Here is a 56,299-nt window from a genome sequence, read left to right as displayed (position 1 = left end):
CGATGTCTCACCGCTGTCCTGACCGTTGGCGCAGCTCAGGGGCCCTGTGAGAGGTATTTCTTCAGCTTGACAGGCGGCCAAACCGATGGTTTCGACACGCTCCGTGAGGATCACGTGACAACCCGGTAAGGGGTGACGGGAGCGTCCAGATCTAGGGCAATGCGCTCCTTCCATGGTAGCTCCGCAAGTCCGTCCGCGCCCAGGTGTGGCGTTACGGCGGCCGGTGCGGGACGCTGGGAGAGGACGCGACGTCCGCTCACCGAGACGTTCCTGGGGGTCCGATGGGCGTGCCTGACGCTGACGGCCAGGGGCCGCCGGACGGGCTCCCCGGCCTGCCCCCGGAGTGGGGCCGCGTAGTCGTCCCGGACGACGCCTCGGCGCTCGCCGACGAGGCCCGGCAGGTCCGCCGGGAGCTACGGCGGGCACGAACGGCCGCCGGCCGCCGCACCGGCTCGCTCCGCCTCGGACTACCGGCGCTGATCCTGCTCGTATCGGTGCTGATCACACTCGCCGGCCTCGCGGCGGTCACCTGGCCACGCGCCACCCGGTCCGGCGCACCGACAGTGCTCCCCCACGGCGGCGGCGCAGCGCCGCAACCGGTCGGCCCGCTTCCCGCGCTGGACCTGGTCGGCGCAGACGACGTGCCGGTGCCGCTGCGCAGCATGCTGCCCGCCATGATCATCCTGACCGACGCCTGCGCCTGCGCCGAGCAGGTCACCGCGGCGGCCGGAGCCGCCCCGCCCGGCGTCACGGTGGTCACCGTGACCGCGGGCCGGCGGGCCGGCTCGGCGAGCGTCCCGGGGGTACGCCCACTCGGCGACCCGGCCGGCGGGCTGCGCTCCTACCTGCACCTGTCCGCCCAGCCCGGCATCGCCCCGGCGCTGCTGGTGGACCGGCAGGGCTCGCTGGTGCGGGTAGTGCCGGAGCTGGGCCCGCTGTCGGACTACCGGGCCGACCTGGCCCGGCTGGCCGGCTGACCGACCGTCAGTAGAGCGCCTCGAGCCGGGCGTCCAGGTCGGCCCGGCCCCTTATCGCGACGAACCGCATCTGCACCAGCTCGCCACTGCCGCCCACCACCGGCACGTCCAGCTGCCCGCCGCAGCGCAGCGCCCGCCGGAACTCGTCGTCCCCGAGGCCGGAGACGAGTACGACGACCAGCCCGTCACCGGCGCAGCTCACCGACAGCCGGTAGTTGTCGCCCCGCGTAGGCCGTACCTGCCGGACGACAGGCGGCCCGCCCGGCGTCAGCCGGGACCTCTCCCGCCACACGACGTGCGACACCTGGAGCAGACGCGTCGTGCCGTCGTCCTCCACCCGTATCACCACCGAGCGGTCCGGCTCGGCACGCGGCACGCGGCGGTTGTCCAACGCCGCTTCGCGCCCGGCGCGTGGCACCGGACGCGCTGCGCCCGTCGACGGGTCGACCCGCCAGTTGCGCGGGGCCAGATCCACGCTCGCGGGCGCGGCCGACGTGGCCGGGCCGGGCTGCGGGGCCGCCGACCGCCACCAGGCCGAGCCGAGCAACACCGCCAGGACGGTCAGGCCGGCCAGCAACGCCCGCCCGTCCCGCTCCTCGGAGGCCATGCGGGCAGCGTATCGGCGCGACGCGACCGGGGCGACCCGTCAGCCCACGCGTTCCAGCAGCGCCGCGTAGAGCGTCAGCCCCGGCCCGAACGCGAGCATCACCACCCAGCGCGGCGGCGACGGCTCCGTACGCCACAGCCGGTCCAGGATCAGCAGCGTCGTCGGGGACGAACAGTTGCCGTGCTCGGCGAGCGTCCCCCGGGAGGCGGCGAGCCCGTCCGGCGGCAACGCCAGCTCACGCTCCACCACGTTGAGGATCCGCGGCCCGCCCGGGTGCACCGCCCAGCCGTCCACGTCGGAGCGTTCGCACCCGTGCCGTGCCAGCAGCTCGTCGACCAGGGTCCGCACGTGCCGGGAGAGGACCTGCGGCACCTTGGGCGACAGCCCCATCCGGAAGCCGGTGTCGGTGACGTCCCACGTCATGTGGTCGGCCGTGGAGGTGTCGGTGACCGAGGTGACCTCGCGCAGCGCGTACCCCCGGCCCCCGGGGACGACCACGGCGGCGACCGCGGCGTCCGAGAACAGCGCGTGGGAGACGATCTGCTGGGTGTCCACCCGGGCGCCCGGCGGCTGGATGTGCAGGCTGGTCAACTCCGCGCAGAGCAGCAGCGCGGGACGCCCCCGGGCGGTGACGAAGTCGCTCGCCGCGCCCAGCCCGGGCAGGGCCGCGTAGCAGCCCATGTGCCCGACGAACATGCGCTGGGTGCTCGGCGACATGCCGAGGTCCCGGGCGAGCAGGATGTCCAGCCCCGGGGTGGCGTACCCGGTGCAGGAGCAGACGATGAACATCCCGATGTCGGCGGCGTCCAGGCCGGCGGCGGTGAGCGCCCGGCTGACCGCCTCCTTGCCCAGCGGCAGCGCCTCGACCTGGTAGCGGCGCATCCGGCGCTCGGTCGGCCACTCCGAGACGTCCTCCAGCAGCGGGTTGACCGCCGCCTGCCGCCGGGTGACGCCCGAGTTCGCGAAGATCCGCTGCGCCAGCGCCCGGGTGTTCCCCTGGAAGTGCCCCGCGAAGAAACCCGTCCACAGCTCGTCCTGGTCCGCGCCCGGCGGATGCGCCGTACCCAGGCCCGCGATCACCGGCATGCCCACGTCCCCCACCCCTCCCTCATCTCTCGCACCAACCCTGGTCACCAACGAGGGAGCGCGCTGTCCCGGTCCGGGTCGCCGCCGAGCGCGGCGATGCCGAGCCAGTCGGCGCACACGTCGGACGTGGCCGGGTGCAGCGAACCGCAGCGGGCGTCCCGGTAGAGCCGCTCCAGCGGATGCCCGCGCCGGGTCGCCGAGGTGCCGGCCGCCTCCAGCATCGAGGCCGCGACCTCGGCGGCGGTGGTGCCGGCCAGCAGCTTGGCCCGCCACACCCAGCGGTTCGTCTCGGCGTCGCCGGGCGCCTCGTCGACCCGGCGGGCCGCCTCGGCGACCACCAGTTCGGCGGCGGCGGTGGCCGCGTCCGCCCGGCCCAGGCGGGCCCGCACCGCGGGCAGCCCGGCGAGGTTGCGGGCGTTGAGGTGCTCGGCGGCCGCGTCGATCGCGGCCCGGGCCACGCCCACGTAGACCGCCGCGTAGCTCGCCACCAGCCAGTGCGGCATGAGCTGCGCGACCACCAGAGCCAGCCCCTCGACGCCGCCGAGCAGCCGGTCGGCCGGAACCGTCACGTCCAGGTGCACGTCGTGCGACGAGGTGGCCCGCATGCCGAGCGAGTCCCAGGTGGGCTCCACGGTGATCCCGTCCCCGGCCGGGACCAGGAACTGCGACACCACCGACTGGTCGGCGGCGCTGCGGGCAGCCACCAGGTAGCCGTCCGGGTGGCCGGCGCCGGAGCAGAACGTCTTGCTGCCCTTGATGTGCCAGCCGCCCTCGACCGGCTCGTAGACGGTGCTGAGCTGCGACAGCCGGGCGCCGGCGCCGCGTTCGCTCATCGCCACCGCGTACCAGGCGCCGTCGGCCGCCGCGCGCAGCAGCCGGTCCCGCGCCGCAAGCGCCTCATCCGGTACGCCGAGCGCCTCGGCCAGTTCCTCGGTGACCGCGCCCAGCGCGCCGGTGACCGAGGCGTGCATGTTGAACACCAGCGCGGTCGCGCCGTTGCCCCGGGCCAGCTCGGTGGCGACCGCCGCGTACTCGGCGAAGCTCGCGCCCGCGCCACCCAGCTCGGGCGGCACCATCAGCCCGAACAGCCCGGCCGCCCGCAGGTCCGCGAAGTCTTCCACGGGGAACGAGCCGTCGCGGTCGTGCCCGGCCGCGCGGGCGGCCAGTCGCGGCGCCAACCGGCGGGCCGCCTCCAGCGCGTGCACAGTCATGTCGCCCCCTTCTCGGCGTCCCTTTACCCCGGGCGGCCCCGGCTACCCGCCCCGGCGCCCCCAGCCCTGGTACAGCACCGCCGCCGACCGGGTCGGCACCATGCGCGGCTCGGTCCTCGCCGGACGGTCGCCGCCGCGCATACGGCGCAGCAACCAGGCAAGCGTGCCGCCCAACTCCGGGCGGACCCCGCGTACCTCGAGCGACACGCCGTGCCGGGCGCACTCGGCGACGAGCGCGCGGGCGTCGACGAACAACCGGGGGTCGTGGATGCCGCGCGGCACTGTGGGCAGCCGTTCGCCCAGCTCCACCGCGACCAGCCGGGCCAGCAGCGTGTCGTTCAGCGTGTCCAGCACCAGCAGGCCGCCGGGCCGCAGCAGCCGGCACGCCTCGGCGACCGCGCGCCGCCAGTCCGGCACGTGCTCCAGCACCTCTCCGGCGGAGACCACCGCCGCGCAGGCGTCGGTCAGCGGCACCGCCGTCGCGTCGCCCTGGACCGCTGTCACCCCGTGGTCGGCGGCCTGGTCCAGCGCGGAGCGGGTCAGGTCCACCCCGACGTGGCGGTAGCCCTTGCCGGCCAGGTGCGGGGCCAGCAGCCCGGCGCCGCAGCCCAGATCGACGAGCAGATCGTCCGGCGTGGACGCCGGTGGCACCAGCGCCGCGCGCGCCCGCGCCAGCCAGTGCAGCATCGCGAACGCGCCGTCCGGCCGCCACCACTCGTCGGCCAGATCGTCGTACTGCCGGGGGTCGTTCGGCGGCAGCACCCGGTGCGGAGTGGACACCCCGGGCACGTCAGGCATGCGTCGAGCGTGGCACGACTGCCCGGTAACGACCAGACTTCCCTTATGTCGACACGGGTGTTAGGGCTGGTCAAGGCGAGCCATCCGGAACCCGCTGCGGCGGTCACCGTGGTCGCCGCGCTGCTCGCCGCCGGCGCCGGGCACTCCGCGGCCGGCGTCGCGGCGGTGGCGCTGACGGTGCTGGCCAGCCAGCTCGCTGTCGGCTGGAGCAACGATCTGATCGACGCCGAGCGGGACGCCGCGGTGGGGCGTACCGACAAACCGGTGACCACCGGCGCGGTCAGCCGGCCGGCGCTGGCCCGGGCCGTCGTGGTCGCAGTCGTCGCCACCCCGCTGCTGGCGCTGGCCGGCGGCCCGGCCGCGGCGGCCTGCGCCACGCTGGGCCTGGTCTCCGCGCTGCTCTACAACCGGCCGCTGAAGTCGACGGCGGTGTCGGTGCTGCCCTACGCGGTCTCGTTCGGCGCGCTGCCCGCGTTCGTGGTGCTGGCGCTGCCCGGCTCGCCCGCGCCGCCGGCCTGGCTGGTGGCCGCCGCCGCGCTGCTGGGCGCCGGCGCGCACTTCGCGAACGTGCTGCCCGACCTGGCCGACGACGCCCGGACCGGGGTGCGCGGCCTGCCGCACCGGCTGGGCCCCGCCGGCAGCCGGCTCGCCGCCGCCGGGCTACTCCTGGCGGCCACCGTCGCGCTGGTCTTCGGCCCGCCGGGACCGCCGTCGTGGGCCGGGCTGTCGGCCGTCGCCGCCGCCGTCGCCGTGCCGGCCCTCGGCTGGTACGCGGGACGCGCCGCCGCCGGACGCTCGGCGAGCGCCTTCCGGGCGGTGCTGGTGGTGGCGCTCATCGATGTGCTGCTGCTGGTGACGAGCGGCCGGGTGGTCTGACGGTCTCCCTCGCCGGGTGGCATTGCCGGGTCCGCGTGCGGGCCTCGATCAGCTCCAACTACCCTGGAGCGCGGTCTGCGCGGGTATGGCCACCCCGTGCCCGGTGGTCGACCGGGCGGGGATCGTGACGAGGAGGACCGACGTGACGCGCTCGATCAGGGGTTCCCGGGGGCCGGCCCTGCTGCTGGCCGGCACGGCGGCGGCGAGCCTGCTGCTGTCCGGGTGCGGCACCGGGCAGATTTCCGAGACCGCCAACAAGATCCCGTCGGTACAGGGCGTCAACGTCCAGACCTCCGACAACCTGTACAAGGTGCGCGGTCTCTACGTGCGGACGCCGGGGCCGAAGGGCTACGAGGCGGGGTCGAACGCGCCGGTCAACGTGGTGATCTACAACGACAGCGAGAAGCCGGTGACCGTGACGGTCACCACCGACAGCGCCCGGGAGATCGTGCTCACCGGTTCCGGCGCGGGCGAGAGCGGCGCCGCCACCCCGACCGGTTCGCCCACCGAGCCGGGCACCGCCTCGCCGACCGCGAGCGACCCGAGCGCGTCGCCGAGCCAGTCGCTGGGGACGTCCGAGTCGCCGTCGGCCAGCCCGTCGCCGAGCGAGACCGGGTCCGCGCCCGCCGGTCAGCCGGCCCGGATCGAGATCCCGGCGCTCAGCTACGCCCAGCTCAACGCCGACAACCCGCGGTTCCTCCAGCTCGTCGGCCTGAACCAGAAGCTGCTCGTCGGCCAGCAGGTCAACCTGACCTTCGACTTCGGCGACGGCAAGGTCATCACGACCCCGGCGCCGATCGGCATCCCGCTGACCGCGGAGCCCACCCCGTCCAAGATCGTCAACCCGCGTGAGCACGGGGCCGAGGACGGTGGCGTCGAGGGCGGCCACTGACCCCCGTCCTCCTTCCGTCGGCACCGCCGCCGTGGCCAGCGCCACGCCGGCGGTGTCGCCGTTTCCGGTGGGCTTTCGTCGTACGGGCCGGTTAGCGTCCTGTGGTGACCACGCCCCGATCGACCCCCTCCCGTGCCGGCGCCGGCCGCGGTCGCGCCGCCCGTGAGCCCCGTCCGGCCTACGAGTGCGACGCCTGCGGTCACCAGCCCCCGAAGTGGGTGGGCCGGTGCCCCGAGTGCGGCGAGTGGGGCTCGGTGGTCGAGTCCACGATCACCGGCCCGCTGGTCTCCGGCCGGGTGGTCAGCTCGCGGATGCCGGCCGAGCCGGCCCGGCCGATCGCCACCATCAGCGCCGCGCCCGCCCGCGCCCGGGCCACCGGCGTCAGCGAGCTCGACCGGGTGCTCGGCGGCGGCCTCGTTCCCGGCGCGGTGGTGCTGCTCGCCGGTGAGCCGGGCGTGGGCAAGTCGACGCTGCTGCTCGACGTGGCCCAGCAGTGGGCCGCCGGGGCCGGCAGCCCGTCGCTGGTGGTCAGCGGCGAGGAGTCGGTCAGCCAGGTGCGGCTGCGCGCCGAGCGGATGGGCACCCTGCACGACCAGCTCTACCTGGCCGCCGAGAGCGACCTGTCGGCGGTGCTCGGCCACCTCGACGCGGTCAAGCCCGGCCTGCTGGTGCTCGACTCGGTGCAGACCATCTCCACCACCGGCACCGAGGGCGTGCCCGGCGGCGTCACCCAGGTCCGCGCGGTCACCGCCGCCCTGGTCGCGGTCGCCAAGGAGCGCGGCATCGCCACCGTGCTGGTCGGCCACGTCACCAAGGACGGCCAGGTGGCCGGCCCCCGGGTGCTGGAACACCTGGTCGACGTGGTGCTGCACTTCGAGGGCGACAAGCACTCCTCGCTGCGCATGGTGCGCGGCGTGAAGAACCGCTTCGGCGCGGCCGACGAGGTGGGCTGCTTCGAGATGCACGAGGGCGGCATCAGCAGCCTGGCCGACCCGTCCGGCCTGTTCCTGACCCGCTACTCCGAGCCGGTGCCGGGCACCTGCGTGACGGTGGCGATGGAGGGGCGCCGGGCGCTGGTGACGGAGGTGCAGGCGCTGATCGGGGCCACCGTCGCCGGTTCGCCCCGGCGTACCGTCTCCGGCCTCGACAGCGCCCGGCTCGCCATGGTTCTCGCGGTGCTCCAGCGCCGGACCGAGCGGCTCACGCTGCACGACCGGGAGGTCTTCGCCGCCACTGTCGGCGGCATCCGGGTGGTCGAGCCGGCGGCCGACCTGGCGGTGGCGCTCGCGGTCGCCTCCGGCGGGCTCAACCTGGCGCTCAACCCGCATCTGGTGGCCATCGGCGAGGTCGGGCTCACCGGCGAGGTACGCCGGGTCGGCGCGGTGCCCCGCCGGCTGTCCGAGGCGGCCCGGCTGGGCTTCCGGCTGGCCCTCGTGCCGCCCGGGTGCGGGCCGGAGAGCAGCGGCGCCGGGCCGGAGAACATGCGCGTGATCGAGGTCACTGACGTGCGGGCCGCCCTCCAGGCCGCCGCCCGCGCATCGGCGGAGTGACACGGTGGGATCCGCCGGGCGTTCCCGGACACGCGGCGCAGCCCGTGAAGAGCCGCCCGAGCCGGGCATCGTGACACATCACAGTAACCACGAGAGCACCCACCGCACGGCAGTCCGTAGACTGTGCCCGTGCCGATCGACCGCGATGCCACCAAGCCCGCAACGGCGACGCCGCACGCCCGTACCGGCGCCGTGAGCGGCAACCCCGCTCGTGCCATCAGCGTGAGCGTCAACGGAAGCGTCGGCGGCGGGGCCGGTGGCGACCCGCTGCGCGCCAACCTCGCCCTGATGGCTCCCGGCACCGCCCTGCGGGACGGCCTGGAGCGGATTCTGCGCGGCCGCACCGGCGCGCTGATCGTGCTCGGCTACGACAAGGTGGTCGAGCAGATCTGCACCGGCGGCTTCCCGATGGACGTGGAGTTCTCCGCCACCCGGGTCCGGGAGTTGTGCAAGATGGACGGCGCTGTCGTCCTCTCCAGCGACGGCACCCGGATCGTGCAGGCCGGCGTGCACCTGATGCCCGACCCGTCGATCCCGACCGAGGAGTCCGGCACCCGGCACCGCACCGCCGAGCGGGTGGCCCGGCAGACCGGCTACCCGGTCATCTCGGTCAGCCAGTCGATGCGGATCATCAGCCTCTACGTCAACGGCCAGCGGCACGTGCTGGACGACTCCGCGGCCATCCTGTCCCGCGCCAACCAGGCGCTGGCCACGCTGGAGCGCTACAAGCTGCGGCTGGACGAGGTCTCCGGCACGCTCTCCGCGCTGGAGATCGAGGATCTGGTCACCGTCCGCGACGCGGTGGCTGTGGTGCAGCGGCTGGAGATGGTCCGCCGCATCGCCGACGAGATCGCCGGTTACGTGGTGGAGCTGGGCACCGACGGCCGTCTGCTGGCCCTTCAGCTCGACGAGCTGATGGCCGGCGTGGACGCCGACCGCACCCTGGTCATCCGCGACTACCTGCCGGTCGGCCGCAAGTCACGCACCCTGGACGAGGCGCTCGTCGAACTCGACCTGCTCAGCGCCACCGAGCTGATCGATCTCGTGGCTGTCGCCAAGGCGATCGGCTACCCGTCCGCCTCCGACGCGCTCGACGCGGCGGTCAGCCCGCGCGGGTTCCGCCTGCTCGCCAAGGTGCCCCGGCTGCCGGTCGCCGTGGTCGACCGGCTGGTGGTGCACTTCGGCAGCCTCCAGCGGCTGCTCGGCGCGACAGTGGAAGACCTCCAGGCCGTCGAGGGCGTGGGCGACGCACGCGCCCGTGGGGTCCGCGAGGGCCTGTCCCGGCTCGCCGAGGCATCCATCCTCGAACGGTACGTCTGACCGACCGCTCAGCCGGTGATGGTCAGCTTCACCGGCTCGCTGATCTTGGTGCCGACGCGGGCGAACACCTGGTACGCGCCGATCGCCGCGAACTCACCGTTCGCGAGCCCGTTGGCGCACCGGTTGTCCACCCGGCCGTTCCAGCCCAGCTCGTAGGAGCGCTCGAAGTTCGGCGTGAACGACTGCGGATCCGAGCCCTTGCCGGTGCCGCACGTGTCCGAGGACCAGATCTTCTCCGCGCCCGCCTTGATGTACAGCTCCTGCAGATCGGCGCCCACGTCCCGGCTGCACGTCCGGTTCGACACGTTCTTGACCTTGAGGCGCAGCGTGACCACAGTGCCCCGCTGGGCGGTGGCCGGCACCGCGACCGGCGTCACCAGCAGCTCCGAGTCGGTGCAGTTGCCGTCGTCCGAGACCGGCTGCCCGTTCGCGCCGCCGTTACCGGTGCCGCCGCCGTTGTTCGCGCCGCCACCGGTGTTGCCGCCGCCGTCGCCCGTACCGCCACCGGTGCTGCCGCCGCCCGCGTCACCGGCCGTCGGTGACGGGCTGCCCGACTGCGGGGTCAGCACCGAGCCGGACGGGGCCGGCTCAGCCCCGGCGGAACCGGTCGGCGACGGGTCCGTGCCCGGCGCGCCGGTGTTGCGGTCCGTGCCGGTGCACGAGTAGAGCAGGACAATCAGGAAGAGCAGGCCCGCTCCGAGCACGACGGCACGACGCCGCCAGTACACGGCAGGGGGCAGGGGGCCGACCGTCAGACGCATGATGCGCCTACCGTAGCCGCGCGGCGCACGGCTCGCCGGTCCGACGCGCCGGGAACCCGCCGTCGTACGGCCACCTCCGTCCACACCGGATAGCTGACACCACCGTCAGAGGTAGACCTTGCGCTGGTAGATCGCGTGCGCGCCGGCCACCCGGTCGAGGAAGAGCAACCCGGCACAGTGGTCGATCTCGTGCTGGAGCGCGCGCGCCTCGAAACCGTCGGTCACCAGCCGGACCGGCTCCCCGGTGCCCGGCAGCACGCCCTCGACCACCAGCCGGCTGGCCCGCTTCACGTCGCCGGTCAGGTCCGGCACCGACATGCAGCCCTCCCGGCCGGCCTTCCACCGGCTCGCCTCCACCACCCGCGCGTTGCAGAGCACGAACGTGCCGTGCACGGTGACCGCCTTCGGGTGCCCGGTGACGTCCACCGCGAACACCTGCGCGCTCACCCCCACCTGCGGCGCCGCCAGACCCACACAGCCGGGCGAGACCCGCATCGTGGCCACCAGGTCGGCGGCGAGGCGTACCACCTCGGCAGACGTCGGGTCGACCTCCGGGCCGGGTTGGCTCAGCACCGGCTCCGGGGCGGTGACCACCGGACGTACCTCGCCGGGGACGCCGAGCTTCTCCGGGGTCCAGCCGCCCAGGCCCGCGTACTCCGGCCCGGTCACAGCAGATCCGTGTCCGCCGGGCGGAGGCTTACCCCGACACCCAGCTCCGCCGCGACGCGGGTGAGCCGGCCGGCCACCTCGTCGGAGACGCCCGGCGGCAGCTCGACCTCGGCGACCACCACGTAGAGCGAACCGGTCAACCGCGTGCTCAGGTCGGTCACGTTCCCGCCCGCGTCGGTGAGCACCCGGGTCATCGCCGCCACGATGCCCATCCGGTCGGCGCCGTGCACCGCCAGCACGTACGGCTCCCCGGTGGGCTCGCTGCCGCCGTCCGGCGTGACCGCGCGTACGGTGGCCAGCAGATGTCCGTCGGCGGCGAGCGGGGCCAGCGCGGCCTCGACGTCGGCAGCGGCCGGGCCCACGCAGATCAGGGTCATCGCGAAGTGTCCACGCAGCCGGGTCATAGTCGAGTCGGTGAGGTTCGCGCCGAGCCGGGCGAGGACCTCCGCGACGTCGGCCACGATGCCCGGCCGGTCCCGGCCGATGACGGTGATCGCGAGCTCGTTCATTCGGACATTCTGCCCCGTCGCCCATGATCGATCGCGCCCGGCCACCCGCCCCGCCCAACCTGCGGGAAAGACAGCCGTGACATGATCGGCGGCGCGATGTCCGAGCCCACATTCGCCACCCAGGTCAGCCGGTGGTACGAGCGCAACGCCCGCGACCTGCCCTGGCGCAAGCCGGGCATCGGCGCCTGGGCGATCCTGGTCAGCGAGGTCATGCTCCAGCAGACGCCGGTGGTCCGGGTGGTGCCCGCCTGGGAGGCGTGGCTGGCCCGCTGGCCGGATCCGCGCGCGCTCGCCGAGGACACCCCGGCCGAGGCGATCCGGATGTGGGGACGGCTCGGCTACCCCCGCCGGGCGGTACGCCTGCGCGAATGCGCGGTGGCCGTCGTGGAGCGGCACGGCGGCGTGGTACCCGACCGGCTCGATCATCTGCTGGCGCTGCCCGGCGTCGGCACGTACACGGCTCGCGCGGTCGCCGCTTTCGCGTACGGGCAGCGGCACCCCGTGGTGGACACGAATGTCCGGCGGGTGGTGTGCCGGGCGATCGCCGGTGAACCCGACGCCGGTCCGACGACCCGCCCGGCCGACCTGGTCGCCACCGAGGAACTGCTGCCGATCGAGCCGGCCGCCGCCGCGCTGGCGAGCGCCGCGTTCATGGAACTCGGGGCGGTCGTCTGCACCGCCCGCGCCCCGCGCTGCGCGATCTGCCCCGTCGAGTCGAGCTGCGCCTGGCGGGCGTCCGGCCAGGCGGCCCCCACGGGACCGACGCGCCGCCCGCAGCGCTACGCCGGCACCGACCGGCAGGTACGCGGGCTGCTGCTCGCCGTGCTGCGGGAGTCCACCGGGCCGGTGCCGCATCAGCGGCTGGACCAGGTCTGGCACGACGACGTGCAGCGGGCGCGAGCGCTGGCCGGCCTGGTCACGGACGGCCTGGTGGAACCGGTGGGCGAGGAGTCGTTCCGCCTGGCCGGCGACGGCCCCGCCGTCCCCCTCCCCTGACCGCCCCCACCCCACCCCTCCCACCCCGACCCCGCCTCCGCCTCCCCCCGTCCTCGACTCGCCCTCGACTCGCCCCGTTGATCATGAAGTTAGCGGCGACAAATCGGGCACCAAGTGCGGTCAACCTCATGATCGACCACGGCGGGGCTGGGGCGAGGAGGGCGTGGTGGGTAGGCACGGAAAGGCGACGGCCCCGGTGGCTTTCGCCTACCGGGGCCGTCGCCCTCGAACTGTTCTTGCCTACGCGGCGTCGTCCGCGCCGGTGGCGGCGGTGCCGCCGAGGTCCGCCGGGACCGCGTCCGGCACGGCGTCCGGCCGGTCCGCGCCCCGGAAGACGAGCTTGGACTTGTCGATGTCCTCCGGGTCGCCCTCGCAGTCCACGACCACGATCTGACCCGGGGTCAGCTCGTTGAACAGGATCCGCTCGGACAGGTTGTCCTCGATGTCGCGCTGGATCGTGCGACGCAGCGGCCGCGCGCCCAGCACCGGGTCGAAGCCCTTCTTCGCGAGGTACTTCTTCGCGTTGTCGGTCAGCTCCAGACCCATGTCCTTGTTCCGCAGCTGGGTCTCGATCCGGGCGATCATGATGTCGACGATCGACAGGATCTCGTTCTGACGCAGCTGGTGGAAGACGATGGTGTCGTCGATCCGGTTGAGGAACTCGGGCCGGAAGTGCTGCTTGAGTTCGTCGTTGACCTTCTGCTTCATCCGGTCGTAGTTCGACTCGGAGTCCTCCGACGCCTGGAAGCCCAGCGACACCGCCTTGGCGACGTCACGCGTACCGAGGTTGGTGGTCAGGATGATGACCGTGTTCTTGAAGTCCACGATCCGGCCCTGACCGTCGGTGAGGCGCCCGTCCTCCAGGATCTGCAGGAGCGTGTTGAACACGTCCGGGTGGGCCTTCTCGATCTCGTCGAAGAGGACCACCGAGAACGGCCGGCGACGCACCTTCTCGGTCAGCTGCCCGCCCTCGTCGTAGCCGACGTAGCCGGGCGGGGCACCGACGAGGCGGGACACGGTGTACCGGTCGTGGAACTCCGACATGTCGAGCTGGATGAGGGCGTCCTCGCTGCCGAACAGGAACTCGGCGAGCGCCTTGGACAGTTCGGTCTTACCGACGCCGGACGGGCCGGCGAAGATGAACGACCCGGACGGGCGCTTCGGGTCCTTCAGGCCGGCCCGGGTACGCCGGATCGCCTTCGAGACGGCCTTGACGGCGTCTTCCTGGCCGATGACGCGCTTGTGCAGCTCGTCTTCCATGCGCAGCAGCCGGGAGGTTTCCTCCTCGGTCAGCTTGTAGACCGGGATGCCGGTCCAGTTGCCGAGGACCTCGGCGATCTGCTCGTCGTCGACCTCGCTGACGACGTCCAGGTCACCGGCCTTCCACTCCTTCTCCCGCTGCGCCTTCTGCCCGAGCAGCTGCTTCTCGGTGTCCCGCAGCTGGGCGGCCCGCTCGAAGTCCTGCGCGTCGATCGCGGACTCCTTGTCGCGGCGCACCTGGGCGATGCGCTCGTCGAAGTCGCGCAGGTCCGGCGGCGCGGTCATCCGGCGGATCCGCATCCGAGCGCCCGCCTCGTCGATCAGGTCGATCGCCTTGTCCGGCAGGAACCGGTCGGAGATGTACCGGTCGGCGAGCGTCGCGGCGGCGACCAGGGCGGCGTCGGTGATGGAGACGCGGTGGTGGGCCTCGTAGCGGTCCCGCAGGCCCTTGAGGATCTCGATGGTGTGGGCCAGCGACGGCTCACCCACCTGGATCGGCTGGAAACGACGCTCCAGAGCGGCGTCCTTCTCCAGGTGCTTGCGGTACTCGTCGAGCGTGGTGGCGCCGATGGTCTGCAGCTCACCACGGGCCAGCATCGGCTTGAGGATGCTGGCGGCGTCGATCGCGCCCTCGGCCGCGCCCGCACCGACGAGCGTGTGGATCTCGTCGATGAACAGGATGATGTCGCCGCGGGTGCGGATCTCCTTGAGCACCTTCTTCAGACGCTCCTCGAAGTCACCGCGGTAGCGGGAACCGGCGACCAGGGCGCCGAGGTCGAGGGTGTAGAGCTGCTTGTCCTTCAGCGTCTCGGGCACCTCGCCCTTGATGATCTTCTGCGACAGCCCTTCAACGACGGCGGTCTTGCCGACGCCGGGCTCGCCGATCAGCACCGGGTTGTTCTTGGTGCGGCGGGACAGCACCTGCATGACCCGCTCGATCTCCTTCTCGCGCCCGATGACCGGGTCGAGCTTGCCCTCGCGGGCGGCCTGGGTCAGGTTGCGGCCGAACTGGTCCAGCACGAGGCTGGTCGACGGCGCGGCCTCACCCGGCGCGGCACCGGCGGCGGCCGGCTCCTTGCCCTGGTAGCCGGAGAGCAGCTGGATGACCTGCTGGCGGACCCGGTTCAGGTCGGCGCCCAGCTTCACCAGGACCTGGGCGGCGACGCCCTCACCCTCGCGGATCAGGCCGAGCAGGATGTGCTCGGTGCCGATGTAGTTGTGGCCCAGCTGCAGCGCCTCGCGCAGCGACAGCTCCAGCACCTTCTTCGCCCGCGGCGTGAACGGGATGTGCCCGCTCGGCGCCTGCTGGCCCTGGCCGATGATCTCCTCGACCTGCTGACGCACACCCTCCAGGGAGATGCCGAGGCTCTCCAGAGCCTTCGCCGCGACACCCTCACCCTCATGGATCAGGCCCAACAGGATGTGCTCCGTACCGATGTAGTTGTGGTTGAGCATCCGGGCCTCTTCCTGGGCCAGGACGACAACCCGTCGCGCTCGGTCGGTGAACCGCTCGAACATGCCCTCGTGCTCCTCACGTGCCGTGCGCCTTGATGGTCAGATCTCGGCGGGGCCGGTGCGCGGACGTCCGGGACGGGCGTCCGTGCCTCCTTACTCTATCGCCGCGGACCGTCTCCGCTGAGGTCGTGTGGCCCCGCGAATGCTCGTTCCGACGTCGTTTCAGACAACCGTCCACGCTCAGGAGGTGTTCCGGGACCCCTGCCTGTACGCGCAGAGCGAAATTCGACCGGCGGCAGAGGGCCGGCCGAGCAGACCTGGGCGGCGTCACACACCCGCCGCGCTTGTCCACAACCTGTGGACGGAATCTCCACCGCCTGTGGACAACTTCCCCGGGGGGAGATTTCTTCCCACCCCACCCGCCTCGCGGCCAGGCGGATCGGACATCCGCCACTCGGCGGGACGCCGGCCGCGAGCGTGACAACGGGGGCGGAAACGGCGACGCCGGGCCGGAGTCGCACTCCGGCCCGGCGTCGCGTCGCCCGTGACGAAGGTGGGGTCAGTGCCCCGCCTTCGCGTGGTACTCGTCCACGATCTCCTGCGGGATCCGGCCCCGGTCGGAGATGTCCTTGCCGGCCTTCTTGGCCCACTCGCGGATGGCCCGGTTCTGCTCGCGGTCGGCGGTCGCGCCGCCCCGGCCCCGAGCGGCCCGGCCACCCACGACCACACCCCCGCGACCGACCTTCGTTCCGTTCGCGATGTACGGCGCGAATACGTCACGCAATTTCTCCGCGTTGGATGCGGAGAGGTCGATCTCGTACTGCACGCCGTCGAGCGCGAACTTGACGGTCTCGTCAGCGTCCCCGCCGTCCAGGTCATCGACCAGCTTGTGAATGATCTGCTTGGCCACGTCCCACATTCCTTTCGAGCAGGGTGCTGCTCCTGCAATACTCGCAAGAGCACAATAACCCGTCCGGCGCTTGTTCCGTCAATAGGACGGGGTAACGAGCCGGAGAAGCTTTGCGGGAGCGCCTACTCCGGCCGGACCAACGGGAACAGGATCGTTTCCCGAATTCCCAGCCCGGTCAGCGCCATCAGCAGGCGGTCGATTCCCATTCCCATGCCACCGGACGGCGGCATTCCATACTCCATCGCTCGGAGAAAATCCTCGTCCAGCCGCATCGCCTCGTCGTCGCCGCGCGCCGCGAGCTGCGCCTGGGCGACCAGCCGATCCCGCTGCACGACCGGGTCGACCAGCTCCGAGTACGCGGTACCCAGCTCGAATCCCAGCACGTACAGGTCCCACTTCTCGGCCAGGCCCGGCTCACTGCGGTGGGCCCGGGTCAGCGGGCTGGTCTCCTCCGGGTAGTCGCGGACGAACGTGGGCGCCTGAAGCGACGGCACCACGAGTTCCTCGAACAACTCCTCGGCCAGCTTGCCCGGTCCCCACTTCGGGTCGACGGAGAGACCGACCTTGTCCGCGTACTCGACCAGCCGTGCCCTTTCGGTGCGGACGGTGACCTCCTCACCGAGCGCTTCGGAAAGGACACCGAACAGTGTCACCGAGCGCCACTCGCCGCCCAGATCGAACTCACGCCCGTCGGCGTGGGTCACCACGGTCGATCCGGCGACCGCGATCGCGGCCTGCTGTACGAGATTTCGGGTCAGCTCGGCCATCGTGTCGTAGTCGCCGTACGCCTGGTACGCCTCCAGCATCGCGAACTCCGGCGAGTGCGAAGAGTCGATGCCCTCATTACGGAAGTTACGGTTGATCTCGAAGACGCGGTCGACGCCACCGACCACCGCGCGCTTGAGAAACAGTTCCGGCGCGATTCGCAGATACAGATCCGTGTCGAGCGCATTGCTGTGGGTCACGAATGGGCGGGCCGCCGCGCCACCGTGCAGCAGTTGCAGCATCGGGGTCTCGACCTCGATGAAGTCCTGCCCGTGCAGCGTGTCCCGCAGGCTGCGGACGGCGGTGGCCCGGGTGCGGACCATCTGCCGGGCCTGCGGGCGGACCACCAGGTCCACGTAGCGCTGGCGGACCCGGGACTCCTCGCTCAGCGGCTTGTGCGCCACCGGCAGCGGGCGCAGCGCCTTGGCGGTGACCGCCCATTCCTCGGCCAGCACGGACAGCTCGCCGCGCCGGCTGGTGATCACCTCGCCGGTCACGCCGACGTGGTCGCCGAGGTCGACCAGGCGCTTCCAGTCCGCCAGCCGCTCCGGCCCGACCCGGTCCAGCGAGAGCATCGCCTGGAGTTCGGTGCCGTCACCGTCGCGAAGGGTCGCGAAGCAGAGCTTGCCGGTGTTGCGAATGAAGATCACCCGGCCGGTGACCGAGGCGCGGTCGCCGGTGGCGGTGTCGGTGGGCAGGTCGGCGTAGCGCTCGCGCAGCTGCGCGAGCGTCGTGGTGCGCGGGAAGCCCACCGGGTACGGCTCGGTGCCCTCGGCGAGCATCCGGTCCCGCTTCTCCCGGCGGACCTTCATCTGCTCGGGAAGGTCGTCGGCGGGGTCTGCTGGCAGGGCGTTCTGCTCGGTCACGGCACGCTTCCTCAGGCCTTGGGAACATCGGCGGGGTCAGCACATGAGCGTACTCAAGCGGCCTGGCGGCCGTTACGGGATAACCTGCCCGTCATGACCGACCCCACTGCGGCGCTCTCGTTCGGCGCCGCCGCGGCCGAGTACGACCGGTTCCGTCCCCGTTATCCCCGGGCCGCGTTGCGCTGGGCACTGGACGGGCTGTCCGACGCCCGGGTGGTCGACCTCGGCGCGGGCACCGGCATCCTCACCCGGGGACTGCTGGCGCTCACCGCGGACGGGACGGTGGCTCAGGTCGTACCCGTGGAACCGGATCCGGGGATGCGGGCGCAACTGGCCGCCGCCACGCCGGGCACGACGGCGCTCGCGGGCAGCGCCGAGGCCGTGCCGCTGCCGGACGGGTCGGCGGACGCGGTGCTGGTCGGGCAGGCCTACCACTGGTTCGACAGGGAGCGGGCGCACGCCGAGGCCGCGCGCGTCCTGCGCCCGAGCGGCACGTTCGCGCCGGTCTGGAACATCCGGGACGAACGGGTCGGGTGGGTGGCGGAGCTGACCCGGATCGCGCACCTCGGGGACAACGCGGGCGACGTGACGCAGCGGTACGCGGACTTCGGCGCCGCCTTCACCGCTGTCGAGATCGGCGAGTTCGCCCACGCGACCACGCTCACGCCGGACGAGGTGGTGAGCATGCTGCACACCCGCTCGTTCTGGCTGACCGCCGACGCGGACGAGCGGCGACGGGTGGACGCGGAGCTGGCGGAGCTGTTCGCCACCCACCCCGACCTGGCCGGCCGGGAGACGGTCGAGCTGCCCTACCGCACGATGGTGCTCCGGGCCCGGCGGCGTTAAAAAGGGGCCCCTCCTCTACCGGAGGCGTTAACAGGGGGCCCTTCCTTGCACCTCAGGTGTTGCGGTCGTAGACCATCCGCAGGCCGATCAGCGTGATCATCGGCTCGTGGTGGGTGATGGTGTGGCACTCGCCGAGCACCAGCGACGCCAGGCCGCCGGTGGCGATGACCGCCTTGACCCCGCCCAGTTCCTCGGACATCCGCTCGACGATGCGGTCCACCTGACCGGCGAAGCCGAAGTAGAGCCCGGCCTGGAGACACTCGACCGTGTTCTTGCCGATCACCGAGCGCGGGCGGGTCGCCTCCACCTTGCGCAACTGCGCGGCGCGGGCGGCCAGCGCGTCGAAGGAGATCTCGATGCCCGGCGCGAACGCCCCGCCGAGGAACTCCCCCCGGCTGCTGATCACGTCGAAGTTGGTGGTGGTGCCGAAGTCCACCACGATCGACGGCCCGCCGTAGAGCGTGTACGCGGCAAGCGTGTTCACCACGCGGTCCGCGCCCACCTCCTTCGGGTTGTCGATGGCGAGCTGGACGCCGGTGCGGACGCCGGGCTCGACGATCACGCTGGGCAGGTCGGCGTAGTACCTGTCGAGCATGGTGCGCAGCGAGCGCAGCGCGGCCGGCACTGTCGAGCAGGCGGCCACCCCGGTGATCTCCACAGCGTCACCGGCGAGCAGCCCGCGGAACATCAGTCCCAGTTCGTCCGCGGTGGAGCGGGCGTCGGTCTTGATGCGCCACGAGTGCACCAGCTTGTCGCCGTCGAAGGTCGCCAGCACGGTGTTCGTGTTTCCGATGTCGATGCAGAGCAGCACAGCGGCAGCCTAGACGTCGCGCAGGTCGAGGGCGATGTCCAGGATCGGCGAGGAGTGGGTGAGCGCGCCGACGGAGAGGAAGTCGACGCCGGTCGCGCCGTACTCGGCGGCCATCGGCAGCGTCAGCCCGCCGGTGGCCTCCAGCTCCGCCCGGTCGCCCACCGACGCCACCACCTCGCGCAGCTGCGCCGGGGTCATGTTGTCCAGCAGCAGGAACTTCGCGCCCGCCTCGACCGCCTCCACCGCCTCGGCCGGCGTGTCCACCTCGACCTGCACCGGGACGTCGGGGAACGCCTCCCGGACCCGGCGGAACGCGGCGCTGATCCCGCCCGCGGCGACCTTGTGGTTGTCCTTGATCATGGCGACGTCGTACAGGCCCATCCGCTTGTTGGTGCCGCCACCGGCCCGGACCGCGTACTTCTCCAGCGCCCGCAGGCCCGGCGTGGTCTTGCGGGTGTCCAGCACCGTCGCCTTCGTACCGGCCAGCTCGTCGGCCCAGGCCCGGGTGTGCGTCGCCACGCCGGACATGCGGGACAGCAGGTTCAGCGCCGTCCGCTCGGCGGTCAGCAGCAGCCGGGTCGGGCCGGTCACAGTGGCCAGCACGTCGCCGCGCGCCACCCGCTGCCCGTCGTGGGCCACCACCGACACCTCGACCGTACGCCCGGCGCCGGTCACGTCGGCGACCAGCTCGAACACGGCGGCGGCCACCGGCAGCCCGGCCACCACGCCGTCGGCGCGCGCCACCAGATCGGCCGTGTCCTGCTGCTCGTCCGGGATGGTGGCGACGCTCGTGACGTCGAGGAAGTCGGGCCCGAGGTCCTCGTGCAGCGTGTCCAGAATGATCCGCCGGACCCGCTCCGGGTCCAGGCCACCGTCGCGCAGCGCCTGCTCCGTCGACTCCCTCATGAGTGCTTCTCCTCCCAGCGCTCGGCCACCCGGCCGTCCGTACCCACCTCGGCCACCAGGTGGCCCAGCCACCGCTCGTCGGCCGTCGGGAAGTCCTCCCGCCAGTGACAGCCCCGCGTCTCCTGCCGGGCGTACGCGGCCGCGACCAGCGTCGACGCCACGGTGAGCAGGTTCGTCGCCTCCCAGTCGGCGGTACGCGGCACGCCCCGCCCCGCGCCCAGCCCGGTGAGCGCGGCGGCGGTGGCCTCCAGCGTCCGCGCCGACCGGAGCACGCCCGCGCCCCGCGTCATCGCCCGTTGCAGTTCCGCCGTGCCGGACGCCGGCACCAGCGCGCCCGGGCCGCCGATCCAGGCGCCGGTCTCCGCCGGGCGGGCCTGCTCGGGCAGCCCGGCGGCGATGTCCTCGGCGATCCGGCGGGAGAAGACCAGCCCTTCCAGCAGCGAGTTGCTGGCCAGCCGGTTCGCGCCGTGCACGCCGGTGCAGGCGACCTCGCCGCAGGCGTACAGGCCGGGGATTGAGGTACGGCCGCGCAGGTCGGTCCGGACGCCGCCGGAGGCGTAGTGGGCGGCCGGCGCGACCGGGATCAGGTCGGTCGCCGGGTCCACGCCGATGGCCAGGCACGACGCGACGATGGTGGGGAACCGCCGGGCCAGGAAGTCACCGCCGAGGTGCCGGGCGTCCAGGAACACGTGGTCCGCTCCGGACGCGAGCAGCACCCGGTGGATGCCCTTGGCGACCACGTCCCGGGGCGCCAGCTCGGCCAGTTCGTGCTGGCCCACCATGAACCGCTTGCCGTCGCCGTCGACCAGGTGCGCGCCCTCGCCGCGCAGCGCCTCGGAGACCAGCGGCTGCTGGGCCAGCCCCGCGCCCGGCCCGCCGGGCGGCACGATCAGCGCGGTCGGGTGGAACTGCACGAACTCCACGTCGGTGACGGCCGCGCCGGCGCGCAGCGCCAGCGCCACCCCGTCGCCGGTGGAGACCGCCGGGTTGGTGGTGGCGGCGAAGATCTGCCCCATCCCGCCGGTGGCCAGCACCACCGCGCGGCCGAGGATCGCGCCGACGCCGTCCTCGCTGCCCTCGCCGAGCACGTGCAGCGTGATCCCGCAGGCCGGGCCGAGCCCGCCCGGCCCGTCGCCGGGGGCGCGCAGCAGGTCCAGCACCAGCGCGTGCTCGACCAGCCGGATCCACGGGTCGCGGCGTACCGCGTCGTGCAGCGCCCGCTGCACCTCCGCGCCGGTGGCGTCACCGCCGGCGTGCACGATCCGGTCGGCGCGGTGGCCGCCCTCCCGGGTCAGCATCAGCGACCCGTCCGCGTTGCGGTCGAACTCCGCCCCGATCCGCATCAGCTCGCGCAGCCGGGTCGGGCCCTCGGCCACGAGCGCGCGGACCGCCGCCGGGTCGCAGAGGCCGACGCCGGCCACCTCGGTGTCGTACGCGTGCGCGTCCGGCGTGTCCGCCGGGTCCAGTACGGCGGCGATGCCGCCCTGCGCCCAGCGCGTCGAACCCTCGTCCATGTCGACCTTGGTGACCACCGTGACGTGCAGACCCGCCTCGCGCAGGTGCAGCGCGGCGGTCAGCCCGGCCACGCCGGAGCCGACCACGATCACGTCTGTCGTCTCCACCCACCCGGGGGCGGGCGCGGCGAGCAGCCGGGGCAGCGTCGGCAGGTCGACGGTGGGTAGGTCCATGAGCACAGTCAACCCGAAGCGAACTCGGCTCGGGCGCGGGGGGCGTGACGAGTGCCCTCGGCTACCTCGTCCGGCGCGGCAGGGCAGCCGGTCCGGCGCCCTTGAGCGAGGTGGTCACCGTACGGTCGCTGAGCCACAGGTAGCAGCGCACGCCCCGGTCGCCGACCGCCCAGCGACCGGCGGCGGGCGGGCGGACCACCACGTCGCTGCGGTAGCGCAGGAACGCGTCGGCGGGCACCCCGGCGTAGCGGGCGATCACGGCGAAGCAGCCGTCGTAGAGGGGAACCCAGTCCTCCGGCTTCTTCGGGTACGGGCGGTCCGGCGCGGCCCACACGCCGACGAACTCCGCGTCGTGCGCGACAGCGCAGTCGACCGGGGTGAGCCGCTGCACCCGGCCCGCCTCCCGGGTGGTGCGCTGGCAGCCCAGCCGCAGCGGGGAGGGCGGCTTGAGCGCGTCGCGCAGGCTGCCGGTACGGGTGACCACGGTGGCCGCCGCCTCGACCGTGGTCAGCTCGGTCAGGTCGCACCGGTACCAGCGGGAGCCGGCCGTCCAGCCGAGGGCGGTCGGCACCGCCACCGCCAGCCGGAGGCGTCCGGCGCGCCAGTCGTCACCCACGTACCCGCTGGCCCGTTTGTCGCAGTCGGCGAACGCGGTACGCATCTCCGGTGAGGCGAGCGACGGCGGCTCGGCCCGGTCGGCGGTGAACGCCCCGACGTGCACGGTCTCCACCCGGTGCGGCAGTTCGCAGCCGACCGGCGCGTACGCGGACAGGCCGACGCTCGGGATGAAGTCGGCGACCTGGCAGACCTCTGCGGCCGGGGTGAACGGCCCGGGTGCGGCCATCGCAGGCCAGTCGTCGGCGAGGTCGCCGTCCAGCCCGCCGGTGCCGGCGCAGCCGGTCAGAGCGGCGCTCGCGACCATCGCGGCGACCAGGAAGCTCATCGCACGGCGCATCGCGGCCTCCCCCAGCCGACGACCGTCGATCCCCGACGGTCCGCCCAGGGTAGCCGAAAATGACCTTCCGGTGACAGACCGCGTTCCCCGCCCTTGCGCCCCGCCGATCTTGCACTAACCGCCCTGACAAACCGCCCGAAAGGGGTGGCGGAGGGGCCGCGACTGCAAGATCAACGGGGAGAGGCGGCGAGGGGGTTGGGGACGGGGGCGCCTGCGGTGCCGGGGGCGGCCGTGGCCGGGTCGGCGGTCAGGTCCACGACCCTGTTGTCGGCGTCGACGTGGACCACCTTCGGGCGATACGTGCGGGCCTCGGCGTCGTCCATCTGACCGTACGAGATGAGGATGACCAGGTCACCGGGGTGCACCAGGTGCGCGGCGGCGCCGTTGATGCCGATCACGCCGCTGCCCCGCCGCCCCGGGATCACGTACGTCTCCAGCCGCGCGCCGTTCGTGATGTCCACGATCGCCACCTGCTCGCCGGGGAGCAGGTCCGCCGCGTCGAGCAGATCCTCGTCCACAGTCACCGAGCCGACGTAGTGCAGGTCGGCCTGGGTCACGGTGGCGCGATGGATCTTCGACTTGAGCATGGTCCGGAACATCGGGGTGCCTTTCCGCATTCGTGGTGGGGTCAGGGACGCGGCGCGAGGTGGATCGCCGTGTTGTCGATCAGGCGGGTGGCGCCGACCCAGGCCGCGATCAGCAGCCGGGCCGGGCCGGTGACCGGGCCGGGCTCCAGCTCGGTGTCGGTGAGCACCAGGTAGTCGAGGCGGGCGGCCGGGTTGTCGAAGGCCCGGTGGGCGGCCGCGAGCACCGCGCCCGCGTCCTCGCCCCGCTCGGCCGCCGCCGCCCCGGCCCGCAGCGCGACGGACAGGCTCAGCGCCGCCTCCCGCTCCGCCGCCGACAGGTAACGGTTGCGGCTGGACAGGGCCAGGCCGTCCGGCTCGCGTACGGTCGGCACGCCGACGATCTCGGTCGGCACGTCGAGGTCGCGGACCATCCGGCGCACCAGGGTGAGCTGCTGGTAGTCCTTCTCGCCGAAGAAGGCCAGGTCGGGCTGCGTGAGCTGGAGCAGCTTCATGACCACCGTGAGCACGCCGTGGAAGAAGCCGGGACGGCTCAGACCCTCCAGGTCCTCGCCGAGCGGCCCCGGGTTCAGCCGTACCGTCGGCTGCCCCTCCGGGTACATCTCGGCCACCGGCGGCGCGAACACCGCGTCCACCCCCACCCGGCGGCAGATCTCCAGGTCCGTGTCGAGCGTGCGCGGGTAGCGGTCGAAGTCCTCGTTCGGGCCGAACTGCAGCGGGTTCACGAAGATCGTCACGATGACGTGGTCGGCCCGCTCGCGGGCGGCCCGCAGCAGCATCTCGTGCCCGGCGTGCAGCGCGCCCATGGTCATCACCACGCCGACCGTGCCGGTCATCGCCTCGCGGGCGGCCGCCAGCTCCTTGCGCGTGTGCAGCACCTCGGCCATCAGGCCGCCACCTCGATTCCGTCCAGCACGTCCCGGAGGGCGGCCGCGTCCGCCGGGCGCAGGCGGCCGACCGCGACGGCGCGGTCCGCCGTCCGTCGTGCCAACGCCAGATACGCGGGTACGGATTCCGGCGCGCTCCGCGCCAGCCGGTCCAGATGCCGGCGTACGGTGCCCGCGTCGCCCCGCGACACCGGGCCGGTCAGCGCGTCGTCGCCCAACCGCAGCGCGTTCTCCAGCGCGGCCCGCAGCAGCGGGGCGAGCACCTTCTCCGGCCGCTCCACCCCGGCGTCACGCAGCCGGTCCGACGCCTCGTTGACCAGCGTCACCAGGTGGTTCGCGCCGTGCGCAAGCGCCGCGTGGTAGAGCGGCCGGTCGGTCTCGCCGACCCACTCCGGCACACCGCCCAGGTCGGCCACCAGCCGGGCCGCGAACGCGCGCAGCTCGGCCGGGGCGGTCACGCCGTACGAGATGCCGGACAGGCGGGACAGGTCGTCCGGCGTACCGGTGAAGGTCATCGCCGGGTGCAGCGCGAGCGGCCGGGCGCCGGCCTCGGCGGCCGGGGCCAGCACGGCCAGCCCGTGCGCGCCGGACGTGTGCGCCACCACCTGGCCGGGGCGCAGCGCGCCGCTCGCGGCCAGGTCGGCGATCACGCCCGCGAGCGCGTCGTCGGGGACGGCGACGATCAGCAGGTCGGTGGCGGCACGCGCCACCTCGGACGCGACGCGGTGCGGGGTCTCGGGCAGCAGCAGCGCCAGCCGGGCCCCTGTCGCGCCCGAGGCGCCGGACGCGGCGACCACGCGGTGGCCGGCGGCGGCGAGAGCCGCGCCCAGCGTGGCGCCGACCCGGCCGGCGCCGAGCACGCCGACGGCGAGGGTACGCGGGAAGACGAGCGGGGCAGCGGTGGCCCGGTGGCGCAGCGGTGCGCTCATGGCGGCGATCCAGTCCTCGAAGGGGGTACCGGTCGATGGCAAGTATGCGCCCGGGTGACAGACCGGAAACAAGAAGGTGTGAAAACCTTCACCGGCCGCCCGAAGAGGCCGCTGCGGGGGCGGGCAAACCGCACTTTCGGGTACGTCCCGTAGGGTCGGCGGGTGACCACCCCGCTGCGCTGGCGCGACGCGATGGAGCAGGCGTTGTACGGGCCGGACGGGTTCTTCGTCTCCGGCGCCGGCCCAGCCGCGCACTTCCGCACGAGCGTGCACGCCTCACCCGTCTTCGCCGCCTGCATGCTGCGGCAACTCGAAGCGGTGGACGCGGCGCTGGGCCACCCGGACCGGCTGGACGTGGTGGACGTGGGCGCGGGCCGGGGCGAACTGCTCCGGGCCCTGCTGGCCCGGGCCGCACCCGAGCTGTCCGCCCGGATCCACCCGGTGGCAGTGGAACGAGCCACCCGCCCGCCGGACCTGCCTCCGGAGATCGACTGGCGAACCGACATCCCCGACGGCATCACCGGCCTGCTCCTGGCCACCGAATGGCTGGACAACGTCCCGGTGGACGTGGCGGTCCACACCCAGGCAGGCTGGCGCCTCCTCCTGGTGAACCCGAGAACCGGCGAGGAGACGCTGGGCCCGCCCCCGTCCCCCACCGAAACCACCTGGCTGACCCACTGGTGGCCCCCTGCCCTCCCGCGCAACGCCCCGTTGATCAAGGAGTTTGCGGACGTGGAGAGCTCGGATCAGGACACAAACTCCTTGATCAACGCCGTTGGTGGGGGCGGCAGCAGCGGTGGGCGGGCGGAGATCGGGGTGGGGCGGGATCTGGCCTGGGCGGGGGCCGTCGGAAAGGTGGCGCGGGGGCTGGCGCTTGCGGTGGACTACGGGCATCTGCGGGACTCGCGTCCCCTGGACGGGACGTTGACCGGGTATCGGGGTGGGCGGCAGGTGCCGCCGGTTCCGGACGGGTCGTGCGACGTGACGGCGCACGTCGCCATGGACTCGGTCGCCTCCGCCGGTGAGCGGGTCGCGCGGTGCGCGTACTCCCTGGTCTCTCAGCGGGAGGCGCTGCGGGCGCTCGGGGCCGACGGCGGGCGACCGCCGCTGAGCCTGGCCTCCCGCGACCCGGCCGGCTACCTGCGGGCGCTCGCCGCGGCGTCGGCGGCGGCCGAGCTGACCGACCCGGCCGGGCTCGGCGGGCACCTGTGGCTGCGGCAGCCGGTCGGCGTCGCGCTCGACGCGGTCGTGGCACGATGACGGGCATGACCACGGACGCCGCCGACCTCCGCGAGCTCACAGTCGGCACCGGCGCGGGCGGTGAGCAGCTCGGCACCGACATGGTGCTCAACATCGGGCCGCAGCACCCCTCGACGCACGGCGTGCTGCGGCTGAAGCTGGTGCTCGACGGCGAGCGGGTGGTCGCCGCCGAACCGATCGTCGGCTACATGCACCGGGGAGCGGAGAAGCTCTTCGAGGTACGCGACTACCGGCAGATCATCGTGCTGGCGAACCGGCACGACTGGCTGTCGGCGTTCTCCAACGAGCTGGGCGTGGTACTCGCGGTCGAGCGGCTGATGGGCATGGAGGTGCCGGAACGCGCCACCTGGCTGCGGATGGCGCTGGCCGAGCTGAACCGGGTGCTCAACCACCTGATGTTCCTCGGCTCGTACCCGCTGGAGATCGGCGCGATCACGCCGATGTTCTACGCGTTCCGGGAACGGGAGACCATCCAGGCGGTGATGGAGGAGGTCTCCGGCGGCCGGATCCACTACATGTTCAACCGGGTCGGCGGCCTGAAGGAGGAGGTGCCGTCCGGCTGGACCGGACGCGCCCGCGCCGCCATCGCCGAGGTACGCCGCCGGATGCCCGACCTGGACAACCTGATCCGGCGCAACGACATCTTCCTGGCCCGTACCGTCGGGGTCGGCGTGCTCTCCGCCGCCGACGCCGCCGCGTTCGGCGCGTCCGGGCCGGTCGCCCGCGCCTCCGGGCTCGACCTCGACCTGCGTCGCGACGAGCCGTACCTGGCCTACGACCAGCTCGACGTGCCCGTGGTGACGAAGACCGCCGGGGACTGTCACGCCCGCTTCGAGGTGCTGCTCGACCAGGTGTACGTCTCGCTGGACCTCGCCGAGCAGTGCCTGGACCGGGTGGACCGGATCAGCGGCCCGGTGAACACGCGGCTGCCGAAGGTGCTGAAGGCGCCGGAGGGGCACACGTACGCCTGGACCGAGAACCCGCTCGGCATCAACGGCTACTACCTGGTGTCCCGGGGCGAGAAGACGCCGTGGCGGATGAAGCTGCGCACCGCCTCGTACGCGAACGTGCAGGCGCTGTCGTCGCTGCTGCCCGGCTGCCTGGTGCCCGACCTGATCGCCATCCTCGGCTCGATGTTCTTCGTGGTCGGCGACATCGACAAGTGACGGCCGTCCCGGACGCTCAGCGCCAGCGGTCGGCGGTGTCCCGCTGCTGGCCGTGGGCGCCGCGCTCCGAGCCTCGCCATTCCGGTTCCGGCTGACGCCACTGCGGTTCCGGCTGACGCCACTCCGGCTCGGCCGGACGCCACTGCGACTCGCCCTGGCGCCACTCCGGTTCGGGTTGACGCCACTCCGGCTCGAACTCGCGGCGCTGCGAATCGGCCGGACGCCACTCCGGCTCCGGCGGACGCCACTGCGGTTCCGGCTGACGCCACTGCGGCTCGGGCTCGGGCTCGCGGCGCGCCGATTCGGGCTCGCGGCGCGCCGATTCGGGCTGACGCCACTCCGGGGGCGGCTGGCGCCACTCCGGCTGGCCGCTGCGCTGGGTCGGCGGCCGCCACTCGTCCGGCACCGGCACCCCGCCGGCCGGCAACGCCGGGTGGCCGTCACCCGGCCCACCCGCGTCCGCCCTGCCGCCGCGCACCGACGCCCATCGGTCCTCGATCCGGTACTCCGTGCCGGCGCTGTCGGCGTGCATCGCGGCCCGTCGCTCCCCGAGGCGGATCTCCCGGCCCGCGTCGTCGTCGCGGACCGCCGCCCAGCGGTTACTCGCACGCAGCTCGGACCAGTGGTCGCCGTCCGCCCGGTCCCGGCCTTCCCGCGCGTCCAGGGCCCCGGACGCGGCCGGTTCGCTGTGCCGGACGGCCGGTTCGCTGTGCCGCGCGGCGGGTTCGCTGTGCCGCGCGGCCGGTGGCCAGGCCGGAACGTCGGCCGCGCCGCCCGGCGCCCAGCCGGCCCGGTCGTCGCCCGACCACTGTCGCTGCTCCTGGGCCGCAGCCCGGCCCTGGTCGTCCGACCAACGGCCACCCACGGACCAGCCCTGCTCCCCGCCGACGCCCGCCCACGGATGCTCGGCGCCCACGCGTCCGGCGTCGGCAGGCGAGTGCCCGTCACCCGGCCCGAAGCCGTCGTCCCGCGCACTCCCGACCCGGCGGCCGTACCCGGAGCGCTCGCCACCCGCCGGAGCACCCCAGCCGCTGTCGTCCGTGCCGGTCCATCCCGCGTCGGCCCGGTCCTCGCGGCCCCGCTCACGCTGCCCCGCGCCCCGGTGATCGGCCGGGTCGCCGCCCCGGGAGCGGTCCTCGTCCGACCAGCCGCCGGGGAATCCGCCGTACCGGGAGCCGGTCGGCTCGGCGCCACCGCCGACGATGGTGTGCCGGGTGGTGACGTGCACGGTCTCGGTGTGGTGGACCACGCCCACCGGGCGGGACTCCGGCCGGGCGGCCGGTTCGGACACGCGCGCCGACCCGTACACGCCGCTCCCGGGCCGGTCCGGCGGGCGTACCGCCGCCCGCGCCGGCTCGGCGTCGTGGCGGCCCGCCCGCGGCGGTTCGCCGTCGGGCTCGCCGCCGTAGCGGCCACCGGAGTACGCCGGACGAGCCGGTTCGTCCTCGTCGCGACCGGCCGGGTGACCCCGATCCGCCTCGTACGCCCCGGCGGCCGGCACCCGGGCCGCGCCGCTCGGGCGATCCTGGGCGGGCGCGGAGGCCAGCCCGGCGGCGGCCGCGTCGAGCCGATGCCGCACCGCCCCGGCCGCCTCCTCCGCCCGGCGTGCCTGGTCCAGCGCCTGGTTGCCGCGTTGAGCGGCGGCCACTATCTCGGCCCGCAGCTCCCGCCGGAGCTGCTCCAGCTCCTCGCGCAACTCCTCGGACGCCGCGCCGCCCGAACCGCCCTCCGGCCGCAGCGCGATGGACAGGCCGATCAGCACGACGGCGAGGATCGCCAGGACCGCGCCGAACCGGAGCGAGCCGTTGCCGTCGGCGATCAGCAGGATGAGCGCGGCCAGCGGCGCCAGCCCCACACCGGCCCAGAACAGGACTGTCAGCGGGGTGGGGTTGCGCTTGTCGGCAGGAGCGACCGAGGCGGGCATGGCTGAGCACAGTACCGAGAGTTCCACCTGAGGGGAACGGGTCGGCGTGACTCGATGTGCGGGCCTGCTGAGCAGGCAACCGCCCGGGGTGCGCGGCCGGCCGGCGCGCGTGGCGCCGGCCGACCGCGGCGCGTCAGCTCGTGGCCAGCGCGGCGTCGGAGGAGAAGACCAGGCCGACGCTCGCGGCGCCGGTCTTCAGCGCGTTCTTGGTCTGCGGGCCGCCCGCGTCCAGCGAACTGAACGAGCCCGCCTTGAAGTCGTAGACCTCGACCAGACCGGCCTGGCACTTCGGCCGCTGCGGGCACTCCGGCGGACCGGCGAGCACGGTGGCCTGCCCGGAGCACTTCGCGGCCAGCTCGGAGAGCGTGGACACGCCGTACTTGTCGGCGAACGCCTTGGTCACCGCGAACGCGTTCTGGTCCTGCGCCTGGGACGGCTGGCCGAAGACCAGGCCGGCCTTGTCGCCCTCGGTCTTCAGCGCGGCGACCGTCTTGTCCAGCTCCGGTGAGGAGACGGGCTGGGCGTCCTTGCCGTTGGCCTTGGTGTTGAGGAACTCCGCCATGGTGGCGGCGTACTCCGGGACGACCTGGATCTGCCCCTTCTCCAGGGCCGGGCCGTACAGCTCCCGGTTGCCGATCGTCTGCACCTTGACCTGGTAGCCCGCCGCCTCCAGCGCGATCTTGTAGAGCTCGGCGATGGTCTGGCTCTCGCTGAAGTTGCCGGCGCCGACGGTGATCTGGCCGCCCGGGCCCTTCTCGATCCCGTCGGTCACGCCGTTGGCGGACGCGAACTCCTTCGCCGCCGCCTGGGGCGTCTTGCGGTCGACGTCGACCGCCCGGTTGAGCTGGATCAGCTTCGGGGTGTCGAGCTTCGCGGAGACCTTGTCCAGCGCGGCGACGAGCTGCGGCGTGGCCGCCTTCGCGTTGATCGCGGGAATGACGTTGTCGGTGTTCTGGAGCTTCTTGTCGTCGGTCAGGACGACGAGCTGGTCGCCCGCCACCGGGGCACAGCCGGCCCCCGAGGCGCCCTGCTCGGGCGCGTCGGTGCCGGACGAGCCGGCGTCGCCGCAGCCGGTGAGGAGAGCGGCCGCGGTGAGTGCGCCGAACGCCCCCGCGACCAGTCGTGTACGCGCACGCATGAGTGCCCGCCTTCCGTGTCCCGGCGCGACCCGTCGGGCCGGCCGCGTGTCCGACGGGCGAACCGGACGGCCACCCGCGACTCCAGCCAATATCCTCCGGACCCGACCGACAAACTCGGAGCGGTTTTCGTCACCCGATCGTCACCGGCGGCTCAACTTCCGGTCGTCGCAGCCGTCGCGCGGCGGTTCGCCCGGCGGCGGACCGGGCGCAGCGGACGCGGCGTGACGAGCCGCTCCACGATCGCGAGCAGCCCCTCGACGAGCAGCGCCAGCCCGGCGACCAGCACCCCGCCGGCGATGATCTGGCCGCCGCCGGCGGCGATGTCGAGCCCGAAGCCGGCGCGGATGATCTGGCCCAGCCCGCCGCCGTTGACGAACGAGGCCAGCGCGGCGGTGGCCACCACCTGCACGGCCGCGGTACGGAAACCGGCCGCCAGGTAGGGCACGGCAAGCGGCAGCTCCACCCGGCGCAGCACCTGCCCGCCGGACAGCCCCATCCCATGTGCCGCGTCCCGCGCCTCCGGGTCGGCCTGCCGCACCCCGGTGTACGCGTTCGCCAGCAGCGGCGGCACCGCGAAGACCGCGAGCGCCACCACCACCGCCGGCCGGCCGAAGCCGAGGAAGGTCAGCGGGAGGATGGTCAGCAGGGCCAGGGTCGGGATCGCCAGCGTGACGTTGGAGACCAGCAGCACCAGCCCGCCGCCCCGGCCGCTGTGCCCGAGCCAGAGGCCGATCGGCCAGGCCACCAGGCATCCGAGCAGCACCGCCAGGGCGGACATGCTCAGGTGCTCGCCGAGGCGGTCCAGCACGCCGCCGGGATTGGTCCAGTTCAGCGGGTCGTTCAGCCAGACGACCGCCTGCTCGACGGGGTTCACCGGGCGGACCTCCCGCGCAGCCACGGGGTGAGCAGGCGGCCCACGCCGGCCAGCACCAGGTCCAGCACCAGCGCCAGCAGCACGCACAGCACCGTGCCGGTCATGATCTGTGCCTTGTAGAAGTTGTTCTGGAAGCCGGCGAAGATGAGCTGGCCGAGCCCGCCCCGGCCGACCACCACCCCCACCGTGACCAGCGCGACAGTCGACACCGTCGCCAGCCGTACGCCGGTGAGGACGCCGGGCAGCGCCAGCGGCAGCTCGATCCGGAACAGCCGCCCCCACCGGCCGTACCCCATGCCCTCGGCGGCCTCCCGCACCTCCGGCGGCACCTGGTTCAGCCCGGCCAGCGCGTTGCGCACGATGACCAGCAGCGCGTACAGCGCCACCACGGTGAGCACGGTGATCGCGCCGATGCCCAGGTAGGGCGCGAGGAAGGCGAACAGCGCCAGCGACGGGACGGTGTAGAGCACCCCGGTCAGCGCAAGGATGGAGGCCGACAACGACCGGAACCAGTACGCGAGCACCGCGAGTGGCAGCGCCACCAGCGCGGCGATCACCACGGCCCGGGCGGTCAGCCAGGTGTGCTCACGCAGCGCGGCCAGGATCGTGTCAGAGTTGTCCCGCACGTACTGCCAGGAGAACCACGGATTACCCGGGTCGGCCCGGTAGCTCAGGTGGAGGGACACAGGTGGACGGTACCCCGGGGGACGCTGCCGGACACGGCGCGGCGTCGATCACGCTGGAACGCATCCGCAAGCGCTACCCGGACGGCACCGAGGCGGTACGCGAGCTGAGCCTGCAGGTCGGCGCCGGTGAGCTGGTGGTCCTGATCGGCCCGTCCGGCTGCGGCAAGTCGACGGTGCTGCGGATGATCAACCGGCTGATCGAGCCGACCGGCGGGCGGATCCTGCTCGGCGACGACGACGTCACCCGGGTCGACCCGGTGGCGCTGCGCCGCCGCATCGGGTACGTCATCCAGAACGTCGGCCTCTTCCCGCACCAGACCGTCGCGGCGAACGTGGCGACAGTGCCGGGACTGCTGGGCTGGCCGAAGCAGCGCACCCGCGCCCGCGTCGGCGAGTTGCTGGAGCTGGTCGGCCTCGACCCGGCCCAGTTCGGCCGGCGGTACCCGCACGAGCTGTCCGGCGGGCAGCGGCAGCGGGTCGGGGTGGCCCGGGCGCTCGCCGCCGACCCGGTGGTGCTGCTGATGGACGAGCCGTTCTCCGCGGTGGACCCGATCGTCCGGACCCGCCTGCAGGAGGAGTTCCTGCGCCTGCAGGCCGAGGTACGCAAGACGATCGTGCTGGTCACGCACGACCTCGACGAGGCGGTCCGGCTCGGCGACCGGATCGCGGTGCTCTCCGAGGGCGGCCGGCTGGAGCAGTACGACACGCCCGCCGCGCTGCTCGGGTCACCCGCTTCGGACTTCGTCCGCGAGTTCGTCGGCGCCGACCGGGGCATCCGGCGCCTCGCGGTGACCCCGGTGACCCGCGCCGTCCTCGACCCGCTCCCGGCCGACGGGGGCGCCGGCCTGCCCAATGTGGCGCTCGGCGACTCGGCGTACGACGCGCTCGGCGCGCTGCTCACCTCCGGCGCGGAGCACGCCGTGGTGACCGAGGAGGGCCGGGCGGTGGGCCTGCTCGCCCGTACGCGGGTGCTGGCGCTGGGCGCTGTGGACTGAGCTCAGGCCCGGCCGCCCAGGCTGGCCAGCCCGACGATCCAGCCGGCGAAGAAGCCGTACGTGACGCCGGTGCTGGCGGACTGGAACGCGGCGAAAAGCGAGCCGTGCGGGCCGAGGAGCGTGGCGAGCAGGGCGCTGAGCCCGGCGGCGAGCACGTACGCGCCCCAGCCGGAGAGGAACTGGCTGCCCGAGGACGCCACCCGGTCGACCTGCGGGCCGGGCAGCAGGTAGAGCAGCGCAGCGGCCAGCACGATCAGCAGGATCGCGCGCAGGTTGGTGGCGAACACGCCCTCGTCGGCGTGCCACCGCCAGGACGGCCAGGCCAGCAGCCGCAGGAACCAGCCGCCCGCCCCGGTCGGGTCGGTGGCGCGCTGCGCCCAGTCCACGTACATCGGACTGCCGCCGACGGCGACCAGCAGGAACGCGGCGAGGGTGCCGGTGCCGGCGGCCGTGCCGTACCGGGAGACGGCGCGGGGGCGGTTGCTCAGAGCCATGCGACGGTCAGTTCCCGGCCGGTCGCGCCGGGCAAACCTGCGCAACCGTCCGGCCGTCGCCGGCCGGCGGGTCGTCATCGACGTCAGTGCTTCATCAGGTAGTCGATGAAGGCGGCGCGCAGCAACGGCGCGGACTCCTCGTAGCCGTGCCCGGTCAGCTCGCGCCAGAGCGCGTTCGCCTCGTCGATGGTCGGGCCGATCGAGTTCGGCGCGCCGTCCAGCGCGGCGGCCTCGTCGGCGTTGGGCAGGTGCCGCAGGACCGACCAGAAGAAGCCCACGTCGCGACGCTCGCGGGCCAGGTTGAACGCCTGCTCGCGCAACTCCTCGGTGGAGAGCTTGTCGAGCTCGTCGAAGGTGCGGCCGCCGGGGGCAGGAGTCTCGCTCATGCCGCCGAGCCTAACCGGCGAGATCAGCTCCGGCGCGCCGGACGCACGGCCGCGGTCGGGTCAGCGTTCGTCGGCGTCCCAGCGCCGGGGCTCGCTCTCCCAGCGCGGGGCCTCCCAGGCCTCCACCGGGGTGTCGTTCTGGCGTACCGGCAGCACCGACGGCCAGGTGTCGGCCGGCTCGGGCGCCGGGGTCATCCCCCAACCGCCGCTCGTCGCGCCGTCCCGCAGCGGGCGGACCGGAACCGGTCCCACAGTCGCCGGCGGCGCCGGGCGGGGCCGGCCGAACGTCTCCACCAGCCGGGTGACGAGCAGCCCCGCGCCGAGCGTGGCGCCGCCCAGCGCCCACCGGCCGACCGACCAGCCCTGCGGCACGGTCCAGGCCAGGAACACCACCACCAGGCATACCGCGAGCAGGGTGCCGAAGATGCCGCCGCGACGGCCGTACGCGCTGGTGCCGCCGAGCATCACCGTTCCGACCGCCAGCACGGTCCAGTCCAGGCCGGTGCCGGGCGCGACGGCGCCGTCCCCGTTCGCGGCGATCAGCACGCCGCCGAGCGCCGCCAGCACGGTGGACGCGACCAGCGCCAGCGCGGTCACCGTGGCGGCCACCGCGCCGCGCCGCCGGGCCGGGTCGGCGACCGGCCGGAACCGGCCGATCAGCCGGCGCACCGGCATCATCGCGGCGAACAGGCCACCGAGGACGGCCACCGCGGCGAAGCCCACGAAGAGGTACAGCGCGTTGCGGCGCGGGTCGTAGTCACTCTGCACCGCGACCGGCACGCTCCGGCGCTCCAGATAGACGATCACGCCGGCCGCCCCGGCCAGGCTCGCCGCCCAGCCGGGCACGTGCAGCACCACCACGGCCAGCGCGAGCGCCAGCCCGGCCGCCGCCGCCACCGCGAGCGCCGGCAGCAGCGCCTCCCGCATGCCGCGGTCGCCCTGCTCGGCGAAGTGCAGCGCGGCGGCCAGCGCGACCGGGCCGACCGCCAGGTTCACCGCGCCGGCCCGCAGGCTCAGGCCGGCGGCCAGGGTGAGCAGGCCGAGCGCGGCCACGTCGACGAGCAGCGTCTTCAGGGAGCCGCCGCGCAGCGCGTCCGCGTTCTCCCGCCAGAGCAGCCAGGTCACCGCGACCAGCGCGGCGAGCAGCACGAACTCCCAGAGCACGTGCACCGCGATGCGGTCCCGGCCGGGCTCGCCGTGCGCCGGGTCGTCGAAGACGTGCTCCAGTACGGCGGCGGGCACGCCGGACGATGTCTCCGGCGGCGCTGTCCGACCCGCGTCGTCGTACGCCATAGACCCGCGCCTCCCAGGTGGCCGCGTCCGGCCCACGGGCGGGCGGACCGTGGCGGCCGTCGCTCTCCGGTCGCCAGGGACGGTACCGCCGGGCCGGGGTGTGGGGAACCCCGGATCAGAGACGCCCGCGCGGCGTCTCGCGGTCGCCCGGCTCGCGGTCCTCGTCGTCCTCCTGCTCCGGCACCCGGCAGGAGCGTTCCAGCCAGAGCGCGGCGGCGACGAGCGCGAGCGACGCGATCAGACCGCCGAGCGCGGCGGGCCGATCGCCCTGGGCGGCATTGGTCCGTTCCACGAAGAGCCAGCCGGTCAGGCCGGCGTAGAAGCCGGCGAAGATGGCACCGGCCAGCGCGGACGCCTTGGCCAGCACCACGAACCGGGCGACCAGCAGTGGGTTCACCGGCTCGCGGCCGGGCCGCCGCTCGATCCGGCTGCGGGTGTTCACCGCCGCGTAGCCCTCCAGCACGGCCAGGCCGGCCAGCGTGATCACCGGCAGCCAGGGCAGGTCGGGCGCGAAGTCGTAGTAGAAGCCGCTGATCAGCAGCCAGGCCACCGCGGCGGCGGCCAGGCCGGCCACCACGAGCGTGGAGGCCCGGGTCGGCCCCATCCGGAAGCGGTCGGGCCCCTGCGGGGAGCGGTCGGTGCTCACCGCGCCTCCTCAGCTCGCCACTGCCGGGCCACGCTCCTGCGGGTCATGTGTCCGACTCTAGCGTCAGATCGGGTCGTGGGCTCAGTTCCAGGGCGTCACCGGCCAGCGGCTCGGCGTTGAGCAGATCGGTCAGCCAGCCGTGCCCGGGCAGCCGGCCGTGCGGCTCGACGTCGATCCACGGGCGCAGCACGAACGCGCGCAGGTGGGCCCGGGGATGCGGCACCGTCAGCTCGGGGTCGTCGCGGAGCACCGGCTGGCCGGCGTCGTCCCAGACCGCGATCACGTCCACGTCGAGCGTGCGCGGCCCGTACCGCCGCTCCGGGTCGCGGGCCCGCCCGGCCGCCGCCTCCGCGGCCCGGGCGCGGGCCAGCCAGTCCTCCGGCGTCGCCGCCGGGTCCGCGACCATCACCACCGCGTTCAGGTACGCGGGCTGGTCCGCGTCCCCCCACGGTGGAGTCTCGTAGACACCGGAGACCAGCAGGACCCGGTCGCCGAGCGCGGCCACCGCGCCGCGCAGGTGGCCGAGGCGGTCGCCCAGGTTGCTGCCGATCGACAGCACGGCCCGGGTCACCGGGTACGCCTCATCGTGACGGCGACGTCCCGGAAGGCGTGCGGGATCGGTGCCTCCGGCTTGTGCACGGTCACCGTCGCCGCGGCGACCAGCGGCTCGGCCAGGCAGACCGCGAGCAGCCGGTCGGCGAGTGTCTCGATGAGGTTCACCGGTTCGCCGGTGATCACCGCGACCAGCCGTTCGGCGAGTTCCCCGTAGTGCACGGTGTCGGTCACCTCGTCGGAGCGGGCGGCCGGGCCCAGGTCCAGTTCGAGCACCGCGTCGACCACGAACTCCTGCCCCTGGGCGCGCTCGAAGTCGTAGACGCCGTGCCGGCCGTGCGCGCGCAGGCCGGTCAGCTCGATCCGGTCGGTCACCTGTCGCCTCCACTCGCGCCGGTGGCCGCTTCCGCCGCCCTCGGCGACGCGGTCGCGGGCCGCCTGCCGGTCGCGGTGGCGAGACGGGGGCTGCCGGTGGCCTGCCAGACGGCGAGCGCGTCGGCGGTGCCGCGGACGTCGTGCACGCGTACCCCCCAGGCGCCGGCCGCGACGGCGAGCACGCTCGTCGCGACGGTCGCGGCCTCCCGCCCGGCGGTGGGCCGCGGCTCGCCCGCCGCGTCGGCGAGCAACCGGCCCAGGTAGGACTTGCGGCTGGCCCCGAAGAGCACCGGAAAGCCCAGGTCGACCAGCTCGGGCAGGCGGGCGCTGAGCGCCCAGTTGTGCGCGGCGGTCTTCGCGAAGCCCAGACCCGGGTCGACGACGATCCGGTCGGCGGCCACCCCGGCGGCGAGCGCGGCGTCGACCCGCCGGCTCAGCTCGTCCCGGACCTCGGTCACCACGTCGGTGTACGTGGCCAGCTCGCGCATCTCCCGCGAGTGTCCCCGCCAGTGCATGAGCACCCACGGACAGCCGGCGTCGCGGACCACCCGGGCCATGTCCGGGTCGGCGAGGCCGCCGGAGACGTCGTTCACCAGGTACGCGCCGGCGGCGAGGACCGCCTCGGCGACCCGGGCCCGGCTGGTGTCGATGCTGACGACGATGCCGGCGGCGCTCAGCTCACGGACCACCGGCAGCACCCGGGCGGTCTCCGTCTCCGCGTCGACCCGCTCGGCGCCGGGCCGGGTGGACTCGCCGCCCACGTCGATCAGGTCGGCGCCGTCGGCGCGAAGTCGCACCCCGTGTGCGACTGCCGCGTCCAGATCGGCGTATCTGCCGCCGTCGGAGAAGGAGTCGGGCGTGACGTTGAGGACGCCCATCACCACCGGGGTCTCCGCCCGTACCAGATCGGTCACGGAGCCGACAGTACCGCTCGTGGGCGGGGCTTCCGGCGACCGGGCGAGCCGCCGACGCAGCAGCCCTGACATGCGGATTGGAACAGGTGTACGATCGGTCTTCCGGGCGATTCACGGTCGACTCTTCGCGGCTTGTCGCAAAGGTGGCCGGGCCGTACGCTTTGGAATTGCCCAGCATCGAGATGGCGAAGCCTGGAGGGAGGGCCGAAGCGGGAAGAATCCGCCCAAAACTCACCACCCAGCGTGGTGGGTCACGGACACAGCGTTGACCACTTCCGTGTCCGCCGAGCACCATCCCGCCAGGCTTGCCTACTTGCACCAACGCGGCACCGCCGGCCGCGACCTTGGGGAGGTTTCCAGTGATCGCCATCGAGCTCATGGCAGCGGCGTCGAGCGCCGTCGACCACGCGCTCCACACCCTGGCGTCGACTCCACTCGCCGAGCCGGCTCCGAAGGGCATCGACACCGACAACGTCGTCACCTTCTTCGCCAGCAAGATCGCACCGATCCTGCTCGCCGTCCTCGGGGTGATCTTCATCGGCCGGGCCAGCCGGGGTGAGATCTCCAAGGTGCTGACCAGCTCGGCCATCGCCATCATCGGCCTGGCCTTCATCGCCGGCGCCGCCACACTCTTCTTCGTCGGCGACTACCTGATCAACCTGATCTTCGAGTAGGACGCTGGGCGACGATGCGGCTGCGCACCGACGACGACATCTACCGGGCACGCCTCGTCTACCTGGGGCCGCCCGGGTACACCCTTCCCGTTCACCTGCCGTACGCCCAGTACGGCCTGTTCATGCTGCTCGTACCCCTCTACATGTTCATCCACTGGCTGTTCACGCTCCAGGTCGAGCTCTTCCCCGCCTGGGAGATCTCGCTGGCGATCGTGACGACCTCGTTCATCTTCCGGTACGTCGACCCGGACCGGCCCGCGCGCATGGTGATCCGGACCGCGCTGACCGACTGGCGACGCACCCGGGAACCGGCCACCGAGCAGCGGGATCCGCGGCTCGTCGCGAGCCGGATCAGGATCCGGGAGGAACTGGCATGACCGGGCGTACGACAACCGTGCAGACGAACGACGCGGGTGAGGCGGTCGCATGAGTCGCTCTTCCACGCCGGGTTCCCCGGCCGGGCGTCCGGCCGGGCCGAATGGTAACCGTCAGCGATCGTTCGACTACCCACCGGACGAGGATCTGGACGAGGTCGTCCTGGACGGCGCGCTCGTCACCAGCCCGGGACACAGCCGGGTCGGTGTCTTCCAACCGCCGCGACCGATCACGCCCCGCGAGCCGGTACGCCCCGACGGCGACATCGACTCGCCCTTCCTCGACCTCTTCGGCGGCGCGCAGCCCCGGGTCCGGCGACCCGCCCCCACCCCGCCCCCGCCGGTCGAGCCGGTGGTGGCGCCGCCCCGCCGCGGCGTCGGCCGTGAGCCCCTGCCGATCCCGCACCAGCACGCCGCGCCGGTCGAGCCCGCGCCGCGGGCCGAGCCGGAACCCCCGGCCCGCGAGCAGACCCCTGGGGTACGCGCGGTCGGCCGCCCCCGGCCCGAGCCCGCACGCGCCGCACCGCTGCCGGCCGAGCCGGCCCTGCCCGACCCGCCGGCCGCGCTCGCCTCGCCCCCGCCGTCCCGGAGCCGGGTGCCGCAGCAGGCCGGCGACCGGTTGCCCGCGCTCCGGCCCCCGGCCGAGCCGGAGCCGGCACTCCCACCGCCCCCACAGATCGCCGCGCCCGGACCCGCGCCCGCCGAGTACCGGGAACCGGATCTCGCGCCGGCGGAACCGCTCGCGACCGGCGCCGCGCCGTCGCGGGAGGTCGGCCGTCCGGCGCACCGCGAGGTCGCGCCGCCCCGGCAGCGCACGCCGGAACGCCGCAACCGGCCGACCAAGCCGGTCCGGGTCCGCGCCCCGAAGATCAAGTTCGGTGACCGGGACCCGTCGGTCGAGCTGGCCATCACCGAGATCGCCGGCCACCTCACCTTCACCCCCAACACCGTCACCGCCTGGTACTGGCTGCCCGAGGTGCGGTGGGCGTTCCGGCCCGACGCCGAACGCGAGGCACTGCTCTCGGCGATCTCCGAGCAGTACGCCGGACTCGCCGGGTTCCGGCTGCACCTGCGCCGCACCACCCGGCCCTTCCCGGCCGACGAGTGGGCCCGCACCATCGACGCGCACACCGCCGCCCCGCTGCCCGACGTACCGGGCACCACCGGCTGGGCCGACCACCTGGTCGCCGCCCAGCGGCACCTGATGGCGGTCAACCACGCCGAGGGCCAGACCTACCTCGGCGTCACGTTCGCCCGCCGGTCGCTCGGCGACTCGCTCACCGAACGCCTCCTGCGTACGTTCGGCCGGGGCACCGCCGACGGCGAGCGGCGCCGGCTGAGCCGTACCGTCGAGCAGTTCGACGAGGTCCTCGGCGCGTTCGGCATGCGCGGGCGGCGGGTCACCGCGCCCGAACTGGAATGGCTGCTCTACCGGTCGGTGGCGCTGTGCATGGCGCCGCCCGGCGTCCTGTCCCCGATCACCAACGGCCGGTGGGAACGCGGCGACCTGCTGGCCCTCACCGAGCAGGTGGAGCGCTACCGCACCCCGTACGGCTCGACGGTGAAGCTGGTCAACCGGATGACCGGCGAGGAACGCCACGTCGCGGTGCTCGCGGTCGGCCGGATGGAGCCGCTGGAGATCCCCGAGCGGCACGAGCCCTGGCTGCACTTCCACGAGCGGCTGCCCTGGCCGATGGAGCTGTCCACCCGGGTCGACATCCTCGGCCCCAACGACTCGTTCCGGAACCTCGAACACCGGCTGCGGATGATCCGCTCCCAGCAGCTCGACTACGCCGAGCACGGCATCGACGCGCCGCCCGAGCTGGAACGCCTGGCCAAGCGCGCGCTGGTGATCGGCGACGAGATGACCACCGGCCTGCCCGTCGACTCGGCCCGGGCACACGGCTGGCACCGCATCGCGGTCGGCGGCCGGACCCGGGAGGAGTGCCTGGAGCGGGCCCGGCGGCTCATCCAGCTCTACTCCCGTGAGCTGCGGATCTCGCTCCAGCACCCGAAGAACCAGGACTGGCTGGCCCGCGAGTTCATCCCCGGCGAGCCGATCGCCAACACCGGCTACGTCCGGCGGATGCCGGTCAACCTGCTCGCCGCCGCGCTGCCGCAGGCAGCGTCCACAGTCGGCGACCGGCGCGGCGACCTGATCGGGCGTACCGCCGGCACCTGCCGCCGTCCGGTCTTCCTCGACCTGCACTTCCCGATGGAGGTACGCGAACGCTCCGGCCTCGCCGTCTTCGTCGCCGAACCCGGTGGTGGCAAGTCGACGCTGCTCGGCGCGCTCGGCTACCTGGCAGCGCGCCGTGGCGCGCAGGTGACGCTGCTCGACCCGTCCGGCCCGCTGGCCCGGCTCTGCGCCATGCCCGAACTCGCCCCGTACTCCCGGGTTCTCAACCTGACCGGCTCGGAGCAGGGCACGCTGGCGCCGTACGCGCTGATCCCGACGCCGCTGCGCACCGAGTTCGGCGCCGGGGCGGCCGGTGACCGCGAGTTCGAGATCGCCGTGTCGAACGCCCGCGCCGAGCGCCGGATGCTCGTGCAGGACATCTGCATGATGCTGGTGCCGCCGCAGGTGGCCCGGGAGGCATCCACCGCCACGCTGTTCCGGCACGCCGTACGCCAGGTGCCCGCCGAGGAGACCTCCACGCTCGACGACGTGGTGACCTGCCTGCAAGGGCTCGACGACGACGCCGGCCGCGAGCTGGCCCACCTGCTGCTCGACACCGCCGAGATGCCGCTGGCCATGCTCTTCTTCGGCCGGCCACCGGAAGGGCTGCTCGGCGCCGACGCCGCGCTCACCGTCATCACCATGGCCGGCCTGCGGCTCCCCGACCTCAAGATCGAACGGGAGTACTGGTCGGCCGAGGAGGCGCTCGCGCTGCCGATGCTGCACACCGCGCACCGGCTGGCCGTACGCCGCTGCTACGGCGGCTCGATGTCCTCCCGGAAACTGGTCGGCCTCGACGAGGCCCACTTCATGGAGGGCTGGCGCTCCGGCCGGTCGTTCCTGGTCCGGCTCGCCCGCGACTCCCGCAAGTGGAACCTCGCCGCGCTCGTCGCCTCGCAGAACCCGAAGGACATCCTCGGCCTCGACGTGCAGAACCTCGTCTCCACCGTCTTCGTCGGCCGGATCGCCGAGGACAGCGAGATCGCCTCCGAGGCGCTGCGCCTGCTGCGGGTGCCCGTCGACGACGGTTACGAGGCCACACTCGCCTCGCTCTCCCAGGCGGACAGCGGGTCGGCCAACCGGCTCGGCTTCCGCGAGTTCGTCATGCGCGACGTCGACGGTCGCGTGCAAAAGGTCCGGGTCGACGTGTCGTACGTCGACGGGCTGCTGGAGCACCTGGACACCACCCCCGCCGCGGTCGCCCAGGCCGCCGGGATACTGCCGACCGTCCTGGCTGACCTGGAGGCGTGACATGGCGAGGGCACGGATCGCGGCGCTCCTCCTCGCGCTCGGCGTACTCGCCGGGGCCACGATCTCCTGGCCGGTGATCGGTGCGGCCACACCCGCGTACGCCGCCGCGCCGGTCACCCAGGCGCGAGCCGAGTTGTGCAGCACCAAGGAGTGGCAGGCCGACTTCCGCGCCTGCGTGGGCCGCCTCAAGGCGGTCAGCGAGGACCAGGTCGAGTGCCGCAACGCGCCGGTGCCCGCCGCGCCGGACTCGGGCCTGGCCGGCTGGTTCGCGTCCCGGCCCGACTCGGCAAAGGAGCCCGGCCCGAAGGGCCTCTACAGCGATTACGGGTACGCCGGCTACAGCTACAACACGTACGACGTCGACGGGGGCTGCGCCTCCTCGGTGCTGCATCCGGACTACCGCTTCACCACGATGGTCGCCAACGGCGAGTTCATGTTCGCCAACGCGGTGATCGGCGCGTCCAACGCGCTGCGGGAGCGCGCCTGGGATCCGCGCACCATGTGGAGCTGGGCCGACCCGCTGGTGGAGCAGGCCACGAAGGCCGTCTACCAGAAGGTGTTCAGCGTCTTCGGCATCATCACGGTCTGCGTGGTCGGCCTCTACCTGCTCTGGCGGTCCCGCCAGTCGGACATGAGCAACGCGATGACCACTGCGGGCTGGGCGCTGCTGGTGATGGTGGCGGTGACCGCGCTGGCCGCCTGGCCGGTCAAGTCCGCGAACATCGCCGACAGCACGCTGATCACCACACTGGGCGTGGTGCACGACGCGGTCGGCCCCTCCTCCAAGGACACTCCGCCGGGCCAGTGCGACGACCCGAACCCGCAAGCGTGCAAGGATCACCGCCCGCCCGCGGTACGCGCCAGCGACACGGCGACCGAGACTATGCTCTACCGGAACTGGCTGCGCGGTGTGCTCGGCTCGGCGGACAGCGAAACCGCGAAGAAATACGGTCCTGCTCTGTACGACGCTAAGGCGCTGACCTGGGATGAGGCGGAGTCGATCCGCTCCAACCCGGCCACCCGCGACGTCGTCATCAAGGCCAAGCAGCAGCAGTGGGCCAAGGTCGCCGAGCAGATCAAGACCGAGGACCTGGAGGCGTACGAGTACCTCAAGGGCACCAAGGACATGGACCGGATCGGCGCCGGGTTCATCGCGGTGCTGGCCTCGGTGCTGTTCGCCATGTTCGACCTCACCGCGTCGCTGCTGGTGCTGCTCGGCTTCCTGATCTTCCGCTGGGCGGTGATCGCCGCGCCAATCCTCGGCACGGTCGGCCTGATGCGCCCGGCCAGCGCCGGCCTCCGGCGGCTGGCGAACGCGGTGGTCGCCGCCGTCTTCAACATCGCCATCTTCGGCACCGGCGCGGCCATCTACCTCTTCGCCGTCGACCTGATCATGAACACCGCCACGCTGCCCGGCTGGCTCCAGGTGGTGCTGGTCTGGCTCTGTGGCGTGGTCGGCTGGCTGCTCCTGCGGCCGTACCGCCGGATCACCCAGCTCGGCGGCAAGGACAGCAGCGAGGCGGTCAGCTCGGCCGGCTCCTGGCACCGCCGGTTCTTCCGGGACATGCGGATCGCCGCCCGGCTGGACGTGGCCGAGCCCGGCGGCACCAACGAGCCGACCATCGGCAGACGCCGTACCGTCACCGCCGATCAGCGCAGCCTCCGGCCGGAGGCCCGCCACGAGGATCCGGCGCACAGCGCCACACCGGCCGAACGGGAGCGACCGGACGGACGGGAACGGCCGGAGGGGGCGCCCGCGAGCGGACGGCCGGGCGGGAGTCCGGCCGGTGCGCCCCGACCCCGGCGAGCGCCGTCGACCTGGACCGAGCCGGACGTGCCGGAGGAGGCACCGTCCTACGCCGTCTACCGGCCGGACTCGGCGGGCCGCGGCACCGCCCCGGCCCGGCCGGCGCCGCGCATCCGCTCCGAGGCCCGGTGAGTCCGGTGCGGCGCGCGCTGGAGTTCCTCTTCACCCGGGTCCTCCGGTCGAGGCTCGGCATCGCCCTGGTGATCGCCGTGCTGGTCTTCGGTGTGATCGGCGCGGCCCGCCTGGTCGGTGGGCCCGGCGATTCGGGGCTCGGCCTGACCAGCCGGCCCAGCCAGCCGATCAGCACCGCGGACCCGGAGGCCGGTGACGACGGCGTGCTGGCCAGCCCGCCGACCGCTGTCGCCCCGAAGACCCGGCCGGGCGAAGCCACGCCGGAGCAGGTCGCCGGGCGGTTCACCACCGCGTGGCTGAGCGGCCCGGGCAGCACCGGCGACGCCTGGCAGGCCCGGCTTCGACCGCTCTCCACCCCCGCGCTGGCGGAGAAGATGACAGACGCCGACCCGGAGACAGTGCCGGCACGGAAGACGACAGGCGCGCCTACTCTCCGGCCCCGCACCGAGTCGTTCGTGGAGGCGCTCGTTCCGCTGGACAACGGCACGCTCCGGCTCGAACTCGTCGCGCCGGACGGCCCCTGGCTGGTGGACGCCGTCGACTGGGAGCGGTCGTGACCGCCGGCCCGGCCGTCGCCGGACAGGTCCGCCGGAAGCTGCGCCTGGGCGTGGTCGCCACCGCCGTCACGAGCGTGCTCGCCCTGCTCTGCTGCGTCGGCGGCGCTGGCGCCTTCCTTCTCACCGAACTCGGCGGCGACGAGGACGACCCGAAGCTCGCGGCCCTGAACTGCGATCCCACCTATCAGGTGAACCTGACCGGCGACATGCCGCGCTTCGCCGAGTACGGCGAGCGGCAGCTGCGCAACGCCGCGGTCATCATCAAGGTCGGCCAGGACATGAAGCTCCCCGCGCGCGGCTGGGTGATCGCGCTGGCCACCGCGATGCAGGAATCAGCGCTGCGCAACCTGGCGAACAGCACGGTCCCGGCGTCGCTGGCGCTGCCGCACGAAGGGGTCGGCGCCGACCACGACTCGCTCGGCCTGTTCCAGCAGCGGCCCGGATGGGGCAGCGTCGAGCAGCGGATGACGCCCTCGTACGCGGCCCGCAAGTTCTACCAGAAGATGGAGAAGGTGCCGAACTGGCAGCAGCGCCCGCTCACCGTCGTGGCCCAGCGGGTCCAGGTGAGCGCCTACCCCGACGCGTACGCCAAGCACGAGGAACTGGCCGGACGCATCGTCGACGCGCTGGCCGGCGGCGCCGCCCGGACCGTGGAGATCGCCGGCAAGGCCGTGTGCGACGCGGCGGCCGGAGACCGGATCGCCGCCTCCGGCTGGACCGCGCCGCTGCCCGGCGGCGTGGTCTCCGGCTTCCGGACCACCGCCCGTCCCAGCCACCACGGCGTGGACCTGGCTGCCTCGAAGGGCACGCCGATCCACGCCGCCTCGGCGGGCCGGGTGCTGGTGGCCCGCTGCGATCCCGACAGCGCCGGGCGGAAGGACTGCGACCGGGACGGCTGGCCGAACAAGGGCGGCTGCGGATGGTTCGTGGACATCCTGCACGCCGGCGGGTTCATCACCCGCTACTGCCACATGGTCGAGCGTCCCCGGGTGGTGCCGGGTCAGTCGGTCGCGGCGGGCGAGGTCATCGGGCTCTCCGGCAGCAGCGGCAACTCGTCCGGCCCGCACCTGCACTTCGAGGTGCACCGCAATGGCGACCGGTCCAGTAACGGGGCGGAGAACCCGGTGCCCTTCATGCGCAAGCGGGGCGCGCCCCTCGGCGAGACCGAGTGAGGCCGGGCAGATGAGCAACCCCCTGCCCGACCCGTTCGCCGACCGGCCGGACTGGGCACCACTGCCGCCCCGGCCGGTCGAGACGGTGCCCGCCACGAGCGGAACCGAGCTGCGCGGCCGGCGGGTACTCGTCGGCCTTCCCGGCCTCGGCTGGCGCGGGGACCTGCGGGCTGACGAGCGCGTCGTGCAGGGCAGCCGCACCTACGTGCCGGTCATCCCCGAGCACGAGTGGTACCGGGCCGAATCCGAGCAGGTGGAGGTGTTCGCCCCGCTGGTGCCCGTGGAACGGGTCTGGGTGGAGACGATCGGCGAGCGACCCCCGCCGACCGCACCAGCCCCCTCGGGAATCCGGCTGGTCTCGCTGGACGCCCCGAACCGCCGGCCGCCCACCCCGGTGTTCGAGGCCGACGCGGTGACCGGCCGGCGCGTGGTGCACGTGGACAACGGCGTGGAACGGCGTGACCTGCGCGCCGTCACCGAGACCTACTCCGGGGCGGACGGCGACATCTGCGTGCGGGTCACGCCGGAACTGGAGTGGTACCGGTGGGCCTGGCGCGGTCAGGCACCGACCACGTTGGAGGTGCCGGTGCACCTGCTATGGCTGGAGTAGGTGCTCTCAGCCGACTTTGGTCGCCCCACAGACACGCCAGCCGTCCTTGTTGTCCACCAAGTCAAACCGCCAAGCCTCCCGACGGCTACTTCGTGATTGGCCATCTTTGGAGCTGGAGATCGCGAGTGTCGTGGTCACCGACTCACCTGTTCCGTTCCCGGCCTGAAGCAATGGACCCCAGCTCACCTTGATCGACACGCCGAAAGTGGCCTCGCGCTGCTCCAGCTCAGTTCTAAGAGCACGAATCCCGCCGAGTTCATCGCTGTCGTTACACGCGAACTCCTGGGCCTTTGTATCGTTCCGGTCGATAAGGTATGCCCGCATGTAGTTGGCCACGACCACGTCGGGGGCGCTTCGGTCCGGGGCTGTCGCGCGGTCGTACAGCACGAATCCGGCCACCGCTCCACCCGTGCACAGCAGCGCCAGCACCCCCGCGACGACGCCGACGACCGTCCGCAGCGACCGCTTGGGGCGTACCGGCGCGGGAGCGGGCGCGGGAGGCGCCAACTGCTCCGGCGGGGTCCGCTGCGCCGGTACTCGGGACACCTGGGAACCGGCGGGGGGCTGCACTGATTCCACCTCCTGAGGCTATCGGCTGCGCGTCGCGTACCCAATGCCTGGAACCGGCGGATCGTGGCGAACCGCCGGGCGGAGGCCGCCCGGCGGCGGGGTGAGGCTGCTCACCGCCGACCAGCTCACCGCGCCGACCGACATCCCGGTGGACGGCCCCCGGCTGGGTTACCGTCACACCTCGGGGAGGACATGTCGGCCTCGGGAAGAGAGGTGGACGCGGTGGCGACTCCGAAGGCGCGCGCCGGCCGGGCCGCCGCGCTGCACCGCCGGGCCGAGGCCGCCGCAACGGCGGCGGCGGGCATCCTCGACGAGATCCGGCCCGCGCCGGCCGACCATCACCGGCAGTACGAGCTGGCCGAGCGCCTGCGGGCGGCTGCTGAACTGGCCGCGCCGGGCTGGGCCGGCGGTCCGCTGGAGACGCTGACCGCGGCGACGCCACCCGGTGACGGCCCGCCGCCACTGGTCCGGATGGGCACCGCCGCGCCGCTCGACGACGCCCGGTTCCCCGCGCTCGCGCCCCTGTTCGGCAGCGGTCACGTGAGCCTCGACGCCGACGCCTCGGACCCTCGGGTGGCGGGGCTGCTCCGCGCGCTGCTGCTGCGCGTGTTCGCGGCGACGCCAGCGGGGGCGCTGCTGGCCCGCGCGGTCGACGGCGGTTCCGGTGACACCTTCGCCGGGTACGCGCCGCTCGCCGACGCCGGCCTGCTGCCCCCGCCCGCCACCGACCTCGCGGGGATGCGCGCGGTGCTGGCCGAGGCGGAGCAGTGGGTGGCCGCCGGCACGGCCCGGCAGCGGGCGCACGACCGGACGCTGCTGCTCGTGGTGGCCGCGCTGCCGGAGGGTACTACCACTGCCGACCTGGACCGGCTCGCCGGCCTGGCCGAGGGCGGGCCGCGGGCCGGGCTGCATCTGGTGGTCGCCGGCTGGCCGGACGGCGGTCCGCTGCCGCGCGCCACGGCGATCACGGTCCGCACCGCGTACGCGCTCGTCGGCGACCCGCCCGGCGCCGGGTTCAGCAGTCCCGGCGCGGAGCCGCCGGGCGGGCTGAACTCGCCGGTGTTCCTGGACGACGACCCGCCCGCCGAGCTGGTCGCCGCTGTGTGCGCGCGGCTGGTCCGGCAGATCGAGGACGGCTCCCGCCTCTCGCTGGGTGACCTGCTCCCGGCGGACGGTTTCTGGACGGACGGCTCGGCGGACGGGCTGAGCACCACTGTGGGTGACGCCGCCGGGCGTCCGGTCAGCCTCGGCTTCACCGAGTTGACTCCGCACTGGCTGGTCAGTGGCCGGGGCCAGGCGGGCCGGTCGGCGTTCCTGACCGACGCGCTGTTCGGGCTCGCCGCCCGGTACGGCCCGGAGGAGCTGGCGCTCTACCTGGCTGATCTGGCCGACGGCGAGTCCTTCGTGGAGTTCCTGCAGACCGAGCGGGACCGTTCCTGGGTGCCGCAGGTGCGCGCCGCCGGGATGGCGGCCGACCGGGAGTACGTGGCCGACCTGTTCGGCGAGCTGGAGGCGGAGTTGCGCCGCCGCGAGGAGGCGTCCCGGCGGGCCGGCGGGCAGCGCTACGCCGAGCTGCGGCAGCACCAGCCGTTGCCCCGGATCGTCTGCGTGATCGACAACTTCCCGCTGGTGCTGCGCGAGCGGGACCGGCTCGCCGCCGACCTGCTGGCCCGGCTGGACGCGCTGGCCCGCGCCGGCCGGTCGTACGGCATCCACCTGGTCCTCGCGGGCGAGGGTGACCTGGGCATCGGCGGCCCGCGGGATCCGCTGCTCGGCCAGTTCCCGGTGCGGGTGGCACTGCCCGGCGGCTCGGCGGTGCTGGAGCCGGCGAACGACTCGGCGGCCGGGCTGCCGGTGGGCAGCGCGGTGGTGAACACGGCGGGCGGTCTGGGCGGTCCGCGCGGCGCGACCCGCGGGCATGAGCGGATGATCCGCTTCCCGGACCCGTACGAGGATCCGGAGGTCCTGGCCGGCCTGCGGCGACGCCTCTGGGAGGCGCGGGGCGAGTCGGCGACGCCGCCGGTGGTGTTCGCCGGGTACGCCCGCCCGCTGCTCGCCAACGACCCGCGGCACCGGGCCGCGCTGGCCGGCCGGGCCCACGCTCCCGCCGCCCTGCTGGGCCGGGGGGTGGACGTGCGGCGCTCCACAGTGACGGTGCCGCTCGGGCCGGGCGCCGGGCGCAACCTGGCCGTCCTGGGCCGGGACGAGGAGGCCGAGCGGCTGTTGGTGACGGCGGTCCGCAGCGCGGCGGCGGCGCATCCGGGCGCGGCCCGGTTCGTGCTGGCGCCGCTGGCGAACGGGTCGGCCGAGCCGGCCGGGGTGCTGGCCGCCGAACTGGCCGGGCGGCATCGGGTGGAGACCGTCGACGCGGCCGGGCTGCGGACCGCGATGGCGTCGGACGAGCCCGGCTACCTGGTGGTGTTCGGGGTGGACGTGCCGGACGCCACCGAGTTGCCGCCGGAGTTGCTGCGGTCGCTGCTGCTGGAGGGCCCGCCGGCCGGGCGGCACCTGCTCGGCTGGTGGCGGACGCCGGCGCCGCTGGCCGGGCTGCTCGGCCCGGAGGGCGAGTTGGACAAGCTCACCGCCGTGGCGGTCACCGACGTGCCGGGCGGGCGGCTGGAGCAGCTCTTCGACCGTCCGGTCTGGTGGCGGCCCCGGCCGGGCCGCGCGATGCTCTGGGACGGCCCGGACGAGCAGGGCACCGTTTTCGTGCCGTTCGGCGCCGGGGAGGGTTCGGCATGAGCGAGACCGGCACGACCGTGCCCGGGCCCCGCAACGGCGGACCGACAACAGTGGCGGAACCCGCCGAGTCGGCCTGGACGGAGTACGTCGCGGCCGCACGGGCGCTCGACGGCGTACGCCGGGCGGCGGCCACCGCCGCCGGGGAGCAGGCGCGGTCGGTGGCGGCGGCCCGCGAGGAGCTGACAGCGGTACGCGAACGGCTGGCGCCGCAGCAGTCCCGGCTGCGTGAGCTGGGCGTACCGGCGTTGTCGCTGGTACCGACGCCGCCGGAGGTGACCGAGGCGGCCCGGTCGATGGCGGGTGGGCCGTCGGCGGTGCTGGCGGCGTTGCGCGCCGCCGGGGACTGGGCGGACGCGGCGGACGACACGCTCGCCGCGCGGGGCCTGCCCCGGCTGGCGCGGTGGCCGTCCCGGCCGCGCAACCTGCTGGTGTACGGGCCGCTGGCGCTCGTGGTGCCGCTGCTCCAGCTCGTGCTGTACGCGGTGGCCGGGCCGGGGGCGGTGACGGTGCTGGCGCTGCTGGTGGGGCTGCCGCTGCCGGCCGTCGCGTTCATGCTGGGCTGGCTCGCGGTGGGGCGGCTCTTCCGCCCGCGTCCGACCGACCGGGTGGACCGCACGCCCCGATTCGGGGCCCTGGTCTGCCTGATCCCGGCCGTGCTCACCGCCGCCGGCCTGCTGCTGGCCATGCTGCCGAGCTGACGACGGCCGCGTCTCCCGGGCGGGAGTACGCGGCCGTCGGTGTCGGTCGAGGGTCAGCGGGCCATGATCAGTGCCATCGCCTCGGCCCGCGACTTCGCGTCGTTCTGCAGGCCGCCGCGCACCGCGGACGTGATCGTCTTCGCGCCGGACTTCTGGATGCCGCGCATCGCCATGCACATGTGCTCGCACTCCAGCACCACGATCACGCCGCGCGGGGCGAGGCTGGACATCAGCAGGTCGGCGATCTGCGAGGTGAGCCGCTCCTGCACCTGCGGCCGCCGGGCGAACACCTCGACCAGCCGGGCCAGCTTGGACAGGCCGGTGATGCGGCCGTCCGGGCCGGGGATGTAGCCGATGTGCGCGCTGCCCCGGAACGGCAGCAGGTGGTGCTCGCAGAGGCTCATCACGTCGATGTCCCGGACGAGCACCAGTTCCTCGTGGTTGGCCTCGAACGTGGTGCGCAGCACCTGCGCCGGGTCGACCCGCAGGCCGGCGAAGAGCTCGGCGTACGCGCGGGCGACCCGGGCCGGGGTCTGCTGCAGGCCGTCGCGGTCCGGGTCCTCGCCGACCGCGATGAGGATCTCGCGCACCGCCTTCTCGATCCGGGCGAGGTCGACGCTGTCCTCCACCGGGCCGCCTGTCAGCTTTCCGCTGATCAGGCGCGCGGCCACGTAGTCGAGCGCGTCGTCGCCGTCGGGCTCGGTCGCGGAGACGGCCGACTCCCTGTGCGGGGAGCCGGCCGTCGTCGGATCGCTGTTCAGTGCGTACCGTCCGAGTTGTTGCTGGAACCACCGATCGAGCTGGAACCACCGATCGAGGCGGCCGCGTCGGCGCGGGCCTGCGTCGCCAGCGCCTCCTTCTCGGCCGGGGTGAGCACCGGCGGCTCGGTGGAGGGCTGACGCTTGCCGAAGCCGTGGTACGGGGCCATCGGCGGGCGCTTGACCACCCGGGCGCAGATGCGGGCCATGTCGGCGGTGGAGAGGGTCTCCTTCTCCATCAGCTCCAGGACCATGTTGTCCAGGACGTCCCGGTATTCCACCAGGATCTCCCAGGCCTCGTCGTGGGCCAGCTCGATCAGCGCGCGCATCTCGCCGTCGATCTCGGCGGCCACCGCGTCGGAGTAGTCCCGCTCGTGGCCCATGTTGCGGCCGAGGAACGGCTCGTCGCCGCTGGTGCCGTACTTGATCGCACCGAGCTTGGAGCTCATGCCGTACTGCGTGATCATCGCGCGGGCCAGCTGGGTGGCCTTCTCGATGTCGTTGCCGGCGCCGGTGGTCGGCTCGTGGAAGACCAGCTCCTCCGCCGCCCGGCCACCGAGCGCGTACGCCAGGGTGTCGATCATCTCGGCCCGGGTCTGGGTGTACTTGTCCTCCGTCGGGAGCACGAGCGTGTGACCCAGCGAGCGACCCCGGGACAGGATGGTCACCTTGTGCACCGGCGCGGCGTGCGGCAGCGCCCAGGCGACCAGCGCGTGCCCACCCTCGTGGTACGCGGTGATCTTCTTCTCCTGGTCGCTCATCACCCGGGTCCGGCGCTGCGGGCCGGCGATCACCCGGTCGATCGACTCCTCCAGGGAGTCGTTGGTGATCGCCCGCTGCTCCTTACGGGCGGTGAGCAGCGCGGCCTCGTTGATCACGTTGGCCAGGTCGGCGCCGCTGAAGCCCGGGGTACGCCGGGCGACCGCGTCGAGGTCGACGTCGGGCGTGAACGGCTTGCCCTTGGCGTGCACCCGCAGGATGGCCTTGCGGCCCTCCATGTCGGGGGCGTCGACCGGGATCTGCCTGTCGAACCGGCCCGGGCGCAGCAGCGCCGGGTCGAGGATGTCCGGCCGGTTGGTGGCGGCGATCAGGATCACGCCGCCCTTGGTGTCGAAGCCGTCCATCTCGACCAGAAGCTGGTTGAGCGTCTGCTCCCGCTCGTCGTGGCCGCCGCCCATGCCGGCGCCACGGTGGCGGCCGACCGCGTCGATCTCGTCGACGAAGACGATCGCCGGGGCGTTCGACTTGGCCTGCTCGAACAGGTCGCGGACACGGCTGGCGCCGACGCCGACGAACATCTCGACGAAGTCGGAGCCGGAGATGGAGTAGAAGGGCACCCCGGCCTCGCCGGCGACCGCGCGGGCCAGCAGCGTCTTGCCGGTTCCGGGCGGGCCGAACAGCAGCACGCCCTTCGGGATCTTGGCGCCGAGGGCCTGGTACTTCGCCGGGTTCTGCAGGAAGTCCTTGATCTCGTGCAGTTCCTCGACGGCCTCCTCGGCCCCGGCCACGTCCGCGAAGGTGGTCTTCGGCGTGTCCTTGGTGATCATCTTCGCCTTGGACTTGCCGAAGTTGAGCACCCGCGAGCCGCCACCCTGCATCTGCGACATGAAGAACAGCAGCAGGAGCACGAGAAGCGCGATGGGAAGCAGGTTGACCAGCAGGCTGACCCAGATGCTGTCCGACGACACCTTGGTGTCGACCGGGCCGGTGATCCGGTCCGCCGCCTCGGCCTCGCGGACCTGGTTCCAGACCTGGCCGCCGACCTCGTACGGGAACTGCGCCTCGATCTTGTCGGTGGTGGTGTCGTCGCCGAACTTGGCCTTGTCCTTCAGGTCGAGCTGGAGCGTCTGCTCCTTGTCCTGGAAGACGACCTTCTCGATGCCGCCCTTGTTGAGCTGGTCGAGCGCGACGGACGTGTCCACCCGGTGGTAGCTGGGACCAGCGGTGAACAGTTGACTGAGCACAACGGCGCCGAGGATGACCAGGATGATCCAGACCACCGGTCGGCGGAAGAAACGCGTACGTTCCATGCTGTTGTCGGGTGCCGAGGCGCCCGCATCCTCCTGATCGACGTCCTGACCGTCTGAATGGTGTCGCCGCCTTGAGCGGCGGCCGGGGCCGCCGTGCGGGCCGGCCCGACCCCCGGGGCACGCAAACTGCCGCACCACGGTCATTCGACGGTACACCGTACGCGCGACGAGCGAGCTTGCGAGCCCGTCACTTACGCGCAGGGCGAACCCGGGTTTGGGCCGGCGTGGCGGGGAGCTCCGCACCCGGCCCACCCATACCGCACGGTCAGCGGTTCGAGGGGTCGGGCGTGGAGGGTGCCTCCACGTCACCGGCCCCTACCGTAGACCGGAAGGCTGAGAGCCCGCTGAATGTCCGCTGACGAAGGGCTCGGCGGAACTCACGCCCGGGCGTACACCTCGGGCTTGAGCACCCCGACGTAGGGCACCTCGCGGTAGCGCTCGCCGAAGTCGAGGCCGTAGCCCACGACGAACTCGGTGGGGATGTCGAATCCGACGTACTTGACCGGAACCTGCACCTTGACCGCGTCCGGCTTGCGGAACAGCGCGACCACCTCGACGCTGGCCGCGGAGCGCGACTCCAGGTAGCGCAGCAGCCAGGACAGGGTCAAACCGGAGTCGACGATGTCCTCGACCACCACCACGTGCCGGCCGGCGATGTCCCGGTCCAGGTCCTTGAGGATGCGGACCACGCCGGACGAGGTGGTGCCCTGGCCGTAGGAGGAGACGGCCATGAACTCCAGCTCGGCGGGCGGGCCCTGGCGGCCCAGCGCGCGGGCGAAGTCGGCCATGAACATGACCGCGCCCTTGAGCACGCAGACGAGCAGGAGGCCGTCCTCGACGTGCGCGTAGTCCGCCGAGACCTGCTTGGCCAGCTCCGCGGTCTTGTCGCGGATCTGGGCCTCCGAGATGATCACGTGGTCGATGTCGGCGTCGTACCAGGAGCCGTCAGCCATGCTCCTAGCCTGCCGTACGCCCCACGGCGGCCGTCGGCGGGGCCGCTCCTTTTGGCGCGGTCCCGCCGGGGATTTTCGGCGCGATCTGAACAAATCACCTCAGCAGGTACGGGAGCGCCAGCGCTGCCCGTCATCGCTCGGCTTCCAGTCGGCCGAGTCGCGGGTGTCGGCGGTGAGCCCGAAGGCGCTGGCCCCGACGAGGAGAAGCAGGAAGAGCAGGAACATCAGAACGGTCATGGCGGCGCTCGCTTTCGCATGGTTGAGACGGTTTTCGCCGCCGGTGCGCACCGGACACCATTGATTCTGCGAGCCACCGACCGATACGGACAGTGGCAGGAATGTCATTGGGCATCGATTTACTGCCACCGGTCGGGTTACCCTCGTCACATGCTCCGCTCGGTCGCCGTCATCGTCATGGACCAGGTCGCCGCGTTCGAGCTCGGCGTGCTCGCCGAGGTCTTCGGCACCGACCGCACCGCCGACGGCTTCCCCAGCTACCGGTTCGATGTCTGCACCGCCGACGGCGGCCCGGTCCGCAGCCGCTCCGGATTCCTGCTCGCCCCCACCGCCGACCTCACAGTGGTCGAGGACGCCGGCCTGGTGGCGGTGCCCGCGCACGCCGACGGCGCCCCGGTGCCCGAACCGGTGCTCGCCGCGCTGCGCCGCGCGGCCGACCGCGGAGCCTGGCTGCTCAGCGTCTGCGCCGGCGCGTTCGTCCTCGGCGAAGCCGGCGTGCTCGACGGGCGCGCCTGCACCACCCACTGGCGCTACACAGACGAGCTCCAGCGACGCTTCCCGGCCGCCCAGGTGCAGTGCGACTCGCTCTACGTGCAGGACGGCCGGCTGCTCACCAGCGCCGGCACCGCCGCCGGCATCGACGCCTGCCTGCACCTGGTACGCCAGGAGCACGGCTCCGCCGTGGCGACCCGGCTGGCCCGCCGGATGGTCGTCCCACCGCACCGCGACGGCGGCCAGTCCCAGTACGTCGAGGCGCCCATCCCGAAGGCCCCCGAGGCGCCCACCCTGGAACCGGTGCTGGAGTGGCTGATGGGGCACCTCCGCCACCCGGTGACAGTGGACGAGCTGGCCGCGCGCGCCGGCATGGCCCCGCGCACGTTCGCCCGCCGGTTCCGCGCCGAGACCGGCACCACCCCGCACGACTGGCTGACCAACCAGCGGGTGCTGCTGGCCCGGCACCTGCTGGAGGACACCACGCTGAGCGTGGAAGGCGTCGCCGAGCAGGCCGGCTTCGGCGACGCGGCGGCGCTACGGCACCACTTCACCCGCCGCGTCGGCACCACCCCGCTCGCCTACCGCACCACCTTCCGCGAACGCACCACCGCCTGACGCTCCCCCTCCACCCGGCCCACCCCGGCCCACCCCGGCCCGGCCCACCCCGGCCCACCCCGGCCCGGCCCACCCCGGCGATCATGAAGTTGACCGTGGATTTCGTCCGTTTCCTCCCCGTCAACCTCATGATCACCGCCCCCGGGTGGGCACGCTTCCCGCGCCGCACCCGTGATCAAGGAGTTTGCGGGCTGCCGGAGGCGTGAAGTGGACACAAAGTCCTTGATCACTGCCAGGCGAGGCCCAGGCGAGGCGAGGCGGGAGGGGCGAGACGCCGCGGGGCGCCAGGCCGCCGGAGTGGCGGCGCGAACCCGGCTGGATCACCGGTCAGGGCAGGAGGTGACCGGCCTGGCGGCGTACCTGGTGGCCGCCGGGCAGGTGCACCGGGCCCTGGCCGCGCCAATCAGTGACCAGGGCGTCCAGCGCTGCCACGTGACTGTGGGACATCGCGGCCGGCGCGGCGCCCAGCTCGCGGGCCCAGGTGTGCAGCACCCGGGTACGCACGGCGGCCGGCAACCCGGCCAGCCCGTCGACGGAGAGCGCACGGCCGTCGGCCCGGACGTCGGCCAGCGCGGCGTCCGCGAGCGCGTCGAGCGCGGCGTTGTCCGCGGCGAGCAGGCGGGCGGT

54 protein-coding genes (1 of these 54 running past the window's edge) are annotated in these 56,299 nt (G+C 73.5%); 20 read left to right on the top strand and 34 right to left on the bottom strand.

Annotated elements, in window-relative coordinates:
* The first annotated feature begins 281 nt into the window (after positions 1–281).
* Positions 282–977, top strand: coding sequence for a hypothetical protein (locus O7542_RS27800; protein ID WP_113973571.1), 696 nt, complete (start codon positions 282–284; stop codon positions 975–977).
* A 7-nt stretch (positions 978–984) separates the two neighbouring features.
* Here O7542_RS27800 and O7542_RS27795 read toward each other — a convergent pair whose 3' ends face one another.
* The 4 genes from O7542_RS27795 to O7542_RS27780 are packed head-to-tail and all read right to left on the bottom strand — an operon-like array spanning position 985 to position 4,679.
* Complete coding sequence (locus tag O7542_RS27795) at positions 985–1,584, bottom strand: hypothetical protein (protein ID WP_281605416.1); 600 nt, start codon at positions 1,582–1,584, stop codon at positions 985–987.
* 39 nt (positions 1,585–1,623) lie between these two features.
* Entirely contained in the window at positions 1,624–2,685 is a 1,062-nt protein-coding gene (locus O7542_RS27790; RefSeq protein WP_043327920.1) for a type III polyketide synthase, read from the bottom strand.
* A 29-nt stretch (positions 2,686–2,714) separates the two neighbouring features.
* A complete protein-coding gene (locus tag O7542_RS27785) occupies positions 2,715–3,881 on the bottom strand; it encodes an acyl-CoA dehydrogenase family protein (RefSeq protein WP_043327919.1) in 1,167 nt (388 codons plus the stop codon).
* A gap of 42 nt (positions 3,882–3,923) precedes the next feature.
* The gene (locus O7542_RS27780; protein WP_166457720.1) at positions 3,924–4,679 is read right to left on the bottom strand and encodes a methyltransferase domain-containing protein; all 756 of its coding nucleotides are present in this window, start codon (positions 4,677–4,679) and stop codon (positions 3,924–3,926) included.
* A 45-nt stretch (positions 4,680–4,724) separates the two neighbouring features.
* Here O7542_RS27780 and O7542_RS27775 point away from each other — a divergent pair, with 45 nt between their 5' ends.
* From O7542_RS27775 to disA, 4 genes are all read left to right on the top strand, one after another.
* Positions 4,725–5,555 (top strand): UbiA family prenyltransferase, encoded by an 831-nt coding sequence (locus O7542_RS27775; RefSeq protein ID WP_166457719.1) that lies wholly within the window; start codon positions 4,725–4,727, stop codon positions 5,553–5,555.
* Between the two features lie 142 nt (positions 5,556–5,697).
* On the top strand, positions 5,698–6,447 hold the full coding sequence (locus O7542_RS27770) for a hypothetical protein (RefSeq protein ID WP_043330867.1): 750 nt from the start codon (positions 5,698–5,700) through the stop codon (positions 6,445–6,447).
* 104 nt (positions 6,448–6,551) lie between these two features.
* Positions 6,552–7,997, top strand: coding sequence for a DNA repair protein RadA (gene radA / locus O7542_RS27765; RefSeq protein ID WP_064446858.1), 1,446 nt, complete (start codon positions 6,552–6,554; stop codon positions 7,995–7,997).
* Between the two features lie 129 nt (positions 7,998–8,126).
* The gene (disA, locus tag O7542_RS27760) at positions 8,127–9,317 is read left to right on the top strand and encodes a DNA integrity scanning diadenylate cyclase DisA (protein WP_030502855.1); all 1,191 of its coding nucleotides are present in this window, start codon (positions 8,127–8,129) and stop codon (positions 9,315–9,317) included.
* 8 nt (positions 9,318–9,325) lie between these two features.
* On the opposite strand, the gene O7542_RS27755 is transcribed toward disA, so the two are convergent.
* The 3 genes from O7542_RS27755 to O7542_RS27745 form a co-directional block, all read right to left on the bottom strand.
* Positions 9,326–10,078, bottom strand: coding sequence for a hypothetical protein (locus tag O7542_RS27755; protein WP_064446769.1), 753 nt, complete (start codon positions 10,076–10,078; stop codon positions 9,326–9,328).
* A 105-nt stretch (positions 10,079–10,183) separates the two neighbouring features.
* Entirely contained in the window at positions 10,184–10,747 is a 564-nt protein-coding gene (locus O7542_RS27750; protein WP_043327917.1) for a peptide deformylase, read from the bottom strand.
* Positions 10,744–11,256: an ACT domain-containing protein gene (locus O7542_RS27745; RefSeq protein WP_013288949.1), complete on the bottom strand. Its 513-nt coding sequence runs from the start codon at positions 11,254–11,256 to the stop codon at positions 10,744–10,746. Before O7542_RS27745 ends, O7542_RS27750 begins: the two co-directional genes overlap by 4 nt.
* Positions 11,257–11,352: 96 nt before the next feature.
* On the opposite strand from O7542_RS27745, the gene O7542_RS27740 reads away from it, so the two are divergent.
* Entirely contained in the window at positions 11,353–12,252 is a 900-nt protein-coding gene (locus O7542_RS27740; RefSeq protein ID WP_064446859.1) for an A/G-specific adenine glycosylase, read from the top strand.
* Between the two features lie 240 nt (positions 12,253–12,492).
* On the opposite strand, the gene O7542_RS27735 is transcribed toward O7542_RS27740, so the two are convergent.
* The 3 genes from O7542_RS27735 to lysS form a co-directional block, all read right to left on the bottom strand.
* Entirely contained in the window at positions 12,493–15,030 is a 2,538-nt protein-coding gene (locus tag O7542_RS27735; protein WP_124779086.1) for an ATP-dependent Clp protease ATP-binding subunit, read from the bottom strand.
* Positions 15,031–15,526: 496 nt separating this feature from the next.
* Positions 15,527–15,877: an Lsr2 family protein gene (locus tag O7542_RS27730; RefSeq protein WP_166457523.1), complete on the bottom strand. Its 351-nt coding sequence runs from the start codon at positions 15,875–15,877 to the stop codon at positions 15,527–15,529.
* A gap of 122 nt (positions 15,878–15,999) precedes the next feature.
* Positions 16,000–17,508, bottom strand: a complete 1,509-nt coding sequence (lysS, locus tag O7542_RS27725) for a lysine--tRNA ligase (RefSeq protein WP_043327915.1) — start codon at positions 17,506–17,508, stop codon at positions 16,000–16,002.
* A gap of 93 nt (positions 17,509–17,601) precedes the next feature.
* Here lysS and O7542_RS27720 point away from each other — a divergent pair, with 93 nt between their 5' ends.
* Positions 17,602–18,354, top strand: a complete 753-nt coding sequence (locus O7542_RS27720; RefSeq protein WP_281605415.1) for a class I SAM-dependent methyltransferase — start codon at positions 17,602–17,604, stop codon at positions 18,352–18,354.
* A 52-nt stretch (positions 18,355–18,406) separates the two neighbouring features.
* Here the strand turns inward: O7542_RS27720 and O7542_RS27715 are convergent, their stop codons facing one another.
* The 7 genes from O7542_RS27715 to O7542_RS27685 all read right to left on the bottom strand — a co-directional run bounded on the left by O7542_RS27715 (position 18,407) and on the right by O7542_RS27685 (position 25,114).
* Positions 18,407–19,165 (bottom strand): type III pantothenate kinase, encoded by a 759-nt coding sequence (locus O7542_RS27715; protein WP_030504826.1) that lies wholly within the window; start codon positions 19,163–19,165, stop codon positions 18,407–18,409.
* Positions 19,166–19,174: 9 nt separating this feature from the next.
* Positions 19,175–20,071, bottom strand: a complete 897-nt coding sequence (gene nadC / locus O7542_RS27710; protein WP_064446772.1) for a carboxylating nicotinate-nucleotide diphosphorylase — start codon at positions 20,069–20,071, stop codon at positions 19,175–19,177.
* Entirely contained in the window at positions 20,068–21,759 is a 1,692-nt protein-coding gene (locus O7542_RS27705) for an L-aspartate oxidase (protein WP_043327912.1), read from the bottom strand. Before O7542_RS27705 ends, nadC begins: the two co-directional genes overlap by 4 nt.
* Before the next feature lie 61 nt (positions 21,760–21,820).
* On the bottom strand, positions 21,821–22,714 hold the full coding sequence (locus O7542_RS27700; RefSeq protein WP_187694334.1) for a septum formation family protein: 894 nt from the start codon (positions 22,712–22,714) through the stop codon (positions 21,821–21,823).
* Positions 22,715–22,884: 170 nt separating this feature from the next.
* Positions 22,885–23,313, bottom strand: coding sequence for an aspartate 1-decarboxylase (gene panD, locus O7542_RS27695; RefSeq protein ID WP_064446774.1), 429 nt, complete (start codon positions 23,311–23,313; stop codon positions 22,885–22,887).
* Between the two features lie 29 nt (positions 23,314–23,342).
* Positions 23,343–24,185, bottom strand: a complete 843-nt coding sequence (panC, locus tag O7542_RS27690) for a pantoate--beta-alanine ligase (protein WP_043327909.1) — start codon at positions 24,183–24,185, stop codon at positions 23,343–23,345.
* The gene (locus O7542_RS27685) at positions 24,185–25,114 is read right to left on the bottom strand and encodes a DUF2520 domain-containing protein (protein WP_281605414.1); all 930 of its coding nucleotides are present in this window, start codon (positions 25,112–25,114) and stop codon (positions 24,185–24,187) included. The genes panC and O7542_RS27685 overlap by 1 nt, the downstream gene beginning before the upstream one ends.
* A 192-nt stretch (positions 25,115–25,306) precedes the next feature.
* Here O7542_RS27685 and O7542_RS27680 point away from each other — a divergent pair, with 192 nt between their 5' ends.
* Both O7542_RS27680 and O7542_RS27675 read left to right on the top strand, forming a co-directional pair.
* Entirely contained in the window at positions 25,307–26,374 is a 1,068-nt protein-coding gene (locus tag O7542_RS27680; RefSeq protein WP_069089320.1) for an SAM-dependent methyltransferase, read from the top strand.
* Entirely contained in the window at positions 26,371–27,540 is a 1,170-nt protein-coding gene (locus tag O7542_RS27675; protein WP_176722867.1) for an NADH-quinone oxidoreductase subunit D, read from the top strand. The genes O7542_RS27680 and O7542_RS27675 overlap by 4 nt, the downstream gene beginning before the upstream one ends.
* A 16-nt stretch (positions 27,541–27,556) precedes the next feature.
* On the opposite strand, the gene O7542_RS27670 is transcribed toward O7542_RS27675, so the two are convergent.
* The 4 genes from O7542_RS27670 to O7542_RS27655 all read right to left on the bottom strand — a co-directional run bounded on the left by O7542_RS27670 (position 27,557) and on the right by O7542_RS27655 (position 32,163).
* The gene (locus tag O7542_RS27670) at positions 27,557–29,464 is read right to left on the bottom strand and encodes a hypothetical protein (protein ID WP_281605413.1); all 1,908 of its coding nucleotides are present in this window, start codon (positions 29,462–29,464) and stop codon (positions 27,557–27,559) included.
* Positions 29,465–29,597: 133 nt separating this feature from the next.
* A complete protein-coding gene (locus O7542_RS27665) occupies positions 29,598–30,602 on the bottom strand; it encodes a glycine betaine ABC transporter substrate-binding protein (protein ID WP_043327905.1) in 1,005 nt (334 codons plus the stop codon).
* Positions 30,603–30,754: 152 nt separating this feature from the next.
* Entirely contained in the window at positions 30,755–31,477 is a 723-nt protein-coding gene (locus O7542_RS27660) for an ABC transporter permease subunit (protein WP_052165690.1), read from the bottom strand.
* Positions 31,474–32,163 (bottom strand): ABC transporter permease, encoded by a 690-nt coding sequence (locus O7542_RS27655; protein WP_064446778.1) that lies wholly within the window; start codon positions 32,161–32,163, stop codon positions 31,474–31,476. The genes O7542_RS27660 and O7542_RS27655 overlap by 4 nt, the downstream gene beginning before the upstream one ends.
* Before the next feature lie 2 nt (positions 32,164–32,165).
* On the opposite strand from O7542_RS27655, the gene O7542_RS27650 reads away from it, so the two are divergent.
* Complete coding sequence (locus O7542_RS27650; RefSeq protein WP_069088243.1) at positions 32,166–33,158, top strand: ATP-binding cassette domain-containing protein; 993 nt, start codon at positions 32,166–32,168, stop codon at positions 33,156–33,158.
* 2 nt (positions 33,159–33,160) lie between these two features.
* Here the strand turns inward: O7542_RS27650 and O7542_RS27645 are convergent, their stop codons facing one another.
* The 7 genes from O7542_RS27645 to folP form a co-directional block, all read right to left on the bottom strand.
* The gene (locus O7542_RS27645; RefSeq protein WP_064446780.1) at positions 33,161–33,652 is read right to left on the bottom strand and encodes a hypothetical protein; all 492 of its coding nucleotides are present in this window, start codon (positions 33,650–33,652) and stop codon (positions 33,161–33,163) included.
* Between the two features lie 83 nt (positions 33,653–33,735).
* Positions 33,736–34,038: a hypothetical protein gene (locus O7542_RS27640; RefSeq protein ID WP_030502043.1), complete on the bottom strand. Its 303-nt coding sequence runs from the start codon at positions 34,036–34,038 to the stop codon at positions 33,736–33,738.
* Positions 34,039–34,098: 60 nt separating this feature from the next.
* Entirely contained in the window at positions 34,099–35,331 is a 1,233-nt protein-coding gene (locus O7542_RS27635) for an ABC transporter permease (protein ID WP_043327900.1), read from the bottom strand.
* Positions 35,332–35,446: 115 nt separating this feature from the next.
* Positions 35,447–35,935: a DUF3180 domain-containing protein gene (locus tag O7542_RS27630; protein ID WP_104114026.1), complete on the bottom strand. Its 489-nt coding sequence runs from the start codon at positions 35,933–35,935 to the stop codon at positions 35,447–35,449.
* Between the two features lie 85 nt (positions 35,936–36,020).
* Entirely contained in the window at positions 36,021–36,548 is a 528-nt protein-coding gene (folK, locus tag O7542_RS27625; protein ID WP_043327898.1) for a 2-amino-4-hydroxy-6-hydroxymethyldihydropteridine diphosphokinase, read from the bottom strand.
* Entirely contained in the window at positions 36,545–36,904 is a 360-nt protein-coding gene (folB, locus tag O7542_RS27620; protein ID WP_043327897.1) for a dihydroneopterin aldolase, read from the bottom strand. Before folB ends, folK begins: the two co-directional genes overlap by 4 nt.
* Positions 36,901–37,818: a dihydropteroate synthase gene (gene folP / locus O7542_RS27615; RefSeq protein WP_166457517.1), complete on the bottom strand. Its 918-nt coding sequence runs from the start codon at positions 37,816–37,818 to the stop codon at positions 36,901–36,903. The genes folB and folP overlap by 4 nt, the downstream gene beginning before the upstream one ends.
* A gap of 359 nt (positions 37,819–38,177) precedes the next feature.
* Here folP and O7542_RS27610 point away from each other — a divergent pair, with 359 nt between their 5' ends.
* The 7 genes from O7542_RS27610 to O7542_RS27580 are packed head-to-tail and all read left to right on the top strand — an operon-like array spanning position 38,178 to position 46,574.
* A complete protein-coding gene (locus O7542_RS27610; protein ID WP_043327895.1) occupies positions 38,178–38,492 on the top strand; it encodes a hypothetical protein in 315 nt (104 codons plus the stop codon).
* 14 nt (positions 38,493–38,506) lie between these two features.
* Complete coding sequence (locus O7542_RS27605) at positions 38,507–38,869, top strand: hypothetical protein (protein WP_013288977.1); 363 nt, start codon at positions 38,507–38,509, stop codon at positions 38,867–38,869.
* A gap of 49 nt (positions 38,870–38,918) precedes the next feature.
* On the top strand, positions 38,919–42,296 hold the full coding sequence (locus tag O7542_RS27600; protein WP_281605412.1) for an ATP-binding protein: 3,378 nt from the start codon (positions 38,919–38,921) through the stop codon (positions 42,294–42,296).
* 1 nt (position 42,297) lies between these two features.
* Entirely contained in the window at positions 42,298–44,235 is a 1,938-nt protein-coding gene (locus O7542_RS27595; protein WP_281605411.1) for an MFS transporter, read from the top strand.
* Positions 44,232–44,792 (top strand): hypothetical protein, encoded by a 561-nt coding sequence (locus O7542_RS27590; RefSeq protein ID WP_281605410.1) that lies wholly within the window; start codon positions 44,232–44,234, stop codon positions 44,790–44,792. The genes O7542_RS27595 and O7542_RS27590 overlap by 4 nt, the downstream gene beginning before the upstream one ends.
* A complete protein-coding gene (locus O7542_RS27585) occupies positions 44,789–45,964 on the top strand; it encodes a M23 family metallopeptidase (protein WP_281605409.1) in 1,176 nt (391 codons plus the stop codon). The genes O7542_RS27590 and O7542_RS27585 overlap by 4 nt, the downstream gene beginning before the upstream one ends.
* A 10-nt stretch (positions 45,965–45,974) precedes the next feature.
* Entirely contained in the window at positions 45,975–46,574 is a 600-nt protein-coding gene (locus O7542_RS27580; protein WP_069088236.1) for a hypothetical protein, read from the top strand.
* Between the two features lie 6 nt (positions 46,575–46,580).
* On the opposite strand, the gene O7542_RS27575 is transcribed toward O7542_RS27580, so the two are convergent.
* Positions 46,581–47,144 (bottom strand): hypothetical protein, encoded by a 564-nt coding sequence (locus O7542_RS27575; RefSeq protein ID WP_281606512.1) that lies wholly within the window; start codon positions 47,142–47,144, stop codon positions 46,581–46,583.
* A 213-nt stretch (positions 47,145–47,357) separates the two neighbouring features.
* On the opposite strand from O7542_RS27575, the gene O7542_RS27570 reads away from it, so the two are divergent.
* Together O7542_RS27570 and O7542_RS27565 are read left to right on the top strand one after the other, a co-directional pair.
* A complete protein-coding gene (locus O7542_RS27570; RefSeq protein ID WP_281606511.1) occupies positions 47,358–49,886 on the top strand; it encodes an FtsK/SpoIIIE domain-containing protein in 2,529 nt (842 codons plus the stop codon).
* On the top strand, positions 49,883–50,584 hold the full coding sequence (locus tag O7542_RS27565) for a hypothetical protein (protein WP_166457513.1): 702 nt from the start codon (positions 49,883–49,885) through the stop codon (positions 50,582–50,584). Before O7542_RS27570 ends, O7542_RS27565 begins: the two co-directional genes overlap by 4 nt.
* Positions 50,585–50,637: 53 nt before the next feature.
* On the opposite strand, the gene folE is transcribed toward O7542_RS27565, so the two are convergent.
* The 4 genes from folE to O7542_RS27545 all read right to left on the bottom strand — a co-directional run bounded on the left by folE (position 50,638) and on the right by O7542_RS27545 (position 54,562).
* Positions 50,638–51,255, bottom strand: coding sequence for a GTP cyclohydrolase I FolE (gene folE / locus O7542_RS27560; RefSeq protein WP_013288986.1), 618 nt, complete (start codon positions 51,253–51,255; stop codon positions 50,638–50,640).
* Between the two features lie 86 nt (positions 51,256–51,341).
* Positions 51,342–53,372, bottom strand: a complete 2,031-nt coding sequence (gene ftsH, locus O7542_RS27555; protein WP_043327886.1) for an ATP-dependent zinc metalloprotease FtsH — start codon at positions 53,370–53,372, stop codon at positions 51,342–51,344.
* 377 nt (positions 53,373–53,749) lie between these two features.
* Positions 53,750–54,325, bottom strand: coding sequence for a hypoxanthine phosphoribosyltransferase (gene hpt, locus O7542_RS27550; protein ID WP_013288988.1), 576 nt, complete (start codon positions 54,323–54,325; stop codon positions 53,750–53,752).
* A gap of 99 nt (positions 54,326–54,424) precedes the next feature.
* Positions 54,425–54,562 (bottom strand): hypothetical protein, encoded by a 138-nt coding sequence (locus O7542_RS27545; RefSeq protein WP_187693985.1) that lies wholly within the window; start codon positions 54,560–54,562, stop codon positions 54,425–54,427.
* Between the two features lie 150 nt (positions 54,563–54,712).
* Between O7542_RS27545 and O7542_RS27540 the strand changes: the two genes are divergently transcribed.
* Entirely contained in the window at positions 54,713–55,672 is a 960-nt protein-coding gene (locus tag O7542_RS27540) for a helix-turn-helix domain-containing protein (protein WP_281605408.1), read from the top strand.
* A 327-nt stretch (positions 55,673–55,999) separates the two neighbouring features.
* Here O7542_RS27540 and tilS read toward each other — a convergent pair whose 3' ends face one another.
* Positions 56,000–56,299, bottom strand: the 3' end of a protein-coding gene (gene tilS, locus O7542_RS27535; RefSeq protein WP_348651584.1) for a tRNA lysidine(34) synthetase TilS. The gene runs 726 nt beyond the window's last position; 300 of the gene's 1,026 nt are visible here — the last part of the coding sequence; its start codon lies beyond the right edge, outside the window; it ends in the stop codon at positions 56,000–56,002.

Origin of the sequence: Micromonospora sp. WMMC264 (assembly GCF_027497275.1) — a bacterium.
Lineage (GTDB): Bacteria > Actinomycetota > Actinomycetes > Mycobacteriales > Micromonosporaceae > Micromonospora > Micromonospora chalcea.
Note: the sequence above shows the minus strand (reverse complement) of the source record. Positions and strands in the feature narration are given on the sequence as shown.

Bases quoted from the DNA above. Each gene is read 5' to 3' on its own strand.
- O7542_RS27800 (WP_113973571.1), top strand. From the start codon at position 282: ATGGGCGTGCCTGACGCTGACGGCCAGGGGCCGCCGGACGGGCTCCCC.
- O7542_RS27795 (WP_281605416.1), bottom strand. From the start codon at position 1,584: ATGGCCTCCGAGGAGCGGGACGGGCGGGCGTTGCTGGCCGGCCTGACC.
- O7542_RS27785 (WP_043327919.1), bottom strand. From the start codon at position 3,881: ATGACTGTGCACGCGCTGGAGGCGGCCCGCCGGTTGGCGCCGCGACTG.
- O7542_RS27780 (WP_166457720.1), bottom strand. From the start codon at position 4,679: ATGCCTGACGTGCCCGGGGTGTCCACTCCGCACCGGGTGCTGCCGCCG.
- O7542_RS27775 (WP_166457719.1), top strand. From the start codon at position 4,725: ATGTCGACACGGGTGTTAGGGCTGGTCAAGGCGAGCCATCCGGAACCC.
- O7542_RS27755 (WP_064446769.1), bottom strand. From the start codon at position 10,078: ATGCGTCTGACGGTCGGCCCCCTGCCCCCTGCCGTGTACTGGCGGCGT.
- O7542_RS27745 (WP_013288949.1), bottom strand. From the start codon at position 11,256: ATGAACGAGCTCGCGATCACCGTCATCGGCCGGGACCGGCCGGGCATC.
- O7542_RS27740 (WP_064446859.1), top strand. From the start codon at position 11,353: ATGTCCGAGCCCACATTCGCCACCCAGGTCAGCCGGTGGTACGAGCGC.
- O7542_RS27735 (WP_124779086.1), bottom strand. From the start codon at position 15,030: ATGTTCGAGCGGTTCACCGACCGAGCGCGACGGGTTGTCGTCCTGGCC.
- O7542_RS27720 (WP_281605415.1), top strand. From the start codon at position 17,602: ATGACCGACCCCACTGCGGCGCTCTCGTTCGGCGCCGCCGCGGCCGAG.
- nadC (WP_064446772.1), bottom strand. From the start codon at position 20,071: ATGAGGGAGTCGACGGAGCAGGCGCTGCGCGACGGTGGCCTGGACCCG.
- O7542_RS27705 (WP_043327912.1), bottom strand. From the start codon at position 21,759: ATGGACCTACCCACCGTCGACCTGCCGACGCTGCCCCGGCTGCTCGCC.
- O7542_RS27700 (WP_187694334.1), bottom strand. From the start codon at position 22,714: ATGCGCCGTGCGATGAGCTTCCTGGTCGCCGCGATGGTCGCGAGCGCC.
- panD (WP_064446774.1), bottom strand. From the start codon at position 23,313: ATGTTCCGGACCATGCTCAAGTCGAAGATCCATCGCGCCACCGTGACC.
- panC (WP_043327909.1), bottom strand. From the start codon at position 24,185: ATGGCCGAGGTGCTGCACACGCGCAAGGAGCTGGCGGCCGCCCGCGAG.
- O7542_RS27685 (WP_281605414.1), bottom strand. From the start codon at position 25,114: ATGAGCGCACCGCTGCGCCACCGGGCCACCGCTGCCCCGCTCGTCTTC.
- O7542_RS27680 (WP_069089320.1), top strand. From the start codon at position 25,307: ATGGAGCAGGCGTTGTACGGGCCGGACGGGTTCTTCGTCTCCGGCGCC.
- O7542_RS27675 (WP_176722867.1), top strand. From the start codon at position 26,371: ATGACGGGCATGACCACGGACGCCGCCGACCTCCGCGAGCTCACAGTC.
- O7542_RS27670 (WP_281605413.1), bottom strand. From the start codon at position 29,464: ATGCCCGCCTCGGTCGCTCCTGCCGACAAGCGCAACCCCACCCCGCTG.
- O7542_RS27665 (WP_043327905.1), bottom strand. From the start codon at position 30,602: ATGCGTGCGCGTACACGACTGGTCGCGGGGGCGTTCGGCGCACTCACC.
- O7542_RS27645 (WP_064446780.1), bottom strand. From the start codon at position 33,652: ATGGCTCTGAGCAACCGCCCCCGCGCCGTCTCCCGGTACGGCACGGCC.
- O7542_RS27640 (WP_030502043.1), bottom strand. From the start codon at position 34,038: ATGAGCGAGACTCCTGCCCCCGGCGGCCGCACCTTCGACGAGCTCGAC.
- O7542_RS27635 (WP_043327900.1), bottom strand. From the start codon at position 35,331: ATGGCGTACGACGACGCGGGTCGGACAGCGCCGCCGGAGACATCGTCC.
- O7542_RS27630 (WP_104114026.1), bottom strand. From the start codon at position 35,935: ATGGGGCCGACCCGGGCCTCCACGCTCGTGGTGGCCGGCCTGGCCGCC.
- O7542_RS27605 (WP_013288977.1), top strand. From the start codon at position 38,507: ATGCGGCTGCGCACCGACGACGACATCTACCGGGCACGCCTCGTCTAC.
- O7542_RS27600 (WP_281605412.1), top strand. From the start codon at position 38,919: ATGAGTCGCTCTTCCACGCCGGGTTCCCCGGCCGGGCGTCCGGCCGGG.
- O7542_RS27595 (WP_281605411.1), top strand. From the start codon at position 42,298: ATGGCGAGGGCACGGATCGCGGCGCTCCTCCTCGCGCTCGGCGTACTC.
- O7542_RS27580 (WP_069088236.1), top strand. From the start codon at position 45,975: ATGAGCAACCCCCTGCCCGACCCGTTCGCCGACCGGCCGGACTGGGCA.
- O7542_RS27565 (WP_166457513.1), top strand. From the start codon at position 49,883: ATGAGCGAGACCGGCACGACCGTGCCCGGGCCCCGCAACGGCGGACCG.
- ftsH (WP_043327886.1), bottom strand. From the start codon at position 53,372: ATGGAACGTACGCGTTTCTTCCGCCGACCGGTGGTCTGGATCATCCTG.
- hpt (WP_013288988.1), bottom strand. From the start codon at position 54,325: ATGGCTGACGGCTCCTGGTACGACGCCGACATCGACCACGTGATCATC.
- O7542_RS27545 (WP_187693985.1), bottom strand. From the start codon at position 54,562: ATGACCGTTCTGATGTTCCTGCTCTTCCTGCTTCTCCTCGTCGGGGCC.
- O7542_RS27540 (WP_281605408.1), top strand. From the start codon at position 54,713: ATGCTCCGCTCGGTCGCCGTCATCGTCATGGACCAGGTCGCCGCGTTC.